The sequence below is a fragment of the Mycobacterium sp. 1245499.0 genome (assembly GCF_001673615.1).
GTDB lineage: Bacteria > Actinomycetota > Actinomycetes > Mycobacteriales > Mycobacteriaceae > Mycobacterium > Mycobacterium europaeum_A.
In genome coordinates this window covers 1-43,913 of the sequence record NZ_LZMG01000337.1, presented here as the reverse complement: position 1 = coordinate 43,913, position 43,913 = coordinate 1, and the positions used below count along the sequence as shown (strand labels likewise).

Here is a 43,913-nt window from a genome sequence, read left to right as displayed (position 1 = left end):
GCCATCGCGAACACCACCAGGTCATAGCTGTCGTCCGCGGCGTCGATCGCCGTCGCGTCGATCAGTTTTGCCTGCGCACGTGGATGAGCGCCGAGCGCACCGGCGCCGATGTTGGCCACCGAGGTCGCGTCCACATCCGAGACGGTGACTGTCGCCGTGGGGTGCAGCTCCAGGATTTTGGCGGACAGTTTGCCGTGACCCGCGCCCAGTTCCAGGACGCGGGGGTTGGGGATGTCGGCCACGACATCCAGGGCCATCCGCGCGAATGTCTCGTGCTGGTTGGTCAGCGTGCCGATGCGATCCAGCATCCCGATGACCTTCTGCTTGACCTCGTCGGCGACGTCTTCGCGATCGAGGTACTCCGGCGTATCGGTCTCGAACCGGCGATCCAGCCACGACGCATCGGGTCCGCCCCGCGGCATCGTCGCGATCGCAGTTTGATCGAGTGTTCTGGCCGTCCCCATCGCCCCGTCTCCTTTGCGCTTTGCGGTGTGCTCCCACCACCGTAACAAACGAACCAGTTCGTCCGCCTATGATGAGTCTGTGAGGACCACCACTGAGCTGCGCGGCGAAATTCTCGCCGCCGCTCGCGCGGAATTCGCGCAATACGGATTGGCGGGCGCCCGGATCGACCGCATCGCGCGGGCCGCCAGTGCCAGCAAGGAACGTTTGTACGCGCATTTCGGCGACAAGGAGACCCTGTTCCGCGATGTGGTCGCCGCTGACGGCGCGGAGTTCTTCCGCGCCGTTCAGGTGCGCCCCGACGCGGTCCCCGAGTTCGTCGGTGACATCTTCGATCTCGCCCAGAACCGGCCGGAACACCTGCGGATGATCACCTGGGCGCGGCTGGAGGGCTTTCCGCTCGACAAGCCTGAGTTCGACGGCGAGTCCCCGCCCGACAGGGCGGTCGCGGCGCTGGAACGCGCCCGCCTAGACGGTCACGTCGATCCGTCGTGGGACCCGAGGCAGCTGCTGGTGCTGCTGTTCGGCATCGGGCTGGCCTGGGCCCACTGGCCCGACCCCGACGCGGCGACCACGGACGCGGACGTCATCGCACGCCGCCGCGCCGCCGCGGTGGAGGCCGCGGCCCGGCTTATCCGGGGCCGAGCCTGATGTGTTCGCCGATAATGTTGTGCCGCAACCGGTTAGACGCCAACGAGCTCCGGGTGGTACTTGGCCGCCATGCGACGGATTCCGTCGCGCCAGTCGACCGAGGTGCCGCCGATGAGCTCGTGCATCCGGTCGATGGTGGTGGGATTGCCGCGTAGCGCTTGCTCGCTCGGCTCGAAGACCGGTTCGGCGCCGATTAGCGACCCGAGGTAGTCGCACCACTCCTGCAAGCTGACGGTCTGGTCTCCGCACCAGTTGACCGTGGTCGCCGGGACCGACGCGGCCTCGAGCAGCTTGGGGATGGTGGCGATGATGTCGTCCTCGTGAATGGGGTTGTAGCGCGCGGGTTCACCGGGCGGGACGGGAATCGGGATGCCGCCCAACATCATCTCCATGTGATAGAACGGCCAACCACCGTTGTTGCCATAGGGAACGTTGAGCCGCGCGATCGTGGTGGGCAGGCCGAGAATGCGAGCCGCCGACCGGGCCACCACTTCCCCGGCGATCTTGGAAATGGAATAGGTGGGAAAGAGTGGCTTGTGGTTGTCGCCCAGGGCGGACCGCTCGCTGCGCGGCTCGTCGTCCGGCGGGTCGTAGACGGCCGCCGACGAGCAATGCAGGAAGGCCTTTGCGGTGCGACAGTGGGCCATCAGCAGGCCGACCGACTCCGCGTTGGCCGCAAGGTCCTTGTCCCAGCTTCCGCTCTTGGCCACCGCCAGGTTGAGGACATAGTCGAAATCGGTTGGCACACCGGTGAAGTCGCCGGCCGCGAGATTCACCTTCTCGCAACGGATTCCGGCCTTCTCGAGGCCTTCACGCGCGGCGGTGTCGGTGAAACGGGCGATCCCCCAGACCTCGTTGTCGCCGGCAAGCGCCCGGGCGATGGGGGTGGCGATTTGACCGGTCGGACCGGTGATCAGGATTTTTGCGCCGCGCATGGGCGCAATGGTATGCGGTGACGAAACTGGATGTTGCATAACCGTCCACCCTTGTTTGGGGTGGTTGCGCCTCCGCGATCGTGAACTTTCGCGCATTTTGCTCACGAGAGCGATAGGGTCTTTGCATGGCCGCCACAGGCCGCATCGACCTGCGACTCGGCACCCAGGTACTGCTGGTGCAGCTCGTTGTGGTGACGCTGACGTTGATCGTCGCGTTTGGTTTGTTCGCCGCATTCAACCGTCACCGTCTAGACGTCGAGTATGGCGTTCACGCCTTGGATATAGCTCGGGTAGTGGCCTCTTCCCCGACGGTCATCAACAACATCTCCCGCTACAACGACACCCCGTTGACCGCAAGCCCTGCACTGGTCGACGAACTTGCGGTCGGTCCAATTCAAAGCGTTGCGTCACACGTCGAACAGCGCACGCACGTGTCGTTTGTGGTGATCGCCAACATGCGTGGCATCAGGCTCGCCTCTCCCGATCGGCACAACTTGGCCCGGATGGTCGGTAGCGATATCACGCAGGCCCTTGCCGGGCGCGAGGAGACATTTCATGAAATTACGGTCTACGGCCGGTCGATAGTTGCCAGGGTTCCGGTGCTGGACGCGGGTTCTGATCGTGTGCTGGGTTTCGTCGGCGTTGGCATCTCCACGAGGGCGTTCGATGAACAGTTTTCTGGCAATCTGCGCGTGCTGGCCGCGATGGGAGGAGTTCTCCTGGTGGTCGGTGTGGTCGGCTCCGTGTTGCTGGCCAGGCGTTGGCGAGGGCTGACGCTGGGTTTGCGGCCGGCCGAGATCGTCGAGCTGGTGCGCAGCCAGGCGGCGGTGCTGCAAGGCATCGGCGAGGGCGTGCTGGCAGCCGACACCTCCTGGAACATCACCTTCGTCAACGATGAGGCGTGCCGGCTTCTCGAGATCGGTGGCGACACAGGCGGCTCCGTCGATGACATCGGGTTGACCCCACGGGTCCGTGACGTTTTCAAAGCGGCCGATTCGGCGCCAACGCTGGCCAATGTCAGTGGTCGCATCGTAGTGGTCTCCGCGCGGCCGGTATTGCGAGAAGGACGCGAACTGGGAACCGTGCTGGTGGTGCGGGACAGAACCGATGTCGAATCACTGACGCGGCAACTCGACGCGGTGCAGGTGATGAGCACCGTGCTGCGCGCACAGCGCCATGAGTTCGCCAACCGTCTGCACCTACTGAACGGGCTGTTGCACGGCGGCCATGTCGACGAGGGGTTGCAATATCTGGAAGAGCTTCTCGGCTCCGGCCCGTTGGGATCCGCGCTACCGGGCATCGACTCGATCCGCGATGCGTACCTGCAGGCCTTTTTGGCGGCCAAGGCTGCGGCCGCGCGCGAAGCCGGCGTGACGCTGAAGATCGGTGAGAACACCTGGGTGTCAGGCCGGCTCGTGCTGCCAGTCGACGTCACCACCGTGGTGGGCAACCTGCTGGACAACGCCATCGATGCCGCTCGGGTGAGCGATACCGAGCCCAGAGAAGTGGAAGTCGAGCTATTGCAGGACGGTTCGACGCTGCATGTCACGGTGGCCGACAGCGGCGACGGCGTCGCGCCCGAGTTCGTTGGCGATCTGTTCACCGAGGGCAGGACGACCAAGCCGGACTCCGGCATCCCGGGCGGCCGGGGTATCGGGCTCGCGCTGTCGCGTCAGATCAGCCGCTCGCTGGGCGGCGATCTATGGCTGGCCAGTCCCGGGAACACCGAGATGCAGCTGCAGGGCGCGGAGTTCATCGCTCGACTGCCAGGCGTGATGGTAGAGGAGGCGCAATGGGCGACGCAGACCTGACGGTGCTGGTCGTCGATGACGACTTCCGCGTCGCCAATATGCACGCGGAGGTCGTCAATACGCTTGGCGGCTTCACGGTGGTCGCCACCGTCAACACGCTCGACGCCGCGCGCAAGGCCGACGCCGTCGATCTTGCGTTGGTGGACGTCTACCTACCCGACGGGTCCGGAATTGATCTTGTCCGTGAATTACGCGGCGACAGCATGGTACTGACGGCGGCAACCGAGGCCGCCACGATCCGAGCAGCCGTGTCGGCCGGGGCTCTGAGCTATCTCGTGAAGCCGTTCGCGACCACAGACCTCGCCGCGCGGCTGGCCGGCTATGCGCGGTACCGCAAAATCCTTTCCAGCCCCAATCTGAGCTCCAGCGACGTGGACGCGGCACTCGACGCGCTGCGCCCGAGGATTGCTCCTTCCCAGCCGGCCACCCTGGCGGCTTCCTCCACCAAACAGCTTGTGCTGCAAGCCTTAGGAACATCGAACAAGCCGATGTCGGCGGCGGAAGTTTCTGCTGCGATCGGGATATCGAGGGCAACCGCCCAACGGTATCTGGCGGCGTTGGCCAGCACCGGTGACCTCACCGTGGGCCTGCGTTACGGAGCCACGGGACGACCCGAGCAGGAATTCGTAGCGATCGACAAGCGACGAAGGCGTCTACCCCGCTGAGTGATCGCCTTGCCGGGCCACCAGTTCGCCCGGCCGAGCATTGCCGCCAGAGCCGGCACCGTAATGGTGCGCACCACAAAGGTGTCGACCAACAGCCCTACACCGATGATCATCCCGGTTTGCACCATGGAAGACAGGCTGCCGAATAGGAGCCCGAACATCGAGGCCGCGAAAATGATGCCGGCCGAGGTGATGACACCACCGGTCGAACGAACGGCACGGATGACTCCGCTTTGGACGCCCGAGGCTGACTCCTCGCGAATTCGTGAGATCAATAGCAGGTTGTAGTCCGCTCCGACGGCGACCAGCACGATGAACGCCATGGCCGGCACGTTCCAATAGATGGCCTGATGGAGCACGAATTGGAAGACGACGACTCCCACGCCCAACGCCGATAGAAACGAGATCACCACGGAGGCAATCAGATACAGCGGAGCCACGATGGAGCGCAGCAGTGCGACGAGGATAAAGAAGACAACCGCGAGCGTCACGATGACGATCAGACGAACGTCGTCGTTGAAGTAGCTCCGCATCGCGCTGTACATCGCGGTGGTGCCGACGACCGATATCGATGCATCCGCGAGTGAGGTATTGGGCTGGGCGCCGCGAGCAGTATTGAGGATCGACGCCACCTGATCCATTGCGGTTGTGCTGAACGGATCGAATTTCGTCTCGACGATGAAGCGCACCGAACGCCCGTCGGCCGAGATGAGCATCTTCGCGGCGTTTTTGAAGTCGTCCGACGTGATCACCTTGGGCGGGATGTACATGCCCGCCATGGCGGTTTGCGACGCGTCACGATTCATCGAGAGCAGCAGCTCGGCCGCCTGGTTCATTCCGACGCCCATCTTCTTGGTCTGTTCGACGAGTGTGCGCACTCCCTGGTCCAGCCGCTGGCTCCCGTCGGCGAGCGCGTCGGCACCTTGTTGCAGCCGAACCAACCGTTGGGGCACGTCGGTATTGCCTGCCGCCGCCAACAGTGCGCTCAGCCGCTGCATCATCGTCGCGAGCCGTTGCACCACAGGGGCGATCTGCGCAATCAACGTACCGCCGTTTCGCGGCGGGGCTAGTTGTCGCAGTTGCGCGCGGCCAGCAGTGCACGCAGGGTCTGCGTTGCATTGCGGACTCACGTTCAAGGCGTCGATCATGGGGCCGACCGCGTCAACGGCACCGTCGACCAGCGGCGCGGCGGACCCGGTGTTCGCCAGCCCACGCAGGGTGTCCAAGAACTGCGACGCGGCGACCAGCTGCTGTCGCACCTGGTTCAAGGTCGTGCCGAGTTCCATTGCTGGCCTGGCAGCAATATGGGTCTGGTCGCGAACCTGGCCGAGACTTGCCGCCAGTTTGTCCGCGCCAGCGGTCAATGCGTCGAGGTCGTCGCTTCTGCCGGAGACTTGGGTTGAGGCATTCTCGAGGTTGGTGCCTACCTGTCCGGCTTGAAAACTCAGTTTTGTCTGATCGAGCGGTTGGCCGTTGGGTCGCGTGACGCCGCGCACCGCGGCGATATCGGGCAGCTGCGAAACGCGTTGGGCCATCTGCTCCAGGTCGGCCAAGGCTTGTGGGGTACGGAGGTCGCGTGGCGAGCGCACGTAGATGTACTGCGGCAGCAGTGCACTGGTCGCGAAATGACGTTCCATCGCCGTGAAGCCGACATTGCTCGGTGCCGACTGCGGCAGCTGCATACGGTCGTTGAAGGTGGGTGATAGGAAGGCGGCGCAGGAGGCCAGCGCGACCAGCAGTGCCAGACTGATCAGGAGATGCATCTTGGGCCGGCGAACGATCAGCACGCCTGACCTCTGCCACAGCCGGCCAGTCAGAGCTTTTCGGGGCGCCACCCAACCGCGCCGGCCTGCAAGGACGAGCGTGGCGGGCAACAACGTGATCGCGGCGAGAAAGGCGATCAGGATCGAGATAGCAAGTGCCGGGCCAACAGTTGTGAACGCGGGTAGGCGGGTGAAGATCATGCCCAAAAAAGTGAGGGCGACCGTGGCCGCCGAGCCGGCAATGACCTTGCCAATGGAGGTCAATGCTTTCTGTACTGCGAGGTCGGAGTCGGCACCCGACCGCAGGTACTCGTGGTAACGGCTGATCAAGAAAACGGCGTAATCGGTGCCGGCGCCGACGATCATCGCGGTCATCAATGCGATCGTCGGTGCGGACACACCTAACCCCAGCTGATTCAGCGCGGACACTATGCCCTGGGCCGAGGCCACCGAAAATCCGATGGTGAGCAAGGGCACCAACACGGTGACCGGGCGCCGATAGATCACCGACAGGATGGTGAGCACCAGTGCGGCGGTGGCGATTTCAATCAAGTGCATGTCGTGGGCCGTCACGATTGACATGTCACCGACGACGGCGGCTTGTCCGGTCACCTGCGCGGTCAGCGCGGAGCCCGTGGCGGAGCGTTCGGTGACTGCTGCGATCCGCTGATAAGCCTGAGAGGACTCCGGGGAGCCCGCGGGCGCTTTGAGGTCCACCGCAAGGTAGAACGCCTTGTTGTCGGCACTGACCATCGAAGGGCGCAGAGCGGGCATGGTGACGAGGTCGTGCACGCCGGCCACATCTCGGGTATCGGCGCGCAACCTGGCGGCCAGCCTGCCATAGACCCCCTCGTCGGCGGGTGTCAGCCCGTTGCCATCGGTGAGCACGACGATCAGGATGTTCTGCGCGGATTCACCGAAATCCTTGGCCATCTGGTCGGCCGCCGCCAGGTCTTTGGCCGGAAGTGCCTGAACGGTTTGTTTTTCCACCACCTTCGTCAGGGAGGGGAAGGCCACCGCCAGAACGCCGACTGCCGCGAGCCAGACGGCGATCACGAGCCAAGGTGCACGGCTGATGAGGCGGCCCAGCACAGCAAACGCGTCGCTGCCTGTCGAGACCTTGGGGGTGATCGATTGCGTGGCCATGGCCAACCTTCATTCGTGTGGGTGCGGTCGAGGGGGCGGCTTCTGATGCCGCTTTCGTGGGTGGCCTTTTACCGGCGTCTATCCGGCGGCCACGACTTCGGGGCTTCGCCAGTTCGTGGTGCAGGTGAGCGAGAAGTCGCTCAGCGTGTCCGAAATCATCTGCTGCAGTTCATCTGTCATGTTTCCAGGTTGGTATGCAACGACGGAGACGAAGACCCGTCCGTGTGTTATGCCGGAGAGCAAGCTGAGCAGCCCGCCGGTATGGTGCATCGTCGCCTTGGTCATGCTGGGGTAACGCATCTTCATGGCGAAGTAGTCGGCGTCGGTGCCGTCTGGCCGGTTGGCGGCCGGGTTGACGACTCCGAGGTTGGACGACGCGGTGGTCGTATTGCCAACGGCCAGGCCGATCATTCGCTTTACCAACCATTTTGGTACCAGGGGAACGATGGGCAGCAGCGCGAACCGTTCGTCGGGCACCTCCTGGCGGTGGGTCAGCGCGTGCTTGGTTGCGGCGCGGATCTCCTGAAGGTCCGTCGCCGCTGACAGCGGGTCGACAGTGATGTCGATACCGGTGATCGCGTTGGCGCGGGTATCACCGGGCACGCGGTCGTTGACGGGTATTGCCACCACCGCCGAACCGTCGGCTGCGACCCGCCCCATTCGGTGGGCCAGGCGTGCCGCCAGTCCCACAAGCAATGCGTTGCCAGTTCCCCTGAGCGTCTGTGCGCGTCCGTACCACTCCTGCGCGTCGACGAATACCGTTGCCGTCGGGACAGTTACGAGTTCGTCAGTCCCGACGAAAGGCAGCTGTGTCCCATCCGGTGCAGGGGTGCCAGACCCGTCACGACTCTGGCTGCGCAGTAGCGTCCGTGTGCCTGCGGTGATGGCGCGACTGATCGCGGGGATGTCGCGCATCGTCTGGCGGCTGTCCTCGCGAAGCGCGCGCCACCGGGAGCGCGATTGCGCGGCGGGCCATGTAATCACGTCGTCCAGACCGTCGGCCGCATCCGCCAATGCCTCGCAAAGCCCGACACCGTCGGTGAGGCAATGTGAGATGACCAGGCTGATTCCCGCGCCGCCCTCAGCGAACGGCAGAACGGCGAGGTGCCATTCGGGTCCGTGCTCGCAATCCAGCGGGGTGCTGGCCTGCTCGTCCAACCAGGCGTCGAACTCGGCGCGGGAGCGGGCGCGGGCGACGATCTCGAGGCCGGATGAGCGGCCGGGCGTTACCCAGCGGTGCCGGCCGCAGGGCACCGGTGACCGTTCGATGCGACGGGCTAACCGTCCTCGCTCAAGATGGTGGTGAAACCGCCGCACACCATCGATGTCGATGGTCCGGTCGTAGACCCAGACGCATTGAAGCACGTTGCTGGTTCCGGTGGCCTGCTCGCCGAGGAAGTGGATCTGGTCCACCAGGTCGATGACATTGGTCATTGTGCTTATCCCTTCGGGTTAGAGGGTGATTGCGGGTACGGCGTGGCTCGAGTTGGCGTGGTCTGCAACCACATCCGCCCACCGCGAAGTGGTCTCGGCGACGGCGGTGAATGCTTGCGTCAATGCCGAGATGTAACGATGTACCGAATCGCGCGCGGTCGGGTTATCCGGAAAGGAGATGGTTACGGTGGTTTTTGTCGCGTGCCGGTTGATCCAGATGTTGATCCCGCCGTGCGACAAGTTGTCGCCGTAGGCGCCGAAGTTCGTTTCTTCCCACAATGCGGCGATCGGTATCTTTCGGAAATCAAGAAACGACACCATCATGGCCGGGCGCGTGGGCAGCTTGATGGCCGGCTGATCTGGGGTCGTCAACTCCAAGACCCGTTCCAACGGCACGCCGGCAAGATGTTTCGCGGAGTCAAACGCCTTCTGGGCTGCCGGCGCCGACTCGAAGAAACAGCCGGCACCCGTCGGCACGGTCACGGGAATGAGACTGGCGAACCACCCGACACTCATCGTGTCGATGCCGGGCGTCCGCGTGTCGTACGGCGTGAATCCGTAATAGGTGTCGGCGCCGGTGAATTCGCGTTCGGCCAGGGCTGCGCAGGCCAGAATTCCACCGCTGAATCGGGCGCCGGCTGCGCGACAGACGGTTTCGAAGGACTCTGTCTGGGCCGCGTCCAGCAAGTCGACAGTCAGAAAGTCGCCTCGGTTGCTGGCCCACGTGTCGCCGAGCGGCAACGGGAAGCTCGGCCAGTCACCGTCGGTGTCGTGCGCGAATTTGAGCCAATCCTTGACCTGCGGGGACGACGAGGTCAGGCCGGCCAGCTGCTCGTGTTGGCGCATGGTGTAGTCGCTGTAGCTCCCGGCTGGCGGAAGCGTGAGCGGTGCGGCAAGCTGCGAGCGCTGGTAGGCGAGGTGAATGTCGAGGAATATCAAGCTGCCGGAGATGCCGTCGATGTGGAGATGGTCGACGCTGGCGTAGAACGTGAAGTATTCGCTGTGCTGGATGGCGCCGAAGGTAAAGCAATCCCATTCGAGGGTTTCCGGCGTTGTCGTCATTGCATGCGCCCTTATCTGCGCCACGTCCATATTCCCGGACTGCACCGGGAGGAATTCGACGGCTTCCACGTCGTCGATGGCATGTCGGACAACGTCGTCATTATCGAATTCGAACCAGTTGTGGTAGGTGTCGTGACGACGAACATGCGCATTGATTGCGGCCGTCATCGCCGCGATGTCACACACACCGGGGATGTCCCACGCCACGACCATCAAACGGGGCAGCTGCCTGCCCATCGCCTTCGCGTAGTGAGCGATTCGCACGTGTTGGAACTGCTGGTAAGTGGCAGGCAGGTCCGATCGCGGTGCCGTACGAGCCGCCTCACGCGCTACTGCTGAGGCAGTCCATGTGACTACCGGCCCATGGGCCGGTTGCCATCCGTTGATGCTGCCCAATGCGACCATTTCCTCGCTCCTTGTCTTTCAACATCGACATTTAGTACGTTGCACATGAATGGCAGAACCGGCCATTTGCGGATAAACTTCGCGCCCGCGTGCATTTCCAGTGGTTCCGTAATCGTGCGCCGTACTCGGATATGTTGTGCAATCCGAACGTACGACGCCGCTTAGAGCTGTGTCGCTGTTGTAGTCAATAGTCACCAAAAGCGACGATTTCCTGGTTTTGCGCATTGTGCTCATCCGTCGCGATGGGCGCCGATCGATGCGCATCAGCTGACCGCCTGCCGTCAGCCGCCTCGAGGAACGCGGTGGGGTTGATCTCGAGGATCGGTTCAGGGGCCAGCCATTACCACCGCCGGTTAGCCGTGTGCGCAACTGGCCGGCGCCCCGGCGCCGGCGGGTTACAACCCGGGCTGGTCGTCGATGATGCCCAGCCAGATCTGGGCGGCGTCGATGGCGACCTTCTCGCTGATGAAGGCGTGCTGCGTTCCGGTGTAGATGTCGCGGAAGGCGCGCTCCAACCGGCTGCCCTCGCGGATCGAGCTGGTCCCGGCGACCAGATGCGCCCATTCGGCGCAGCCGCGGGCGTTGTCGGTGGCGTAGACGGCGGCCACCCGCATGTCGGCGCGAAGCGCCGGGGTGAGGTCCTGTCCCGATGCCACCGCCGCCTCGGCGGCGGTGAACGCGTCGAGCACCAACAGCCGGGCCGCGCGCCAGGCCGCGCGGTGATGCGCCAGGCCCTTCTGGAAGGTGGGGCGGCTGGCCAGCGACGCCATGTCGCTCATCCGGAACTTCGTCGCGGCCAGCTCTTGGACATCGTCGAGCATGCTCTTGGCCACGCCCAGCGCCCACGACGCGTGCCCGGCCGCGGTCACCGGCATCAGTCCCATCCGGGTGGCCGGCGACGTCCCGCGGTGGGGCTGCCGCACAAACAGTTCAAACGTGCGCCTCTCGGGCACGAACACGTCTGCGGCGCTGTAGTCGTAGGAACCGGTTCCCTTCAGTCCCTGCACGAACCAGCCGTCGTTGAAGCTGATCTCGTCGCGCGGAATGACGGCGACCCGCATCTCGGGGAAACCCTCACTGATCCAGCGCATCTCGCCGTTGTCCATCGGCAGGAACCCGGCGGCAACATATTCCGCGTGCCCGATGCCCGAGCCGAAGTTCCACGCGCCGCTCACCCGGTAGCCACCGTCGCCGGCGGCGCCCTGTCCGTTGGGGAAGAACTGGCCGCCCAGGGTGACCCGGTTGTCGTGCGCGGTGAACACCTCGGCGAAGCCGTCGTCGGGCAGGTATGCCGCCGCGGCGAACGACGAGGGCAGATTGGCGATCCCCACCCAACCGAATGACCCATCCTGCCAAGCCATTTCGATCCAGGTCTCGATCATCTCGGTGAACGACGGCTCGACGCCACCGGCCGCCACCGGGTTGAACGCCGACATCAGCCCGCTGGCCCACATCGCATCGACGATCGCCGGGGACAGCGTGCGCAGCCGCTCCGATTCGCCGGCTTCGGACTGCACCAGGTCCCGCATACCGCGGGCCAGCGCCACCACCCGGTCTGTTGTGTCGGCGATCGAGGTCATGGGGGTGACCGTATCAACCACTCCCGGTTTTGCGAACGAAATCACCCGTCGTGACAGGTCGTTTACCGTGTGGGTGGTGCGCTGGATTGTCGACGGCATGAATGTGATCGGAAGCCGTCCCGATGGCTGGTGGAAGGACCGCAACGGTGCGATGGTCACCTTGGTGGAAAGGCTGAATCGATGGGCGTCGCGGCAAGGAGAAACGGTGACGGTGGTTTTTGAGCGACCGCCGTCGAGCGCCATCACGTCATCGGTGATCGAGATAGCGCACGCACCCAGGGCGGCCGCGAATTCGGCCGACGACGAGATCGTCCGGCTGGTCGCGGCCGACGCCGCGCCGCACGACATTCGCGTGGTGACATCCGACCGCGCGCTGACCGACCGGGTGCGAAGCCTGGGCGCATCCGTTCAGCGGTCGGAAAGCTTCCGCGACCTCGTCGATCCGCGGGACCGATGACCACCGCCGAACCCGGTCCACCGGGCAACCGGGTCTGCGCGCTGGCGCACATCGACATCCCGATCATCCAGGCGCCGATGACCTATATCGCCGGCGCCCAACTGGCCGCTGCGGTGTCGAACGCCGGTGCGCTGGGAATCATCGAGACCACCTCGGATCAGGGACGAGCCGACCTGCGGCGGGTGCGCGAACTGACCGCCGGTGCCGTCGGCGCGAACATCGCGTTGCTGTTCAATCGTGATCCGGCAATGCTGGACTTGCTTGTCGCCAACGACATTCGCTTCGTGACCACCTCCGCCGGCAGCCCGTCGATTTTCACCGAACGTCTGCACGATGCGGGCATCACGGTGTTCCACGTGGTAGGCACCCTGGCCGCGGCCAAGAAGGCCGTCGATGCCGGCGTGGACGGGCTGGTGGTCGAAGGCGTCGAAGGAGGCGGATTCAAGAATCGGTTCGGCGCCTCGACCATGGTGCTGCTGCCGTTGGTGGCCGCCCACGTCGACGTCCCGATCGTGGCCGCGGGCGGGATCTGTGACGCGCGGTCCATGGCGGCCGCCTTCGTCCTCGGCGCGGACGCGGTGCAGATGGGCACCCGGCTGCTCGCGTCCGCGGACTCGCCGGTGCACGGCAACCTCAAGCAAGCGGTCGTCGACGCCGACGAGACCGGCACGGTGCTGCTCCCCCTCGACGGCAACCGGATGATGCGCGTCATCCGCACGCCCGCCGCCGAGCGGCTCGACGCCGCGACGTCCGCCGAAGCGGGCGCCGCGGCCCTACAACGCGTGCAGCGGCTCTACTTCGACGGCGACCTCGACGCCAGCGTCGCCAACACCGGCCAGGTGGCCGGGCGCATCGAGGACCTGCCCCCGGCCGCCGACATCATCGAGCAGATGTGGCGAGGCTGCCGCGAGGTGCTGGGGGCCACGTCGCAGCGCGTGGGGCGGGCCGAACTCGAACAGGCCTGACTGGCAGCGGGCGCGGATCAGCCCGCGGCCGCCAGAGCCGCGTCGTAGTTGGGCTCCTGCGCGATCTCGGGCACCAACTCGGTGTAGGCGACGTTGCCGTCGGTCCCGACCACCACGATGGCGCGCGCGAGCAGTCCGGCCATCGGGCCATCGGTGATCGTGACGCCGTAGTCCTCGCCGAAGCTGTCCCGGAACGCCGACGCCGTTCTGACGTTCTCGATGCCCTCGGCGCCACAGAACCGTGCCTGCGCGAACGGCAGGTCCTTCGAGACGTTCACCACGGTCGCCCCGCCGCCGGCGGCCCGCTCGTTGAAGGTCCGCACGCTGGTCGCGCACACCGGCGTGTCGATGGACGGAAAGATGTTGAGCACCAAGGGCTTACCGCCGAATTGCTCGCTGCTGACCGCGGCCAGATCGCCGCCGACCAGGCTGAAGGCCGGGGCTTTGGATCCGACGGCAGGCAGCTCGCCGACAGTGTTGATCGGGTTTCCACGCAACGTTATCTGTGCCATGGGCAACAGTCTGCCAAGGCCGTCGCGGCCGCCACGGGGCAGGTCCCATGTCCTAATTGGTGGGGTGCATGGCGTAGACGACGTGCCCCCGCGTGGCCAACACTGAATCCATGCCTCGCAAGGTGGTGATCGCCGGCTTCCCCGGTGTGCAGGCGCTCGATGTGGTGGGCCCATACGACGTGTTCACCAGCGCATCGATGTTGACCGGCGGCGGGTATGACGTCGCTGTCGCCTCGGTCGGCGGCCAACCGATAGCCACGGCGACCGGGCTGGCCTTCGTGACGACGCCGCTGCCGGACCCGGCCGACCCGATCGACACAGTGGTGCTGCCCGGCGGCGCCGGCGTGGACGAGGCACGCGCCGACGCCGAGCTCGTCGCCTGGATCAAGGCCGTCGCCGGCCAGGCCCGCCGCATGGTGACGGTGTGCACCGGTGCGTTTCTCGCGGCCGAGGCGGGGTTGCTGGACGGGCAGCGGGTGACCACACACTGGGCCTTCGCCGAACGGTTGGCGGCCCAATTCCCCGCGATCGAGGTCAACGCCGACCCGATCTTCGTGCGGAGCTCGCAGACCGTGTGGACCGCCGCGGGCGTCACCGCCGGCATCGACCTGGCGCTGGCGCTGATCGAGGACGACCACGGCACCGAGGTCGCGCAGACGGTCGCCCGCTGGCTGGTGCTGTATCTGCGCCGACCGGGCGGCCAGACGCAGTTCGCGGCGCCGGTGTGGATGCCGAGGGCCAGACGGGATTCCATCCGCGAGGTGCAGGAGGCGATCGAGGTCGACCCGGGCCGTCCGCACAGCATCGGTGATCTGGCCCGCCGGGCCGCGATGAGCCCGCGCCACTTCACCCGCGTGTTCACCGCCGAAATCGGCGAGGCGCCCGGCCAATACGTCGAACGGATCCGCACCGAAGCCGCGCGCCGGCAGTTGGAGGAGACCGACGACACCGTCGTCGCCATCGCCGCCCGGTGCGGCTTCGGCACCGCGGAAACCATGCGGCGCAATTTCCTTCGCCGCGTGGGTATTTCGCCCGATCAATACCGCAAGGCTTTCGCCTGACACCGAAAGGACGACACCGATGACCCAAATCGCCATCGTGGCCTACCCCGGATTCACCGCGCTCGACATGATCGGGCCGTACGAGGTGCTGCGCAACCTGCCCGGCGCCGAGGTTCGCTTCGTGTGGCACGAGGCCGGACCGATCACCGCCGACTCCGGGGTGCTGGTCATCGGCGCCACCCACTCGCTGGCCGAAACACCCTCCCCCGACGTCATTCTCGTGCCCGGCGGGCCGTCGACCCCGGTGCACGCACGCGACGACGCGTTGCTCGACTGGCTGCGCCGGGCCCACCGCAGCGCGAGCTGGACGACGTCGGTGTGCTCCGGGTCGGTGATCTTGGCGGCCGCGGGGCTGCTGGACGGCCGGCGGGCGACGTCGCACTGGCTGACGATCCCCGCGCTCAAGGCATTCGGCGCGGTTCCGGTGGCCGACGAACGGGTCGTGCACTCCGACGACATGGTCACCAGCGCCGGCGTGTCCGCCGGGCTCGACCTCGCGTTGTGGCTGGCCGGACAGATCGCCGGCGAATCCCGCGCGAAGGCAATCCAGCTCGCGCTCGAATACGATCCGCAGCCGCCATTCGATTCGGGCCACATGTCGAAGGCCTCGGCGACGACGAAGGCCGCTGCGACGGCGCTGCTGTCCCGTGACAGCGTGAAGCCCGCCAACGTGAAGGCCACGACCCTGCTCGCCTGGGAGCAGGCGCTGGACAAGGTCCGGTCGCGGCGGCGCAGGCGGCCGCTGGAGAGCATTACGTAACTGGGGAATGCGCTAGCGCCGGTGATAGCGCTTCGCGCACAAGCACTCTCGAGCCAGAGCCTAGCCGCTAGGCGCCGGGCTGCAGGATCTCGGTGGTGGCGAGCTGCCCGCCGGCCTGCAGCCACGCCGCGACGACGCCGGGAGCGTCACGGTCGGGGTTGTAGATGTCCTCCTCGCTGGAGAACAGCCCGTCGCCGGCATAGACCAGGCGGGTCCAGTTGGGGAACCAGAACGGCTCGCCGTTCGGATCGCTCGGGTGGTCGAGCAGGTTCTTGATCATGACGACGACGGCGTCGTTGTCCTCGTCGTGGGCGATCCAGTCACTGGGAAACCGCATGTGCGGGAACGGCGCCATCACCGCGACGATCCAGTCGCGAACCGCCTCGCGTCCGTGGAAGACGCCGTAGTGATGCTCGGTGTAGACGACGTCTTCGGTGAAGAGGTCCGCGAAGGGCCGCCAGTCGCCCGAAGCGCTGCACCCTTCGACGACCTTGGTGTAGTTCTCGACGGCTTCGTCGATTTCTGCCCTGGTGAATTTGCCCATAGCGGACACACTAGAACGTGTTTCGGTTTTGGGTCGCTCGTATGAATGGGGAGATCGGATGAACGTGTTGGACTTGTTCAGCCTGCGCGCCAAGCGGGCGTTGGTGACCGGGGCGTCCAGCGGCATCGGCAGGAAAGTCGCGCAGGCCTACGTGCAAGCCGGCGCCCACGTCGCCATCGCCGCGCGGAATGTCGAGGCGCTGGAACGCATCGCCGGCGAGCTGGCGGCGGACGGCGCCGGCAAGGTCCTGCCGATTCGATGTGACGTGACCCAACCCGACCAGGTGAACAGCATGGTCGACCGGGTGACCGCGGAGCTGGGCGGGATCGACGTCGCGGTCTGCAATGCCGGCATCATCGCGGTCGTCCCGATGCTGGAGATGTCGCCGGAGGAATTCCAGCGGATCCAGGACACCAACGTGACGGGAGTCTTCCTGACCGCGCAGGCGGCGGCCCGGGCGATGGTCGCCCAGGGGCGCGGCGGCGTCATCATCAACACCGCGTCGATGTCGGGCAGCATCATCAACGTTCCGCAGCAGGTCGGTCACTACTGCACCGCCAAGGCGGCCGTCATCCAGTTGACCAAGGCCATGGCGGTCGAATTCGCGGCCCACAACATCCGGGTGAACAGCGTCAGCCCCGGCTATATCCTCACCGAGCTCGTCGAGCCGTTAACCGAGTATCACCGCCAGTGGGAGCCGAAGATTCCGCTCGGCCGCATCGGTCGCCCCGAGGAACTCGTCGGCCTGTACGTCTATCTGGCCAGCGAGGCGTCCAGCTATATGACGGGGTCGGACGTCGTGATCGACGGCGGCTACACCTGTCCCTAGCTCACCGGCCCTATCGCTCGAGCTCGCCGGAGATCCCGCGTTCGAGGTTGGCCTGCGTCGCCGACGGCAACACCAGCAGGCCCTGGAGTTCGTTGCGGGCCACATCGTAGGCGCGTTGACGTTCCTGGGCGGCCGCGGCGGGGTCCGCCGCCACCCGTAACAGGCTCTGCGCCCGTGCAATTCGCTGCTGGTCCGCGCTGGAGAAATCGGTGCGGCGGCGGCGAATCGCCTCGGCCTCGGCGGCGTCGAACGCCGTGACGTAGTCCTCGACCGCGGCCATGTACCGAGCGGCGCCGTCGCGGTCGTCGAGCAGATCCTCGGCCTGCGCCGGCCGCAGAAAGTCGGCCCGCAGCTTGGCCTTGTGGAACGCGATCGTGTTGGCCTCGCGCATGTCGGTCATCAGCGGAAAGTCCAGCAGTTTGGCGACATCGAGCTCGTATTCGAGCCAGCGGGCATCCGTGCGGCCATGCTCATCGAGGACGCGCCGGATCGCGCGCCACTGGGCCGCTTGATTTCCGCCCGCGCCGTCGGCCGCGGGCGCGCCGGGCAACGGTTCCCGGCCGAACTCCCGCGACCGCTCGTCGGCGCGCCGTCGGTAGCTGCCGAACGCGCGCACGGCGGCGACGATCGCGCCCGTCAGCGGCAGGATGACGATCAACAGCTCCGCCAACCGGAATATCAGACCCACATCGCCAGGATGCCAGCAACTCCCCCGGGTTGACCCCGGGTCAGCGGACGCCCAGGGTGCCGGCGAGGTATTCCGTGCGACAGGCCCGGCGGGCCAGCTTGCCGCTGGTCGTGCGCGGGATGGCGCCGGCCGGCAGCAGACGGACGTCCGACACGCTCAGGCCGTGTCGCTGTGCGACCGCCGCCCGGACGGCCTCGATCGCCGGTTGCGGATCCTGACGGCTGGTGCCCGCCGCGCGTTCGGCGACCACCACCAGCCGGGCGGCATCCGGGTCATCGTCGGCCGGCACGGAAAACGCCGTCACGTATCCGCGCCGGACGATCTCGGAGGCTTCGGCGACGGTGGCCTCGATGTCCTGCGGGTAGTGGTTGCGGCCGTCGATCGTCACCAGGTCCGCTATCCGGCCGGTCACGTACAGCTCACCGTCGAGATACACGCCCAGGTCCCCGGTGCGCAGCCAGGAGCCGTCCAGATCGGCGCCGTCGCCGTGGCTGCCGTCGGCGAGCCGCGACTGCAGCTTGGCGCCGAAGGCCCGCCGCGTCTCGTCGGGCCGTCCCCAGTAGCCCCGTCCGACGTTGTTGCCCTGCAACCAGATTTCGCCCACCTGGCCGTCCGGCACCTCCGATCGCCTGGCGGGATCGACGATGACGGCCCATTCGCTGCGTGCGACCTGACCGCACGACACGTGCGCGACGGCCCTGGAATGATCGGCGTCGACGCGCACCGCCGATCCGGCGCCCAGCAGTTCTGAGTCGAAGTACACCGCCGTCGCCTCGGCGGCCGGGGCGATGGTCGCGACGAACAAGGTGCCCTCGGCGATGCCGTAGGAGGGTTTGAACGCGGTGGGCGGCAATCCGTAGGGCGCGAACGCCTTGGTGAAGGTCTTGATGGAGTCGATGCTGACCGGCTCGGAACCGATGATCATCACCACGTTGCGCAGGTCGATGTCCGCCTCGGGGCTGGGCAGTCCGCGCTGCGCGGCCCATTCGTACGCGAAGTTCGGTGCGGCGGTGACGACGTTGCCCTGTCGGGACCCGTCGGACAGCGCCTGAATCCATCGCTGCGGGCGGCGCACGAAGGCGGCGGGAGACATCAGCGTGGAGTGGCCGCCGTAGACCGCCGGGAAGCCGATCATGGACAAACCCATGTCGTGGTAGAGCGGTAACCAACTGACGCCGTGGGTGTTTCGGTCCAGCAGGTCGATCGACAGGATCATCTGGACCAGGTTGGTGCCCACCGCGCGGTGGGTGATTTCGACACCGACCGGCGGGCGGGTGGAGCCCGACGTGTACTGCAGGTGCGAGACGTCGTCCATGCCGAGCTCGGTCGGCGCGAACCACTCCCCCGCCGCGTCGGGTATCTGGTCGATGGCGATCACCTGCGGCCGGCGTAGATGCGGATGGCCGGCCAGGAACGCCTCCACCGCCCCTTGGGCGGCGGTCGTCGTGAGCACGGCGGTGGGCTCCGAATCCCGCAGCGCGGTATCGAGGCGTTCGGCGTGCCCGGGCAGCTCCGGGGCGAACAACGGCACCGCGATGGTTCCGGCCTTGACCGCCGCGTAGAACCCGGCGACGTAGTCGATGCCCTGCGGCGCAAGGACGGCAACGCGCTCACCGCGGCCCGCGGCCTGCTGGATGCGTGCGCCGATGGCCTGCAGCCGCGCACCGAACTGGGTCCATGTCACCTCGTCGGCTTCGCCCCGCGCCGAACGGCTGAAATCGAGGTAGCGGTACGCCACGGTGTCACCGACGTTCGCGATGTTGCGGTCGATGAGCGAGATCAGGTTGACCCCGGGCGGCAGCACCACCCGGCCCGCGGCGTCCAGGCAGTCCTCGATGCGAAGGAGGCCACCGGCAGCCGGGCCGTCCTGCCGGGAGCCGCGATCCATGACTGCAGTCTAGGCAAGCCGAACGGCGGTCTTCGCGCCGGTGAATCGGCAAACAGCAAGAGCGGCGCGGGCATTCGCCGCCTCGGGCGGGCGCTCGATCACCCGGCGCGCGGCGACGGTCAACCCGATCCGGTCATGGGCCGGGGCGGGCGGTAGCCTACCGGCGAGCGGCGTCCAGGGCCGTCCGTTTGCTACCACCAGGAGTCGTCATGCCGGGCCGCAACTATTCCTTCGAAGTCACCCGCACCAGCAGTGCGCCCCCGGCGACGGTGTTCCGGCTGGTGGCCGACGGCGCCAACTGGTCGCAGTGGGCCAAGCCGATCGTCGTGCACTCGAGTTGGGCGCGCCAGGGCGACCCGGCGCCCGGTGGCATCGGGGCCGTCCGCAAGGTGGGCATGTGGCCCGTCTACGTGCAGGAGGAAACCGTCGCCTACGAGCCGGACCGTCGCCACGCCTACAAGCTGGTGGGCCCGCGCACCCCGGCCCAGGATTACGGCGGCGAGGTGGTCCTGACGCCGAACGCGGCGGGCGGGACCGACATCCGCTGGACCGGTTCGTTCACCGAAGGCGTCCGCGGGACGGGTCCGCTGATGCGCGCCGCCATGGGTGGAGCGGTCCGGTTCTTCGCGGGCCGGCTGGTGAAGGCGGCCGAGCGGGAATCCCGCGCCGGGCGCTGACCGTCCCGCACCCGCATGACGGCCGCACGAAGCGGCCGCCACGCTTCGATTCACGAATCACGGGTTGTTGAACTGGTTTTCGTACGTTTGTTGTTGCTGCATGTCCTGATTGAACTGCTGCTGGGCCTGCTCGTTCTGCTGTTCGGCCTCTTGCATGGATTGCTGTAGCTGCTGCTGCAGTTGATCGTCGCCGTCATCGGTCGCGAAACCGCCGGCGAGACCGGGTGAACCGGCGGCGTCCGTCAGGCGCACCGAACCCCAACCCGGCACGATCGCCGGTGTAGCGGCATGCGCCGCGTCGTACAGCGCGAGTACGGCCAGGGTGGCGGCGATTCCGAAGACGCGGGTGATCGCGGGGCCAAGGGTGTCGGTGGTCATCCTCCAGCTATGCGCCGCGTCTTTAGCTGCCCACTGGGAGGCGGCTGTCGTCTCGGTATGAAGCCTCGCAATGAGCCGCTATCTGGACTCGACCTCGTCCTGATACTTCTTGGTCATGTGCGCGACGGCGTCCAGCTGCGACTGCGCCAGGTTCTCCCGCGCCTGGCCGGCGCGCGCGGCGGCGTCCAGCGTCGGCTGCGCCTGGCCCTGGAAGTGCGGCATCACCTCGGCGGCGAACAACTCGGCGGACCGTCGGGTGGCGGCCGGGTTGGCCCACTCGTGACCCATCTGCAGCATGCAGCCGAATCCGCCGGACTGGTCCCAGAGCCGCTGCACCTGTTCGCGCGCCCGCTCGGGCGTGCCGATCACGCCCGCGCCGTTCTCGTTGATGACGTCGATCATTTCGTCGAGCTGCTCTCCCGGCATCGTCATCTGCGGGAACGCGGCCACCTTCTGGAAGTACCGGAACCACGGCTCGATGCCGAACTTGACCTCCTCGCGGGCCTGCTTCTCGGTCTCGGCGAGGTGGAACAAACCGACCAGGCTCCAGTTCTTGCGGTCGACCTGCGTGCCGAAGGCCGCGGCGCGCTCCTCGACAATGCCCCAGTGGTAGGACAGCGCGTTGAATCCCTCGACGGTCAACGTCGCCCCGATGGACAGCAGGCCGATGCCGTGCTTACCCGCCAACCGCGCGCCCGTCGGTGAGGCGACCGCCGCGACCGACAGCGGTATCCCGCCGTCGGTGTACGGGGCGAGCTGCAGCTTGGCATCGTAGAGCTGATGGGTGGCGGTCTTGGCGCTGACCGTCTCGCCCGCCAGCAGCCGCACCACGATGTCGAGATTGGTTTCCAGCAGCTCGCGCGTGTCGGTCGGGGTGAGTCCGATCATGGACGAGTCGCTGGGCAGCGAGCCCGGCCCGACGCCGCCGATGATGCGGCCGTGCGTGAGGTGATCCAGCAGCATCAGCCGGTCGGCGACCCACAGCGGATTGTGATACGACAGCGAGATGACACCCGTGCCGAACCGGATTCGCTTCGCGCGTTCGGCGGCGGCGGCGATGAAAATCTCTGGGGAGCTGATGATTTCGCTACCCGCCGAGTGGTGTTCGCCCAACCAGACTTCGTCGAAGCCCAGCGCGTCGAGATGCTCGACGAAGGCGAGATCGCGTTGCAGGGCCAGCGTCGGATTGGTGCCCGCGCGGTGGAACGGGGCGATGAAGTATCCGAACCGCAGCTTCGACATTGAAGTCCCCTTGCATCCGAGTTGGCAGAACCATAACTCGGAATGCGGCTTGGGCCCTAGGTCCAGACAAGGGTTCAGCCGATGGGGCCAGGTGATCCCGGCCCCACCGGCTAGGGAGCAAGTCTTGGTGTTCGCGCTTTAGCGCCGGCTCATCGGGTGATCAGAAACCGCCGCAGACGTTGCCGACGCAACCGCCGCCACCGCCCGGTCCGCCGCCACCACCGCCCACGCCCGGAATGCTGCCGCCGCCCCCGCCGGGACCGCCGCCACCGGTCGGGCCGCCGGGAACGCCGCCGCCACCGCCACCGGGACCGCCGCCACCGGTCGGGCCGCCGGGCACGCCGCCGCCACCGCCATTAGGGCCACCGCCGCCGGTCGGGCCGCCCGGCTCACCGCCGCCGCCACCGGGTGCGGTGGAGGGCGCCACGCTGGAGGACGGTGTAGTCGTCGGGGTCGTGGTGCTGCTGCTGGGGCCGCCCTTATGTCCGCCACCGCAGGCGACCGATAACACGAGCATCGCCGCACCGCCGAACAGTGCGACCGCCGTCCTCGGTCCAGATCTCATCAGATCCCCCATCTCCACATGCGCCACTTCGCGCCGCCCACTTTTTCTTACCCCGCGGCCTCGCCGCGCAAACAGATTCGGGCGGCGAAATCGTGCCGGACGAAAATGGCCCATCACGCAGGTGTGATGGGCCATCGCGAATAGCGGTCGGCTAGCAGTTCGCTCCTACGATGCAGGCCGCGAGCGTGCCGATATGCACGCCGGGGACGGTCGTGCCGGGCTGCGGCATCGCGACGCTGGCTGGCGGATGCGTCGCCGCCGTCGCTGTGTTGCCGGTTTGGCTAACGCCCACGGCACCGAATCCGACCGCCAGAACAACCGCTGCCGCACCACCGAACACCGCGATCGCCTTATTGATTGGGGTCCCCATCAGGCGCTCCTCTCCGTTCCGGGGCGTTTGTTAAATCTGAGCGCACGTTTGTTACAAGCTAAATCCTACACCTGTGCAACTGTGCGCAGGGTAAATTTTTGGCATCATGTCGCACGGCGAACCGGGGCACGTCGAATGCGCGGGTGGCGGGAGTGGCCCGCGCCGGGCTCGGGCGGCGCGCCGGTGCACGGTCGGCGCTGGATGATGACTCCGTTAGCGGCCGCCGCATCGGTCGATCGGGCGGCCGCCGTCGGGTGGCTGGCTAATCTTCCTTGGTGATCAGCTTGCGCAGCGCGACCCGGTCGGGCTGCAGCAGTTCGGCGATGCGGGGCCGGTTCACCTCGGCGACGATGATCTCGCCGACCTCCTGGTAGACCTCGCTGAAGATGCCGTGCGACTTCATCTTCGACGTCTGATACTGGTTGTCCTCGGTCGGTGTCACATAGATCACCGCGTCGGCCTTGAAGCGGTGCACCAGCCAGAGGTGGATCAACGTCATCAGTCGCTTCTGCCGCAGCTTCTCGGCGAAGGTGTTCTGGTCGCGGACCTGAAGGATGCTGCGGCCGTGCCGGTCCTTGATCGGGTCGACGACGACGTTGGCCAACTGCTCGTCGTCGTTGCCGTAGATCCCGAGTTCCAGCACGTCCGAGCCGGCCCGGCGGGGCCGCAGCTGCACGCGTAGCTTCTCGCCCAGGCTGTAGTTCTCGCTCCACATCGCCAGCCACTCCTCGAGCAGCTTCTTCGGCACCTCGGTCTGTACCAGGTGCTGGTGCTGGGTCGATCCCTCGCCCATCGCCTTGGTGGTCGCGGTGCGACCCGACGACGCGGTCAGCGCCGCGTCGCTGCGCGGCCCGCCGACCAGGGTTTGCGGTGTGCGGTAAGGGGATTCGACCAGACGCATCTTGCGCTGCAGGCGGGCCAGCGCCAGCATGCCGTCCTGTTGCAGCGAGGTGGCGAACTCTTCGGCCGCAACGCCATCGATCTGGTGGCCGCCGTAGGTGATGAAGTTGAAGACGAAGCCCATCTTGCCCAGTTCCTCGGGGAACTGCTTCATCTGCTCGTCGGTCATGCCGGTGGTGTCCCAGTTGAACGACGGCGACAGGTTGTAGGCCAGCATCTGGTCGGGGAACTCGGCGTGGATGGCGTCGGCGAACTGCTTGGCGTCGGCCAGGTCGGCGGTCTTGGTCTCCATCCAAAGGATGTCGGCAAACGGCGCGGCAGCCAGTGACTTCGCGATGGCGTACGGGATGCCGCCGCGGATCTGGTAGTAGCCCTCAGGGGTCTTCGACAGCTCGCAGTCCCAACCCGGGTCGACGCCCAATTCCTTCGCCTTGGTCTTGGCCGAGTACAAGGAAGCGCGCGCCGCGAACGCTCGCCACTCGTCGACGCTCATGTCGGCCGGCTCGCCCTCGCTCGCATCGAATTCGAGCACCTCGGCCACGGCCTCGCCGTAGGTCATCAGCCCGGCATCGTCCTCCCAGGCCGCCACGAACCGCGACTCGACCTGGTCGAACAGGTCGTCGATCGACTTTTGACCGTTCTCGCGCCAGGTGTTGACCGCGTCGGAGATGACGCCCTGGATGCCCTGGCGCTCCAGCCAGGCGCCGGCCTCGGCGTACTCCCCTTCGGGCAGTGCATAGAGAAGGTGACCGTTGAGGTCTTTGACGCCCAGCTCGTAGAAGCGACGCACCATCGCCAGGAAACAGGACTTGTACGACGGGATGTTGAGGTTGGTGGCGCCGAGCAGGAACGGCTGATCGCGCTCGTCGGCCCGGCTGTCTAGCAGGTTGGCCGCCTCGGCATCGGTGCGGGCGACGATGATGCCCGGCACCTTCATGATGTCGAGCTGGAAACGCGCGGCGTTGAGGCGTTTGATCTGCTCGTCCGACGGCACCAGCACCTTGCCGCCCTGGTGGCCGCACTTCTTGGTGCCGGGACGCTGATCCTCGATGTGGTACCCCGGGACCCCGACCTCGACGAACCGGCGGATGAGGTTGCGCACGTGCGGGTCACCACCGTGGCCGGTGTCCGCGTCGGCGATGATGAACGGCCGGTAGTCGTATTCGGTGGCGGTCGCCCGCTGCTGCTCACTCATGTTCAGGCGCAGGTACTGCTGGTTGCGGTCGGCGGTCAGCAGCGCGCGCACCAGCACCGCGGCGTCGTCGGGCACCTGGCTCAGCGGGTAGCTGGCGAGGTCGGGGCCGGGATCCTCGGTGGTGGAACCCTTGGCCGACGTCGCCCAACCACCGAGGTAGATCCCCTCGATGCCCATCCGCTTCATCGCGACGGCCTGGCCGGGCGAGTACGGACCGAACGTGGTGATGCTCTTCTTCTCGGCGAACAGCTCGCGCAGCCGCTCATAGAACGCGGCCGCCGCGTTGCGGGCGACGGTGTAATCGGTGGGGATGGTGCCGCGTTGCTCTGCTACCTGGCGGGCCGTGAAGAGGCGCGTGATGCGAGAGAAGCGCGGGTCGTCGAAGTATTGCTGCGTGGCAGCGACCTCGTCGTCAAACGATGGCCGGACTTGCGTGTCCTTATCAATGATCGCCATGTCTTCGCTCCTTCGCGCGCATGATTCCACTGAACGTGAGTCTATCCCCGGAAACGGCAGTTCAATCAGGGCTCGAACGACTTGAGCCAAAACTGTTGCCCCGCCATGTACTTGCGAGAGCTTTTCGGTGGCGGACCGGTGACCGGCGTGAACCACCGGATGGCTGAGGACGTTGGGACAGCGAGGCACCGCGGCGCGGTGCGGTTTCAACGCCTTGGGAGACAATACCTTTCGATACGGTATCGATCACGGGGCCGCCGCACGACGGGCCAGCCAGTCTCGCTGGCGCCGGACGAATCTTGCGTCGACGACGCTGCCATGGCCGGGGACGTAGATCGCCGTGGGCCCACCGACCGCCAGTAGCCGATCCAGGGTCGTGGGCCAGGCCGCGATATCGGAGTCGGCGTCGATCGCGGGGTCGCCGGACTGCTCCACCAAGTCACCGGTGAACACCACGGTCGGATCGCCGCCTTCCGTTGCGGGCACGACCACCACCAAGTCCGACGCGGTGTGGCCCCGGCCGAGGTGGGCGATCGTCACCGCCCGGTCCCCCAAGTCGATGACGGCGTCGTGACCTCCACCGCGCGGGGGCCGCAGAGCCGCGATCGCCGCGTCCACTTCCGCGGGGTCGCCGCCATGACGCAGCGCGTCCTGGCGCAGGTCGCCGGTTGACGAGGAAAGGTATTCGACCACCTCGGGGGCGCAGAAAACCTTCGCCCCGGCGAACAGCGACGCACCGAGTACGTGGTCAAAGTGCTTGTGCGTCAACACGATATGGGTCACCGGGCGCCCGGCAAGCAGCCGGACGTCGGCGTCGATCGCGGCGGCCTCGGTGAGCGTGGTCCCGGTGTCGACGAGCAATGCGCCGGTGCGGCCCCACACCAGCCCGACGGTCACGTCGCAGAACGGAAGCCGGCAGCGACGCGCGGTGGCGGTCAACCGTTCCCAGGCGAGTTGCACAGCCTCCGAAGGTAGCCGCCCCGGCAAGCGGTCGCCGCCCGCTTCTTATGTCGGACATGGTTGACATGTCGGAAATTCCCGACGTATGTTGGCGGACGTGCACAGCGTCGATCGCGTCTTCCTCGCCCTGGCCAATCCGGTGCGGCGCGAACTGCTGGAGATCCTCGCCGCCCAACCGCTATCGGCGGGAGAACTCAGCGATCGCTTCGAGCTCAGCCGCCCCGCCGTCGCCGAGCACCTCAAGGTGCTGCGTGACGCGGGACTGGTCGCCGACCGGCCGCAGGGGCGTCATCGCATTTACCGCCTGACCGCCGAGCCGTTGGCAGACCTCGGCGACTGGCTGCATCCCTTCGAGAAGTTCTGGCGCGGCCGACTGGCCAAGCTCGCCGAGGTAGCACAGGAGCTGGAATGACCGAAACGTCACGGTCCGCGACGGTCCGGGTCGATCAATTCGTCGCGGCGCCACCGGCCACCGTGTGGCGATTGCTCACCGAACCCGCGCTGATAAAGCTCTGGTGGGCCGAGGGGCAGGTGGCCGCGGTGGTGGGAAACCAGTTCACGCTCGACATGCCGGGTTATGGCAAGCAGCCCTGCACGGTGCTCGAGGTCGACGCACCGCACCGGTTCGTCTACACGTTCACCGCGGCCTGGACGCTGACTTGGCGGTTGGAAGCCGAAGGCGACGGCACCCGAGTCTTCTTGGAACACAGCGGCTTTGACCTCGGCGACGGCCGCATGGCCCGGGCGTTCGAGCGCATGGGGCCGGGATGGCGCGACGTCGTCCTGCCCCGACTCGCCCAGCTCGGCGCCCAGACGACTCGCTAGACCCCACCGTGGGACTGGTTTCGGGGCAGACCGCTCGGGCTATCACCCCGGAATGGCTATCACCGATTCCCGCGAAGTCGTCATCGAGGCGACGCCCGACGAAATCATGGAGGTGCTGTTCGACCTCGAGTCGTTGACCGAGTGGTCGTCGGCGCACAAGAAGGTCGAGGTGCTCGAACGTGACGACCAGAACCATCCGAGGCGATCCAGACAGGTCGTCAAGCTCGTCGGCGTCAGCGACGAACAGGAGCTCGCCTACACCGTTCACGACGACGGCGTCGGCTGGACGTTAGTCAGCTCCAAACAGCAACGCGCCCAAGAGGGTCGGTACACGCTGACCCCCGAGGGGGACGGCACCCGGGTCCGTTTCGAGCTCACCGTCGACCTGGTGGCGCCCGTCCCCGGATTTCTGGTCAAGAAGGGGGCCAAGAGCCTGATGGACACCGCCACCGAGGGACTGCGCAAGCGGGTCCTCGAAGTCGAGCAGCGCGGACAGTAGCTTGGCCTCGCGCGGGTGAAATCGGGCCCTTCCCGAGTGTGAGCGCGCGAGTCAGACTGGTAGTCATGGAACCTACGCCGGCGGGCAGGCCGCACCGAATCGCAGCGATCATCGGTGTGCTGGCGATGGTGCCGGCGCTGGCCGGCTGCGGCGGCCACGGTGATGGCCACATGACGACGTCGTCGGCGCCGAAGATCACCACCCTCGGTCGCACGGCGCCGCGCGCGCCCGCCGACGGACCGCTGACCATCAGCAGTCCCGCTTTCGCCGACGGGGCCCCGATCCCGGTGCAGTACACCTGCAAGGGCGCCGACATCGCGCCGCCGTTGGCGTGGTCGGCGCCGCTGGGTGCGGCCTTGGTGGTCGACGACCCCGACGCCGTCAACGGGCTGTACGTCCACTGGGTCGTCGTCGGAATCCCGCCTGGTTCCGGAAGCACCGCCGATGGTCAGACCCCGGCCGGGGCGACCGCGCTGCCCAACACGGCCGGCCAGCCGGCGTACAAGGGGCCCTGTCCCCCGGCGGGAACCGGTACGCATCACTACCGGTTCACCCTCTATCAGCTGCCCAACGACTATCAGCTGCCCGCCGGCCTGGCCGGGGTGCAGGCCGCGCAGACGATCGGCGGCGCCGCGACCGCGCAGGCTCAGCTCACCGCGGTCTTCGGCGGCTGATCGGGCCCGTCACGACGCATCGTCGAGAACCTGATAGGCGGCGTTGTAACCGGGAGTGAACGTGATGCCGGGCCCGCCGTGGCATCCGGCGCCGGCGAGATAGAGACCGTCGATTTCGATGGGCATGTCGACAAAGCCCTTCGGGCCGGGCCGGTTCGGGCCCATCAGGTCGGGGTGGAGCAGTCCGTGGCAGAAGTCGCCCGAGGGCGCGCCGAACATGGTGTTCATGTGGTAGGGCGCGAAGGTGATGTGGCGGATCACGATGTCCTTGAAGTTCGGCGCCAATCGGGTGATCTTGTCGATAACCCGTTGCGCCATCGCGTTTTTGAGATGGCCATGCTGGTCGCGGGCGACTTCGACCGGAAACGCGTAAGCGAATGCGCTGGCCGCGTGCTTGCCGGGCGGCGCCATGCTGGGATCGTGCACCGACGGGATCTGCATGCCCATCGACGGGTTGTCCGGAATGACGCCCCGGCGGCAGTTTTCCCAGTGCAGCTGTTGCTCCTCGGGTGACCCGAAGATTCCGACCGACTGTTGCATGCCTTCCTCATTGAGGCATAGGGCGGGGCGAATTCGGGCAGCCCGTCCAGCGCGAAGTGGATCTGCACGAACGAGGCGCGGTGATCGCGGCCGGAGACACGCGAGACCAGTTGTGCGGGAACGTGTTCGGGTGCGATCAGCTTGGTTGTTCCGGCGATCTCGCCGACGCCGTCACCGCGAGTCTTGATCTGGTGCGCTCCGGCCTGGCGCCGCTGGCCTGACGGCACCCCCGACCGAAGCCGTCACTGGTTTGCCGCGGCGTCCACGGCCGCCTCGATGAAGCGCCGCAGCACGGGGCCGTTGGCCCGCTTCACAAACGCCAACGCGACGGGAATGTCGGGCGCGCCTCGCAGCGCGACGAACCGCACGCCGGGGTGGATGTTGCGCCTGATCGCAACGTCGGGAATGACCCCGATGCCGCGGTCGGCCGCGACGGATTCGATCCACTCGTCGAAATTCGTTGTCTCGACAATGGTTTCCGGCCCATCCCCCGCCGGCCACGACCAGGGCCCGGTGGTACCACTGGCCGTGTTGACCACCAGCGGCCAGCGTGGCACCTCGGCCCAGTCCAGCTTCGCCCGCTTGGCCAGGGGCGAATGCACCGAACACACCGCCACCCGGGGCTCATCGAAAAGGTGCACGATTCGAACGGCGGTCGAGGTCACGTGGCCGCGCACCAGGGCGATGTCCACCCGGCCCTGCTGGACCGCCCCGAGCGCGTCGTCGGTGCGGATCAGGCTGACGGTGGTCCGGGTGGTCCGCTCGAACCGCGCGACGGTGTCCTGCGCCCACGGGTCGGGCAGCAGCCAGCTGAATCCGAGGCGGATGCTCGCTTGTTGCCGGACGGCGTCGACCCCACGCCCCAGCTCGGCCAGGACCCGCTCGACGTGACCGAGGAAGACCCGCCCGGCCGGGGTGGTCGCCACGTGGCGCGAACTGCGGTCTAGCAGCGACGCTTCGAGCGCGTCTTCGAGCTGTTTGATGGTTCGGCTCAGCGCGGGCTGGGTGATGCTGAGCTCCTGCGCGGCCAGCGTGAACGATTCGAGGCGGGCCACCGCTTCGAACGCCCGGAGGTGACGCAACTCGACTCGCCCGGACTGCACCGCGTCCATGCTCGATGAGCATAGATCCTTCACACAAGGCATTTCACGCGGGATTCCCGAAGACCTAACGTCGGTTGCACTGGGAGCGCAATCCGCGCTGTTGTTCGCAGGAGGAAAAATGCCGCTGTTGTACATCGACCTCATCGAGGGTCGTACGCCCTCGGAGGTTCGCGCCCTGCTGGACGCGATCCACGACACGGTCGTCGAGGCGTTCGGCGTTCCGCCGCGGGATCGTTACCAGGTGGTGCATACCCACCCGGTACATGAAATCGTCACGCTGGACACCGGTCTGGGCATCGATCGGTCGTCTCGCCAGGTGATCTTGCACGTGGTAAGCCGACGGCGGCCGCGCGAGCTCAAGCAGAAGTTCTATGAACTGCTGGCGTCGCGCCTCGTCGACCGGTGCGGGCTCGACCCCGCCGACCTGATCGTCTCGGTCACCGAAAACGACGACGAGGACTGGTCTTTCGGCCACGGGAGGGCCCAGTTCCTCACCGGTGAACTCAAGTGAGCGCCGCCACGGGTTTGCCGACACGCCTGACCGACCTGTTCGGGATCGAGCACCCGATCCTGCTCGCGCCGATGGCCCTGGTCTCCGGGGGCCGGCTGGCGGCGGCGGTGACACGGGCGGGCGGACTGGGGCTCATCGGTGGGGGCTATCCCGACGCCGAATGGCTGCAGACGCAGATCGACGCGACCGCCGGCGCCCGGGTCGGATACGGGTTCATCACCTGGAGCCTGGCCCGCAATCCGGGGGTGCTCGACGTCGCGCTGGAAAGGGATCCGGCGGCCGTGATGCTGTCGTTCGGCGAGTTGGCGCCCTTCGCCGATCGCATCCACGCGGCCGGCGTTCCGCTGATCGCGCAGGTGCAGAACCTAGATCAGGCCCGTCGCGCGCTCGATGCCGGTGCGGAAGTCATCGTGGCGCAGGGCGGCGAGGCCGGCGGGCACGGCATGAGCGTGCGGTCGACCTTCACCCTGGTGCCCGAGGTCGTCGACTTCGTGGCGGACCGCTCTCCGGCCACGTTGGTGGCGGCCGCGGGTGGCGTCGGCGATGGCCGCGGATTGGCCGCCGCGCTCGCGTTGGGCGCCGACGGCGCCGTAGTCGGTACCCGGTTCTGGGCGACGCCGGAAGCGCTCGTCTCACCCCAAGCGCAGCGGCGCGCAGTGGCGGCCGGCGGTGACGACACCGTGCGCACCCGGGTCTACGACGTCGTGCGCCGCCTCGATTGGCCCACCGGATACACCGTGCGGGCCCTGAACAACGCCTTCCTGGACACCTGGCACGGCAACGAGGCCGAGCTGTCGGCGCGGCTGCCCGAAGCGATCGACGCCTACGAAAAAGCGTTAGCCGCAGAGGATTTCGATACCGCCGCCATCCTCACCGGCGAAGGGGTGGGGCGCGTCCGCGAGGTTCGGCCCGCCGCGGAGATCGTCACCGAGATGGTCGGTGACGCCAACCGCATCCTCAACCGCGACCCCGCGCCCTAGACAGCCGAGCGACGAGTCTGGTTTGCTCAGCTGGCTAGCTTGTTTCCGCCTTGTCTGCGCGGGCAGGAGTGCGCGATGGCCCGTATAACGTCCCGGATGGCCCCGGCGGTGAAGCCGCCATGATTGACGACTGTGTCGCCGCATCCGCCAGTTGTCCGGGATACCCTGCGCGCCAACACCTTTGCATCGACAAGTCCTGCGCCATCGACCTCTGATCACCCATCGGAAAGGAACCCATGGACATCGCCACCGTCGACGAGCTGCTGAGCACCACACGGTCGGTCCGCAAACGCCTCGACCTGACCCGCCCGGTCGGTCGAGACGTGATCCTGGAGTGCATCCAGCTGGCGATGCAGGCGCCCACGGCGAGCAACACGCAAAACTGGCGCTGGCTGGTCATCACCGACGCGGACAAGCGCGCCGCGATCGCCGAGATCTACCGCAGCATCGGCGCCCAGTACCTGGCCTACGCGGCCGACAACGCGACCGACGCCCAAACGCAGCGGGTGTACCAGAGCGCGATGAGCCTGACCGAGACGCTGGCGGAGGTGCCCGTGCACGTCATCCCCTGCCTCACCGAGCGCATCGACACCGCGGAACCGGGCATCGCCGCGGCGGCCTGGGCATCCATCATCCCCGCGGGGTGGAGTTTTCTGCTGGCGCTGCGCTCGCGCGGGCTGGGATCGGTGTGGACGACGATGCATCTGTTCAAAGAGAAGGAGGTCGCCGAACTGCTCGGCATCCCGCCGACCGTCACGCAGGCGGCGCTGTTCCCCGTCGCCTACACGATCGGCACCGACTTCCGGCCGGCCAAGCGGCCGCCCGCGGAGACCATCACGTACTGGGACACCTGGGAACGGCCCGTCGGAGCCAGCTGATGCAGTCCTACACCGTGCGATTCCACGTCGATGCGCCGCCGCGCACAGTGTGGCGGGTGCTGCATCCGCCGGCCCCACCGAACGCCCCGCGGCCGCGGGTGCTCGAGTGGCCCAACGGCAGCATGGAAATCCTCAACGAGGGCAACGAAGCCGGCGAGGGCCTGGTCCGGACCTGCATCTTCGAAGTGCCTAAATACCTGCTGTCCGGCGGTAGGGCGCGATCCTGGGAAACCGTGACCGAGGCCGAGCTCAACAAGCTGTCGCGCTACGTCGCCGTTGGCGCCCCGCTGTGGTCGCGGGCCGAGGGATATCACCGGCTCGAAGAGCAGCCGGACGGCACCACCGTGCTGACCTTCCACGAGACGTACCACGCCTACAACCCGGTGCTGCGCTTCTTTCTCGAACGCCCGGTGCACGCGAAGATCTCCCGCGACAACCTCGCGACCTACGAGCACGCGCTCGGCTACGCGGGCCGGGTCCGGCGGCTGGATTAGCCGTTCTTTGCCACTCCGCAGATTTCACAACGATATGAATTAGGTTGTCCGCCCCGGTACCCTCGATCTCTATGGGTGGAGTACCTGCTGCGGCGAGGGTGGTCGCTGCGAGTCTGATGGTCGCGGGCTGGGCCGCGTCCACGGTCGTCGCCAGCGCCGATCCGGACGAGACGCGGGGGCCGGCGCCCGGGCCGGCACCTTCGGCGTCGCCGTCGCCGGCCGCGTCCCCGGGCGCCTCGCCCGCGCCGGCGGAACCGAAGACGTCCATCGACAAGGACGGCATCTACGCGGTGGGTAGCGACATCGTGCCGGGCATATACAGCTCCGGGGGTCCCGTCGGCGACGGCACCTGCTACTGGAAGCGGACCGGCAACCCCGACGGCAACATCATCGACAACGCCATGTCCAAGAAGCCCCAGGTCGTGCAGATCGATCCGGGCGACAAAGCGTTCAAGACCTCGGGCTGCCAGCCCTGGCAGCTGACGCCGGACGCCGCGGTGCCGTCGAGCGCGCCGCCCGCGGGTGTGCAGGGCACGCTCGGCATCCTCAACAGCCTGCTGGGCGGGGGTGCCCAGCGGGCGCCGTCGGCCTCGCCGGCCCCCCAGGCCCCGGCGGCTTCACCCGCCTCGCCGGCCCCGCAAGCGCCGGCGGCTTCCCCCGCTTCGCCGGCCCCGCAGGGCGCGCATTCCTGATCGACCCTGATCGACCCTCGGCCCGTTCCGCGGCCGGGCCGTTTTCGTTACCGTGGCGCCGTGGCATCTAAGCAGCAGATCGTCGTCGTCGGCGCCGGCGTCAGCGGGTTGACGTCGGCCATCTGTTTGGCCGAGGCCGGCTGGCCGGTACGGGTATGGGCGGCCGCCACGCGCAAGCAGACGACCTCGGCGGTGGCCGGCGCCGTCTGGCTTCCCCCACGACCCGCCGAGCGCGCAGCCGAGACGCTGGAGTGGACCGAGCGCTCGCTGCGGGTGTTCACCGATCTTGCCGACGATCCCGACTCCGGGGTCCAGCTGGCGCCGGCGCTGGCCGCCGGTGAACTGACCGCGACCGAGGCGATGTCATCGGCGGCGGCGGCGTTGATTCCCGACCTGCGGGCGGCCGACCCGGCCGATCTCCCCGAGGGCTCCCGCACCGGGTTTCGCGCGACCCTGCCCATGATCGACATGCCGCACTATCTCGACTACCTGACCCGACGGCTGGCGTCGGCCGGCGGCGAAATCGAGGATCATCCCGTGCGGACGCTCGACGAGGCCGCCGACGCCGCCGAAATCGTCGTCAACTGCGCCGGGCTGGCCGCCGGCGCGCTGACCGGTGACGACACCGTGCAGCCATTGTTCGGCCAGCACGTGGTGCTCACCAATCCCGGTCTGCGGCAATTGTTTGTGGAAACCGACGGCGGCCCGGACTGGACCTGCTACTTCCCCCATCCGCAACGGGTGGTCTGCGGCGGCGTCAGCATCCCCGGGCGCTGGGACACCGCGGCCGACCCCGACGTGACGCAACGCATCCTGCGGCGCTGTCGCCGCGTCGAGCCGCGCCTGAACGACGCCGAGGTGATCGAGGTGATCACCGGCCTGCGTCCCGACCGTCCTTCGGTGCGGGTGGAAGCCGAGCCGCTGGGGCGGGCGCGGTGCATCCACAATTACGGGCACGGCGGCAACGGCGTCACCTTGTCCTGGGGTTGCGCGGGCGATGTGGTGAACCTGGCCAATGACGGCTAGCGCCGGGCGCCAGTACGCCGAATCACCAAGGACAGCAACCAACTAACGATCGACAGCACGATCGCGGCCCAGATCGCGGTCCACCAGAAGTGATCGATCTGCAATCCCCAGTGCGTGGTGTGCTCGGTGATCCGCGCGGTGATCCACAGCATCAGCGCATTGACGACGACATGGAACAGGCCGAGCGTCAGGATGTACAGCGGGATCGACAGGATCTGGACGATCGGCTTGATGAACGCGTTGACCAACCCGAAGATCACGGCGACGACGAAGATGATGCCGACGCGTTCCAGCTTCGTGTCCCCGCCCACGAAGCTAAGGCCGTGCACGAAAAGGGTGACGATCCACAGCGCCAGGCCGGTCAACGCGGCGCGCAACAGAAATGGGCCCATGGTCGCAAATCCTGCCACCCGTCGGGGCCGGGAGTAAGCGGCGCAGCTCAGTTCAGATTGTAGAAGCGCTGCGCGTTCAAGCCGCCGATCTTTTCCCGCGAGTCCTCACTGAGGTCGGTTCGCGTGCGCAGGTGTTTGGTGCTCTCCGGCCACTCACCGTCCCAGTGCGGGTAGTCGCTGGCGAACATGATGAAATCGTCGCCCAACACGTCGATCACGCCGGGCAGGATCGGTTCCTCCGGCTCGCACGTCACCCAGATGTTGCCCGCGGCCAGATAGTCGTGCGGATCGCGGCGCCAGCCGCCCTTGACCCAGTCGCCGCGCTTTTCGTAATGCTCGTGCAGTCGGTCGATGAAGAACGGGACCCAGCCCGCGCCGGCCTCGAGGAAGGCGACCCGCAACTCGGGGTGGCGCTCGAAGACGCCGCCGGAGACCATCGCGGTCATCGCCGTCATCTGATCGAAGGGGAAGCTGATGCAGTGCACCTGAATGTAATTCGTGAAACGGTCCACACCGATCTTGGGCAGGTGAATGCCCGGGGCGCCGTGCACCCCCAACGGCATGCCGAGCTCGACGGCGGCGGCATAGAACGGATCGAGGTCGGGGTGGTCGAGGTTGCGGCTCTTGAGCGCCGGCGGCACCAAGGTGGCAACCAGCCCAAGCTCTTTGGCCTCCGTCATGACGTCGACGGCGACGCGGCCGTGCTCGATCGGTGTGACGGCGACGCCGCGCAACCGGCCACCCGATGAGGCGCAGTAGTCCGCGATCCACTGGTTGTACAGCCTCGAGAATCCCGCGGCGAACTCCGGGTCCTCGAGGCTGGGCGCGCACAACCCCATGCTGGGATACAGCACCATCGTGTCGATGTGGTCGCGATCGGCGTCCCCCAGCACGCCCTCGGGTGAGCGGCAGTTGATGTCGGGCGCCCTACTGATCCCGTGTTCGGGCGGGCAACCCGCGCCCGGACCCGTGTCCTCGGGGTAGCTGCGGCCCTCGAGCGTCAATCCCGGCCGGCCGTCGGTGCTGGGCCTGACGTGCTGCGGCCATCGTTTGATCGCTTCGATTGCCAGCGAGGAATTCTCGGCCACGTGTCCGTCGGCGTCGATGATCCGCATGTATCCGGAACTTACTCTCGCGGTCCACATGGTGAAACAACTCGCGCCGGCGCGCTGGGTAAGCCACGATGCTGACGTGACCACACCACGCCCTCGTCAGAAGTTGACCGCCGATCAGCGAAACTCCTTCATCGCGGCGCTACTGGGCTGGACGATGGACGCCTTCGATTACTTCATCGTGGTGCTCGTCTACGCCGACATCGCCAAGACGTTCCATCACAGCAAGGCCGAGGTCGCGTTCGTCACCACGGCCACCCTCATCATGCGGCCCGTCGGCGCGCTGCTGTTCGGCCTCTGGGCCGACCGCGTCGGCAGGAGGCTGCCGCTGATGGTCGACGTGATGTTCTATTCCGTGGTCGGCTTCCTGTGCGCATTCGCCCCCAATTTCACCGTGCTGGTCATCCTGCGATTGCTGTACGGCATCGGCATGGGCGGCGAATGGGGGCTGGGCGCCGCGCTCGCCATGGAGAAGGTTCCCGTCGAGCGGCGCGGGTTCTTTTCCGGGCTGCTGCAGGAGGGGTACGCGTTCGGCTACCTGCTGGCCAGCGTCGCCTCGCTGGTGGTGATCGACTGGATCGGGCTGTCGTGGCGGTGGCTGTTCGGTCTGAGCATCGTCCCCGCGTTGATCAGCCTGGTCATCCGCTACCGCGTGGAGGAGTCCGAGGTGTGGGAAGCCGCCCAGGATCAGATGAAGCTCACCAGCACCCGGATCCGCGACGTGCTGCGCAGCGGCGCCATCATCCGTCGGTTCATCTACCTGGTGCTGCTGATGACGGCCTTCAACTGGATGAGCCACGGCACGCAGGACGTCTATCCCACCTTCCTGGGGGCGCACGCCAATCAGGGCGCCGGTCTGTCCAGCACGACGGTCAAGTGGATCGTGGTGGTCTACAACGTCGGCGCCATCATCGGGGGCCTGGTCTTCGGCACGCTGTCGCAGCGCTTCAGCCGCCGCTACACCGTCGTCTTCTGTGCGATCCTGGCGCTGCCCATCGTCCCGTTGTTCGCGTACTCGCGCAGCGCCGCGATGCTGTGCCTGGGTTCGTTTTTGATGCAGCTCTTCGTGCAGGGCGCGTGGGGCGTGATTCCCGCGCACCTCACCGAGATGTCGCCGGACGCCATCCGCGGCCTCTATCCCGGGGTGACCTATCAGCTGGGCAACCTGCTGGCGGCGTTCAACCTACCGATCCAGGAACGCCTCGCCGAATCGCACGGCTATCCGTTCGCGTTGGCGGCCACGATCGTGCCGGTGCTGATCGCGGTGGCGGGGCTGACGCTGATCGGAAAGGACGCCACCGGAATCCGGTTCGGCACCACCGAAAGCGCTTTCCTGGCAAGCGAAGTGACGTGAAGCTAGTCGCTGTTGTCCAGTAGGCGTCGCAGCAAGTGCATGGCCACCGTCGTCGAGCGCTCCCGGATATCCGAGCGGTTGCCGGGTAGCCGCAGTGTGCGGGTATCGGTCCGGCCGGCGGCCGTCACGCTGAAGCAGACTGTGCCCACCGGCTTTTCCTCGGTCCCCCCGCCCGGGCCCGCGATTCCGGTGATCGCGATCGCGGTGTCGGCGCCGAAGCGTTGCAACGCACCCGCGGCCATCGCCTCGGCGACCGGCTCGGACACCGCGCCGTGCGCGTCGATCAGCGCGGGGTCGACGCCGAGCAGCTCCACCTTCGCCTCGTTCGAGTAGGACACGACGCCGCCGGCCACGTAATCCGACGACCCGGGCCGGTCGGTCAGCCGCGCGGCCAGCAGGCCCGCGGTGCAGGACTCCGCCGTCGCGATCCGATGGCCGGCCAGCAGCTGGGCCACCAGATCGTCGACGCGCGAACCGTCCTCGGAGTACAGCTGATGCCCGTGCCGCTCGCGCAGCAGCTTGGTCAATTGCGCGTACGCGTCCGCGGCGTCCGGCTCGTAGCGGGTGACCATCTCGATCTCGCCGCGCCGCAGGCAGGTGGTGATCTCCAGTTGTTCGAAGCCGGGCACGGCCGTTTCGGCGTCGCGCAGCGTTTCGGCCAGTCCCGACTCCGGCAGCCCGAACATGCGCAGCATCTCCTGCCGATAGACGGTCCGGCCGGCGATCGCCTCCTGCGCGGCCGGCGTCTCGATGGCCGTGTGCCACATCGGCTGCAGCTCGCGCGGCGGACCCGGCAGCACGATCACCGTCGGCTTGCCGGGCACCACGACGCCGGGAGCGGTCCCCACCGGGTCGAGCACCTGCGCCCCGGCCGGCACCATGGCTTGCTTGCGATTGGCTGCCCGCAGCGACTCGAAAGTGCCGGGATCCAAGGCGGATTGGAACGCGGGATTGCGGCCCATCAGCTTCTTGAGGATGTTGGCGATCTTCTCCTCGACCTCGGCGTCCAACACCAACTCGCGCTCGCAGAAGCGCGCGACCACCTCGACGGTCATGTCGTCGGCCGTCGGCCCCAGGCCCCCGCTGGTGACGATCAGGTCCACGCCCTGGTCGGCCAGGAACCTCAGCTGCGCTTCGATGTCGGCCGGCCGGTCACCGCAGATGGTGATGTGGCCCAGCTCGACGCCCAGCTCCAAGAGGCGATCGGCGATCCAGGGGCCGTTCGCATCTTGAACCCGACCGGTCAGGACCTCGGTTCCGGTGACAACGATTCCTGCGCGTGTGCTCACCGCCCCGAGCCTACGCATCGGCTCCGAGGACGTTCGTCCGGAAGCCTAACGGCTCAGGTCGGTACAGCTAGCCCTCGGAAAGGTAACGCTCGACGGTGGCGACCTTCTGCGTCATCGCGTCGGTCGTCCCGGCGCGCCAGTCCGCCTTGATCACCGTGCTGACCCTGGGCGCCCGGGCGGCCACCGCCTCGACCGCACGCTGCACCACGGCCATGACCTCCGCCCAGGTTTCGCCTTCGATGACGGTGAACATCGCATCCGTCTTGTTGGGCAGCCCGGAATCGCGCACCACCCGAACCGCTTCGGCGACGATCTCACCGACCCCCTCGCCCACCCCCATCGGGGTGACGGAAAACGCGACGAGCACAGACATTCATCGAGCGTACCCAAGATCCGCGGGGCCGGTCTGGCACCATCGAGGCCCATGCGGGTGTTGGTGCAACGGGTTTCGTCGGCAACGGTCTCGGTGGACGGCGCGGTGGTGGGCGCGATCCGGCCGGCTGGTCAGGGCCTGTTGGCATTCGTCGGTGTCACCCACGGCGACGACGGCGACAAGGCGCGACGGCTCGCTGAGAAGCTCTGGCAGCTAAGGATTCTCACCGACGAACGCTCCGCGGCCGATGTCAACGCGCCCATCCTGGTCGTGAGTCAGTTCACGCTGTACGCCGACACCGCCAAGGGTCGCCGCCCGTCGTGGAACGCGGCCGCTCCAGGAGCGGTCGCCGAGCCGCTGGTGACGGAGTTCGCCGAGGCGTTACGGCGGTCGGGCGCCGAGGTGCAGACCGGGGTCTTCGGGGCGAACATGCAGGTCGAGTTGGTGAACGACGGTCCGGTGACGGTGCTCTTGGAGCTGTGAGCCCGCCCCCACGGGTACCGTGGACCCGGCGGCTTGTCGTCGCCGGCGCCGACGGGAGGGCAACCATGAGCACGACACCCGAATTCGGGTCACTCCGTTCCGACGACGACAACTGGGACATCGTCAGCAGCGTGGGGTACACGGCGCTGCTCGTCGCGGGATGGCGAGCGCTGCACGCCGTGAGCCCGCGGCCGCTGGTGCGCGACGAATACGCGAAAGTCTTCATTGCCGCCTCGCATGACCCGTATCTGGCGAGTGTGCTTGCCAACCCCGGTACCTCCGACGACGAGACGGCCTTCCCGCGCCTCTACGGAGTCCAGACCCGCTTCTTCGACGACTTCTTCGAGGCCGCGGCAGCCGCGGGCATCCGGCAGGCGGTGATCGTAGCCGCCGGCCTGGATTCTCGGGCGTATCGGCTCCAATGGCCGCAGGACACAAGGGTTTTCGAGGTCGATCTCCCGAAAGTCCTCGAATTCAAGGCCCGCGTCCTCGGCGAACAGGGCGCGACCCCGAAAGCCCGTCGCGTCGAGGTCGCCGCCGATCTGCGCACCGACTGGTCACGGCCGTTGGAAGCGGCCGGGTTCGACGTGGAGACCCCGAGCGCCTGGTCGGTGGAGGGGCTGCTCCCCTACCTCACCGACGAGGCGCAACACGCGCTTTTCACCCGGATCAGCGGGCTCAGCGCGCCGGGCAGCCGGATCGCCATCGGCGCGCTGGGATCGCGACTGGACCACGACCAGCTCCACGCCCTGGAGGCGAGCCACCCCGGGGTGAATGTGTCCGGCAATGTGGACTTTTCGGCCCTGACCTATGAACCCCAGTCTGACCCCGCGGAGTGGCTCGCGGCCCACGATTGGGCCGTCGAACCCGTCCGCAACACGCTCGACCTACAGGCCGGCTACGGCATGACCCCGCCTGACGTCGACGTCAAGATCGACAGCTTCATGCGGTCCCAATACATCACGGCGACCCGCTGACCACCTAGGGTTTCAGCAGGATCTTCACGTCGTCGCCCGAACGCGACTCCGCCGTCGCGTAGCCCTTGGCCGCCTCGTCCAACGGCATTGTGGTGGTGAAGATCCCGTCGACGTCGAGCCGGCCGGACTGCAGCAACGGAATCAGTTCCGGCCAGGTGCGCTGCACCGGTGCGGTGGTGAACCGCACCGTCGTGCTGCGGATCAGGCAGCCCAGCGCGTTGAGGGGAAACGGATTCATGTCGTGCACGCCGACCACCGAGACTGTGCCGCCGGGCCGGACGGCGTTGATCGCCTCGGTCAGGGAGGCGTCCGTCGCGACGGCGTCGATCACCGCGTCGGCGCCACGGCCGCCGGTGGCGGCCAGGATCGCCTCGAGCGCGGGCGCCTGCACCGGCGTCGCGCCCCACTGGGCGGCCCGCTGTAGCCGGCCTTCGACCTGATCGACCGCGTAAACCGTTGCGGCACCTTGAAACAGCGCGCTGCGCAGCGAGCACAGGCCGACCGCGCCCAGGCCGATCACTGCCACCGTGCCGCCGAAGGGAATGTCGGCCCGCTGCGCCGCGGCCCAGCCGGTGGCCAGGTTGTCGGTGAGCAGCAGTGCCTGTTCGGTGCTGATGCCCTCGGGCATCTTCAGCAGCTGGAAATCCGCGGCGGGCACGGCGAGCAGGTCGGCCTGCGCGCCGCCGAGCACGCCGCCGCCGAAGATCTGAAATCCGGAGTGACACATCACCGGATCGCGGGTGGCGCAGCCCGCGCACGCGCCGCAACCGGTGACCGACGAGACCATCACCTGATCGCCGACCTTGACGTCGCGCACCTGCGGCCCGGCTTCCACGACGGTGCCGACCGCTTCGTGGCCGAGCGCGATCGGGGCGGGCATCGGAAAGTCGGCCTCGTAGAAGTGCAGGTCGGATCCGCAGATGCCCGCGGCGCTCACCTCGACGATCGCTCCGTCGGGCCCCGGAAGCGCCGGATCGGGGCGGGTGTCCACCCGAATGCTGCGGGGCCCGTCGACGACTACGGTGCGCATATTGACATGCTCACTTTCCCTGTCGCGCCGAATCTTTCGTTCGGACTACAAACTGTGACCAATCGGGCTCGCGCACCGCCGACCAGTATTCGTTGAGACGCCATGGGCTCACCGTGTGGATCTCCCCGTCGGCGTTCTTGAAATACGAATGCTTGACCGCCGGATGCGACCACACCATCTTCTTGATCTGGGTCTGCGTCCGCCGGTGCCAATCGGTGGCGGCCTCGGGTTTCGGTTCGAGCGAATGCACGCCGGTTTCGGCCAGTCGGGCCAGGCACTGGTCGATGTAACGCATTTGCAACTCCGACTGAAATATGAGGCTGCCGCCATGGGCCAGATGAGTTCCCGGGCCGTAGACGATGAAGAAGTTCGGGAACTCCGGCACCGTGATGCCGAGGTAGGCGTATGGCCGGCTCCCCCACATCTCATGCAGATCGGTGCCGTTTCGGCCGGTGACCTTCAGCGGCCAGAGCACGTCGGTGTGCCGAAACCCGGTGGCGTACACGATGACGTCGACGTCATGAGCCACACCGTCACCTGTGACGATGCCGTTTGGCGTAATCTTGTCGATGGGTGTGCGGACCAATTCGACGTTGTCGCGCTGCAGCGTTCGCAGCCAACTGCCGTTGTCCTGCAAGGTGCGTTTGCCGCAGGCGGGATAGTCCGGCATCACCTTGGCCAGCAACTCGGAATCCTCGCTCACCTGACTGGTGATCCACTGCGAGAACATCATCTGGGCGGCGGCGTTGATGTCGCTGACGGCGTGCTCCTGGTCGGCGTAACCCGGGTCACCCTCGGCCGCGTCGAGACCCTTGTCGGAGCCGGGCCAGAGCACCAGGAAGCGATACCACCTGCCGTAGAACGGAAGATGGCGCATCGCCCAGCGCACCCCGTCGCCGACCTCGTCGTGATACATCGGGTTCGGGAACATCCACTGCGCGGTCCGCTGAAACACGGTGAGGTGCTCCACGTCCTCGGCGATCGCGGGGGCGATCTGGAATCCGCTGGCGCCGGCGCCGACGAGCGCGACCCGCTTGCCTTTGAGATCTACCGAATGATCCCAGGCCGCCGAGTGAAATGACGGCCCCGCGAAGGTGTCCGCGCCGGCGAACTTGGGGATGTTCGGACGGTTCAGCTGCCCGACCGCGGTGATGAGCGCGCGGGCGCGCACGGTGGTCGCCCGACCGTCGGACGAGCGCAGCGAAACGCTCCACGCGCCGTCGTCGTCATTCCATTCGGCCGCGAGAACCTCGGTCCGCCAACGCACATGGTCTGCCAGGCCGTGTTTGTCGATGACCTTGGTGAAATAGTCTTGCAGCTCGTATTGCTCGGCGAAGAAATGCGTCCAGTCGTTGTTGGGCTCGAAGCTGTAGCAATAGAAATGGTTCGCCACATCCACCCGGGCGCCGGGATAGCTGTTCTCCCACCAGGTTCCGCCGGGGCCCGCGTTCTTCTCGATGATGGTGAACGGGATGTTGGCCTGCTTGAGGCGCACGCCGGCCAGGATGCCCGATTCGCCGCATCCCACGACCAGGACCGGAAGTTCGGCGGTGCGCTCGGCGGGCAATGTGGTGGGCCGGCGAGGGTCGACGCCGTCGAGGTCGAGCTCTTCGGAGATCAGCGACAAGTAGTCGTCGGGCACGTGTTCGCAAGCCGCCCAGTCCATCATCTCCCTGATGAGTTCGGGGCTCAGCGGCTGCGGTTCGGGGCAACCGCGGTCGCGATACTCGGTGATGACCGACAGGGCCTCGGCGCGCGCCCGCGCCTTGTCGTCCTCTGACATGAACCCCTGGACCTCGTTGAGAAAGATGCCCATCTGCTTGAAGTCGCGGATGAACCGTGGGTCGCCGGTGATGTGGACGAGCGAGAGCAACAGCGTGGGAATGCTGACATCCTCTAGCGCGGCGGCGATCTCGGGTGTGGATGTGGTGAAGGGATCGCCGGCGTAGCGGCTGCGCATCACGGGAAATCCTCTCGGTGGCTTGGAGCCAATTACGCTACCCATAGTTTCGTAATTGGCAGCACTACGCTACCCGGTCGCTCGGCGCGGGATCAAGACGTTCGCAGCTCCGGATCGTCGCCGCTAGGGATCGTCGTCGTCCTCGTCCGCGAGGATTTCTTCGGGGTGATGGAAGGTGTTGGTCCGCGGTTGGCCGCGGTCGAGGTGTGGTGGTGGGATCCATTCGGTGTCGCCGTTGGCGCGTTTTTGGGTGGTCCAGCCCTTCTCGAGGAGGCGGTGGTGGGGTCCGCAGGCCAGGGTGAGTTGGTCGATGTCGGTGCGCTCAGTCTTGACCCAGTCTTGGACGTGGTGGACTTCGCA

Annotated in this window: 45 protein-coding genes and 3 pseudogenes; 23 read left to right on the top strand and 25 right to left on the bottom strand. The window is 67.0% G+C overall.

Annotation, left to right across the window (positions count from 1 at the left end):
* Positions 1–464, bottom strand: a 464-nt coding sequence (locus A5646_RS20985) for a class I SAM-dependent methyltransferase (protein WP_156765669.1), incomplete at its 3' end; no start/stop codon positions are given.
* A gap of 79 nt (positions 465–543) precedes the next feature.
* Between A5646_RS20985 and A5646_RS20980 the strand changes: the two genes are divergently transcribed.
* The gene (locus A5646_RS20980; protein ID WP_066863227.1) at positions 544–1,113 is read left to right on the top strand and encodes a TetR family transcriptional regulator; all 570 of its coding nucleotides are present in this window, start codon (positions 544–546) and stop codon (positions 1,111–1,113) included.
* Positions 1,114–1,145: 32 nt separating this feature from the next.
* Here A5646_RS20980 and A5646_RS20975 read toward each other — a convergent pair whose 3' ends face one another.
* Positions 1,146–2,048, bottom strand: a complete 903-nt coding sequence (locus tag A5646_RS20975; protein ID WP_066876711.1) for an NAD(P)-dependent oxidoreductase — start codon at positions 2,046–2,048, stop codon at positions 1,146–1,148.
* A gap of 125 nt (positions 2,049–2,173) precedes the next feature.
* Here A5646_RS20975 and A5646_RS20970 point away from each other — a divergent pair, with 125 nt between their 5' ends.
* Together A5646_RS20970 and A5646_RS28410 are read left to right on the top strand one after the other, a co-directional pair.
* Entirely contained in the window at positions 2,174–3,859 is a 1,686-nt protein-coding gene (locus A5646_RS20970) for an ATP-binding protein (protein WP_197505250.1), read from the top strand.
* Entirely contained in the window at positions 3,841–4,524 is a 684-nt protein-coding gene (locus A5646_RS28410) for a response regulator (protein WP_082984807.1), read from the top strand. The genes A5646_RS20970 and A5646_RS28410 overlap by 19 nt, the downstream gene beginning before the upstream one ends.
* On the opposite strand, the gene A5646_RS20965 is transcribed toward A5646_RS28410, so the two are convergent.
* The 4 genes from A5646_RS20965 to A5646_RS20950 all read right to left on the bottom strand — a co-directional run bounded on the left by A5646_RS20965 (position 4,452) and on the right by A5646_RS20950 (position 11,914).
* Entirely contained in the window at positions 4,452–7,343 is a 2,892-nt protein-coding gene (locus A5646_RS20965; RefSeq protein WP_369806977.1) for an RND family transporter, read from the bottom strand. The two genes, A5646_RS28410 and A5646_RS20965, sit on opposite strands and share 73 nt — an antisense overlap.
* A 168-nt stretch (positions 7,344–7,511) precedes the next feature.
* Positions 7,512–8,867, bottom strand: a complete 1,356-nt coding sequence (locus tag A5646_RS20960) for a hypothetical protein (RefSeq protein ID WP_067023946.1) — start codon at positions 8,865–8,867, stop codon at positions 7,512–7,514.
* Positions 8,868–8,885: 18 nt separating this feature from the next.
* Positions 8,886–10,334, bottom strand: a complete 1,449-nt coding sequence (locus tag A5646_RS20955) for a condensation domain-containing protein (RefSeq protein ID WP_067023944.1) — start codon at positions 10,332–10,334, stop codon at positions 8,886–8,888.
* Between the two features lie 395 nt (positions 10,335–10,729).
* Positions 10,730–11,914 carry an acyl-CoA dehydrogenase family protein gene (locus A5646_RS20950; RefSeq protein ID WP_067023942.1) on the bottom strand — a complete coding sequence of 395 codons (1,185 nt, stop codon included), beginning with the start codon at positions 11,912–11,914 and terminating at the stop codon, positions 10,730–10,732.
* Between the two features lie 76 nt (positions 11,915–11,990).
* Here A5646_RS20950 and A5646_RS20945 point away from each other — a divergent pair, with 76 nt between their 5' ends.
* Entirely contained in the window at positions 11,991–12,371 is a 381-nt protein-coding gene (locus tag A5646_RS20945; protein ID WP_067023956.1) for an NYN domain-containing protein, read from the top strand.
* On the top strand, positions 12,368–13,336 hold the full coding sequence (locus A5646_RS20940; RefSeq protein ID WP_066863251.1) for a nitronate monooxygenase family protein: 969 nt from the start codon (positions 12,368–12,370) through the stop codon (positions 13,334–13,336). The genes A5646_RS20945 and A5646_RS20940 overlap by 4 nt, the downstream gene beginning before the upstream one ends.
* A gap of 17 nt (positions 13,337–13,353) precedes the next feature.
* On the opposite strand, the gene tpx is transcribed toward A5646_RS20940, so the two are convergent.
* The gene (gene tpx / locus A5646_RS20935; RefSeq protein WP_067023940.1) at positions 13,354–13,848 is read right to left on the bottom strand and encodes a thiol peroxidase; all 495 of its coding nucleotides are present in this window, start codon (positions 13,846–13,848) and stop codon (positions 13,354–13,356) included.
* Positions 13,849–13,958: 110 nt separating this feature from the next.
* Here tpx and A5646_RS20930 point away from each other — a divergent pair, with 110 nt between their 5' ends.
* Positions 13,959–14,909, top strand: coding sequence for a GlxA family transcriptional regulator (locus tag A5646_RS20930; RefSeq protein WP_066876858.1), 951 nt, complete (start codon positions 13,959–13,961; stop codon positions 14,907–14,909).
* Between the two features lie 19 nt (positions 14,910–14,928).
* On the top strand, positions 14,929–15,669 hold the full coding sequence (locus A5646_RS20925) for a DJ-1/PfpI family protein (protein WP_067023937.1): 741 nt from the start codon (positions 14,929–14,931) through the stop codon (positions 15,667–15,669).
* A 67-nt stretch (positions 15,670–15,736) separates the two neighbouring features.
* Here the strand turns inward: A5646_RS20925 and A5646_RS20920 are convergent, their stop codons facing one another.
* Positions 15,737–16,213, bottom strand: a complete 477-nt coding sequence (locus A5646_RS20920; RefSeq protein ID WP_067023935.1) for a nuclear transport factor 2 family protein — start codon at positions 16,211–16,213, stop codon at positions 15,737–15,739.
* Positions 16,214–16,271: 58 nt separating this feature from the next.
* Between A5646_RS20920 and A5646_RS20915 the strand changes: the two genes are divergently transcribed.
* A complete protein-coding gene (locus A5646_RS20915) occupies positions 16,272–17,042 on the top strand; it encodes an SDR family oxidoreductase (RefSeq protein ID WP_067023931.1) in 771 nt (256 codons plus the stop codon).
* Positions 17,043–17,052: 10 nt separating this feature from the next.
* Here A5646_RS20915 and A5646_RS20910 read toward each other — a convergent pair whose 3' ends face one another.
* Together A5646_RS20910 and A5646_RS20905 are read right to left on the bottom strand one after the other, a co-directional pair.
* Positions 17,053–17,730: a hypothetical protein gene (locus A5646_RS20910; protein ID WP_066876699.1), complete on the bottom strand. Its 678-nt coding sequence runs from the start codon at positions 17,728–17,730 to the stop codon at positions 17,053–17,055.
* 40 nt (positions 17,731–17,770) lie between these two features.
* On the bottom strand, positions 17,771–19,618 hold the full coding sequence (locus A5646_RS20905; protein ID WP_067023929.1) for a fatty acyl-AMP ligase: 1,848 nt from the start codon (positions 19,616–19,618) through the stop codon (positions 17,771–17,773).
* A 209-nt stretch (positions 19,619–19,827) separates the two neighbouring features.
* On the opposite strand from A5646_RS20905, the gene A5646_RS20900 reads away from it, so the two are divergent.
* Positions 19,828–20,295, top strand: a complete 468-nt coding sequence (locus A5646_RS20900; protein WP_066863270.1) for an SRPBCC family protein — start codon at positions 19,828–19,830, stop codon at positions 20,293–20,295.
* A 57-nt stretch (positions 20,296–20,352) separates the two neighbouring features.
* On the opposite strand, the gene A5646_RS20895 is transcribed toward A5646_RS20900, so the two are convergent.
* From A5646_RS20895 to A5646_RS20870, 6 genes are all read right to left on the bottom strand, one after another.
* Complete coding sequence (locus tag A5646_RS20895; protein WP_067023927.1) at positions 20,353–20,673, bottom strand: hypothetical protein; 321 nt, start codon at positions 20,671–20,673, stop codon at positions 20,353–20,355.
* 78 nt (positions 20,674–20,751) lie between these two features.
* Complete coding sequence (locus tag A5646_RS20890) at positions 20,752–21,915, bottom strand: LLM class flavin-dependent oxidoreductase (protein WP_066876696.1); 1,164 nt, start codon at positions 21,913–21,915, stop codon at positions 20,752–20,754.
* A 160-nt stretch (positions 21,916–22,075) separates the two neighbouring features.
* Positions 22,076–22,480, bottom strand: coding sequence for a hypothetical protein (locus tag A5646_RS29555; RefSeq protein ID WP_066876856.1), 405 nt, complete (start codon positions 22,478–22,480; stop codon positions 22,076–22,078).
* A gap of 151 nt (positions 22,481–22,631) precedes the next feature.
* Positions 22,632–22,850, bottom strand: a complete 219-nt coding sequence (locus A5646_RS20880) for a hypothetical protein (RefSeq protein WP_067023925.1) — start codon at positions 22,848–22,850, stop codon at positions 22,632–22,634.
* 262 nt (positions 22,851–23,112) lie between these two features.
* On the bottom strand, positions 23,113–25,401 hold the full coding sequence (aceA, locus tag A5646_RS20875; protein ID WP_066863286.1) for an isocitrate lyase ICL2: 2,289 nt from the start codon (positions 25,399–25,401) through the stop codon (positions 23,113–23,115).
* Between the two features lie 246 nt (positions 25,402–25,647).
* Positions 25,648–26,361: an MBL fold metallo-hydrolase gene (locus A5646_RS20870; protein ID WP_066876684.1), complete on the bottom strand. Its 714-nt coding sequence runs from the start codon at positions 26,359–26,361 to the stop codon at positions 25,648–25,650.
* A gap of 85 nt (positions 26,362–26,446) precedes the next feature.
* Here A5646_RS20870 and A5646_RS20865 point away from each other — a divergent pair, with 85 nt between their 5' ends.
* The 4 genes from A5646_RS20865 (at position 26,447) to A5646_RS20850 (ending at position 28,359) form a co-directional block, all read left to right on the top strand.
* The gene (locus tag A5646_RS20865; RefSeq protein WP_066863289.1) at positions 26,447–26,773 is read left to right on the top strand and encodes a helix-turn-helix transcriptional regulator; all 327 of its coding nucleotides are present in this window, start codon (positions 26,447–26,449) and stop codon (positions 26,771–26,773) included.
* Complete coding sequence (locus tag A5646_RS20860) at positions 26,770–27,186, top strand: SRPBCC domain-containing protein (protein WP_067023924.1); 417 nt, start codon at positions 26,770–26,772, stop codon at positions 27,184–27,186. Before A5646_RS20865 ends, A5646_RS20860 begins: the two co-directional genes overlap by 4 nt.
* A 52-nt stretch (positions 27,187–27,238) precedes the next feature.
* Complete coding sequence (locus A5646_RS20855; protein WP_067023921.1) at positions 27,239–27,685, top strand: SRPBCC family protein; 447 nt, start codon at positions 27,239–27,241, stop codon at positions 27,683–27,685.
* Between the two features lie 65 nt (positions 27,686–27,750).
* Positions 27,751–28,359: a YbhB/YbcL family Raf kinase inhibitor-like protein gene (locus A5646_RS20850; RefSeq protein ID WP_067023919.1), complete on the top strand. Its 609-nt coding sequence runs from the start codon at positions 27,751–27,753 to the stop codon at positions 28,357–28,359.
* A 9-nt stretch (positions 28,360–28,368) separates the two neighbouring features.
* Here A5646_RS20850 and A5646_RS20845 read toward each other — a convergent pair.
* Positions 28,369–29,045, bottom strand: a pseudogene (locus tag A5646_RS20845) (phytoene desaturase family protein); the annotation flags it as partial.
* Here A5646_RS20845 and A5646_RS30090 point away from each other — a divergent pair.
* Positions 28,980–29,120, top strand: a complete 141-nt coding sequence (locus A5646_RS30090; RefSeq protein ID WP_231998440.1) for a hypothetical protein — start codon at positions 28,980–28,982, stop codon at positions 29,118–29,120. The pseudogene A5646_RS20845 and the gene A5646_RS30090 sit on opposite strands and share 66 nt — an antisense overlap.
* A 21-nt stretch (positions 29,121–29,141) precedes the next feature.
* On the opposite strand, the gene A5646_RS20840 is transcribed toward A5646_RS30090, so the two are convergent.
* Positions 29,142–30,011, bottom strand: a complete 870-nt coding sequence (locus tag A5646_RS20840; RefSeq protein WP_067023917.1) for a LysR family transcriptional regulator — start codon at positions 30,009–30,011, stop codon at positions 29,142–29,144.
* A 109-nt stretch (positions 30,012–30,120) separates the two neighbouring features.
* On the opposite strand from A5646_RS20840, the gene A5646_RS20835 reads away from it, so the two are divergent.
* From A5646_RS20835 to A5646_RS20810, 6 genes and pseudogenes are all read left to right on the top strand, one after another.
* The gene (locus tag A5646_RS20835) at positions 30,121–30,513 is read left to right on the top strand and encodes a tautomerase family protein (RefSeq protein WP_067023915.1); all 393 of its coding nucleotides are present in this window, start codon (positions 30,121–30,123) and stop codon (positions 30,511–30,513) included.
* A complete protein-coding gene (locus tag A5646_RS20830) occupies positions 30,510–31,493 on the top strand; it encodes a nitronate monooxygenase family protein (RefSeq protein WP_082984806.1) in 984 nt (327 codons plus the stop codon). The genes A5646_RS20835 and A5646_RS20830 overlap by 4 nt, the downstream gene beginning before the upstream one ends.
* A gap of 236 nt (positions 31,494–31,729) precedes the next feature.
* Entirely contained in the window at positions 31,730–32,371 is a 642-nt protein-coding gene (locus tag A5646_RS20825) for a nitroreductase family protein (protein WP_066863306.1), read from the top strand.
* On the top strand, positions 32,371–32,865 hold the full coding sequence (locus A5646_RS20820) for an SRPBCC family protein (protein ID WP_067023913.1): 495 nt from the start codon (positions 32,371–32,373) through the stop codon (positions 32,863–32,865). The genes A5646_RS20825 and A5646_RS20820 overlap by 1 nt, the downstream gene beginning before the upstream one ends.
* A 38-nt stretch (positions 32,866–32,903) precedes the next feature.
* Positions 32,904–33,455: pseudogene (locus A5646_RS29550) on the top strand (hypothetical protein); the annotation flags it as partial.
* A 162-nt stretch (positions 33,456–33,617) separates the two neighbouring features.
* Positions 33,618–34,583, top strand: coding sequence for an FAD-dependent oxidoreductase (locus A5646_RS20810; RefSeq protein WP_067023910.1), 966 nt, complete (start codon positions 33,618–33,620; stop codon positions 34,581–34,583).
* Here A5646_RS20810 and A5646_RS20805 read toward each other — a convergent pair.
* Together A5646_RS20805 and A5646_RS20800 are read right to left on the bottom strand one after the other, a co-directional pair.
* Positions 34,580–34,975 (bottom strand): phage holin family protein, encoded by a 396-nt coding sequence (locus tag A5646_RS20805; RefSeq protein ID WP_066876664.1) that lies wholly within the window; start codon positions 34,973–34,975, stop codon positions 34,580–34,582. The genes A5646_RS20810 and A5646_RS20805 overlap by 4 nt on opposite strands.
* 47 nt (positions 34,976–35,022) lie before the next feature.
* Positions 35,023–36,090 (bottom strand): amidohydrolase family protein, encoded by a 1,068-nt coding sequence (locus A5646_RS20800; RefSeq protein ID WP_067023907.1) that lies wholly within the window; start codon positions 36,088–36,090, stop codon positions 35,023–35,025.
* Here A5646_RS20800 and A5646_RS20795 point away from each other — a divergent pair.
* Positions 36,089–37,441, top strand: coding sequence for a sialate:H+ symport family MFS transporter (locus tag A5646_RS20795; protein WP_369806976.1), 1,353 nt, complete (start codon positions 36,089–36,091; stop codon positions 37,439–37,441). The genes A5646_RS20800 and A5646_RS20795 overlap by 2 nt on opposite strands.
* Before the next feature lie 2 nt (positions 37,442–37,443).
* Here the strand turns inward: A5646_RS20795 and A5646_RS20790 are convergent, their stop codons facing one another.
* Entirely contained in the window at positions 37,444–38,748 is a 1,305-nt protein-coding gene (locus A5646_RS20790; RefSeq protein ID WP_066863324.1) for a competence/damage-inducible protein A, read from the bottom strand.
* Positions 38,749–38,797: 49 nt separating this feature from the next.
* The gene (locus A5646_RS20785) at positions 38,798–39,103 is read right to left on the bottom strand and encodes an MTH1187 family thiamine-binding protein (RefSeq protein WP_066863327.1); all 306 of its coding nucleotides are present in this window, start codon (positions 39,101–39,103) and stop codon (positions 38,798–38,800) included.
* Positions 39,104–39,154: 51 nt separating this feature from the next.
* Here A5646_RS20785 and dtd point away from each other — a divergent pair, with 51 nt between their 5' ends.
* Positions 39,155–39,586, top strand: a complete 432-nt coding sequence (gene dtd / locus A5646_RS20780) for a D-aminoacyl-tRNA deacylase (protein ID WP_066876658.1) — start codon at positions 39,155–39,157, stop codon at positions 39,584–39,586.
* Between the two features lie 65 nt (positions 39,587–39,651).
* A complete protein-coding gene (locus A5646_RS20775; RefSeq protein ID WP_067023902.1) occupies positions 39,652–40,563 on the top strand; it encodes an SAM-dependent methyltransferase in 912 nt (303 codons plus the stop codon).
* On the opposite strand, the pseudogene A5646_RS20770 reads toward A5646_RS20775, so the two are convergent.
* The 3 genes and pseudogenes from A5646_RS20770 to A5646_RS29545 all read right to left on the bottom strand — a co-directional run.
* Positions 40,474–41,593, bottom strand: a pseudogene (locus A5646_RS20770) (alcohol dehydrogenase catalytic domain-containing protein). The gene A5646_RS20775 and the pseudogene A5646_RS20770 overlap by 90 nt on opposite strands.
* A gap of 10 nt (positions 41,594–41,603) precedes the next feature.
* Positions 41,604–43,553: an NAD(P)/FAD-dependent oxidoreductase gene (locus A5646_RS20765; RefSeq protein WP_067023897.1), complete on the bottom strand. Its 1,950-nt coding sequence runs from the start codon at positions 43,551–43,553 to the stop codon at positions 41,604–41,606.
* A 123-nt stretch (positions 43,554–43,676) separates the two neighbouring features.
* On the bottom strand, positions 43,677–43,913 hold a 237-nt coding region (locus A5646_RS29545; RefSeq protein ID WP_197505249.1), incomplete at its 5' end, for an HNH endonuclease signature motif containing protein.

What these genes read in the sequence shown, in the direction of transcription:
- A5646_RS20900 (WP_066863270.1), top strand. Translation starts at nt 19,828, where the DNA reads ATGCCGGGCCGCAACTATTCCTTCGAAGTCACCCGCACCAGCAGTGCG.
- A5646_RS28410 (WP_082984807.1), top strand. Translation starts at nt 3,841, where the DNA reads ATGGGCGACGCAGACCTGACGGTGCTGGTCGTCGATGACGACTTCCGC.
- A5646_RS20795 (WP_369806976.1), top strand. Translation starts at nt 36,089, where the DNA reads ATGTATCCGGAACTTACTCTCGCGGTCCACATGGTGAAACAACTCGCG.
- A5646_RS20775 (WP_067023902.1), top strand. Translation starts at nt 39,652, where the DNA reads ATGAGCACGACACCCGAATTCGGGTCACTCCGTTCCGACGACGACAAC.
- A5646_RS20925 (WP_067023937.1), top strand. Translation starts at nt 14,929, where the DNA reads ATGACCCAAATCGCCATCGTGGCCTACCCCGGATTCACCGCGCTCGAC.
- A5646_RS20970 (WP_197505250.1), top strand. Translation starts at nt 2,174, where the DNA reads ATGGCCGCCACAGGCCGCATCGACCTGCGACTCGGCACCCAGGTACTG.
- A5646_RS20930 (WP_066876858.1), top strand. Translation starts at nt 13,959, where the DNA reads ATGCCTCGCAAGGTGGTGATCGCCGGCTTCCCCGGTGTGCAGGCGCTC.
- A5646_RS20915 (WP_067023931.1), top strand. Translation starts at nt 16,272, where the DNA reads ATGAACGTGTTGGACTTGTTCAGCCTGCGCGCCAAGCGGGCGTTGGTG.
- A5646_RS20865 (WP_066863289.1), top strand. Translation starts at nt 26,447, where the DNA reads ATGTTGGCGGACGTGCACAGCGTCGATCGCGTCTTCCTCGCCCTGGCC.
- A5646_RS20905 (WP_067023929.1), bottom strand. Translation starts at nt 19,618, where the DNA reads ATGGATCGCGGCTCCCGGCAGGACGGCCCGGCTGCCGGTGGCCTCCTT.
- A5646_RS20895 (WP_067023927.1), bottom strand. Translation starts at nt 20,673, where the DNA reads ATGACCACCGACACCCTTGGCCCCGCGATCACCCGCGTCTTCGGAATC.
- dtd (WP_066876658.1), top strand. Translation starts at nt 39,155, where the DNA reads ATGCGGGTGTTGGTGCAACGGGTTTCGTCGGCAACGGTCTCGGTGGAC.
- A5646_RS20785 (WP_066863327.1), bottom strand. Translation starts at nt 39,103, where the DNA reads ATGTCTGTGCTCGTCGCGTTTTCCGTCACCCCGATGGGGGTGGGCGAG.
- tpx (WP_067023940.1), bottom strand. Translation starts at nt 13,848, where the DNA reads ATGGCACAGATAACGTTGCGTGGAAACCCGATCAACACTGTCGGCGAG.
- A5646_RS20800 (WP_067023907.1), bottom strand. Translation starts at nt 36,090, where the DNA reads ATGCGGATCATCGACGCCGACGGACACGTGGCCGAGAATTCCTCGCTG.
- A5646_RS20765 (WP_067023897.1), bottom strand. Translation starts at nt 43,553, where the DNA reads ATGCGCAGCCGCTACGCCGGCGATCCCTTCACCACATCCACACCCGAG.
- A5646_RS20860 (WP_067023924.1), top strand. Translation starts at nt 26,770, where the DNA reads ATGACCGAAACGTCACGGTCCGCGACGGTCCGGGTCGATCAATTCGTC.
- A5646_RS20855 (WP_067023921.1), top strand. Translation starts at nt 27,239, where the DNA reads ATGGCTATCACCGATTCCCGCGAAGTCGTCATCGAGGCGACGCCCGAC.
- A5646_RS20820 (WP_067023913.1), top strand. Translation starts at nt 32,371, where the DNA reads ATGCAGTCCTACACCGTGCGATTCCACGTCGATGCGCCGCCGCGCACA.
- A5646_RS29555 (WP_066876856.1), bottom strand. Translation starts at nt 22,480, where the DNA reads ATGAGATCTGGACCGAGGACGGCGGTCGCACTGTTCGGCGGTGCGGCG.
- A5646_RS20920 (WP_067023935.1), bottom strand. Translation starts at nt 16,213, where the DNA reads ATGGGCAAATTCACCAGGGCAGAAATCGACGAAGCCGTCGAGAACTAC.
- A5646_RS20880 (WP_067023925.1), bottom strand. Translation starts at nt 22,850, where the DNA reads ATGGGGACCCCAATCAATAAGGCGATCGCGGTGTTCGGTGGTGCGGCA.
- A5646_RS20975 (WP_066876711.1), bottom strand. Translation starts at nt 2,048, where the DNA reads ATGCGCGGCGCAAAAATCCTGATCACCGGTCCGACCGGTCAAATCGCC.
- A5646_RS20960 (WP_067023946.1), bottom strand. Translation starts at nt 8,867, where the DNA reads ATGACCAATGTCATCGACCTGGTGGACCAGATCCACTTCCTCGGCGAG.
- aceA (WP_066863286.1), bottom strand. Translation starts at nt 25,401, where the DNA reads ATGGCGATCATTGATAAGGACACGCAAGTCCGGCCATCGTTTGACGAC.
- A5646_RS20805 (WP_066876664.1), bottom strand. Translation starts at nt 34,975, where the DNA reads ATGGGCCCATTTCTGTTGCGCGCCGCGTTGACCGGCCTGGCGCTGTGG.
- A5646_RS20950 (WP_067023942.1), bottom strand. Translation starts at nt 11,914, where the DNA reads ATGACCTCGATCGCCGACACAACAGACCGGGTGGTGGCGCTGGCCCGC.
- A5646_RS20955 (WP_067023944.1), bottom strand. Translation starts at nt 10,334, where the DNA reads ATGGTCGCATTGGGCAGCATCAACGGATGGCAACCGGCCCATGGGCCG.
- A5646_RS20835 (WP_067023915.1), top strand. Translation starts at nt 30,121, where the DNA reads ATGCCGCTGTTGTACATCGACCTCATCGAGGGTCGTACGCCCTCGGAG.
- A5646_RS20790 (WP_066863324.1), bottom strand. Translation starts at nt 38,748, where the DNA reads ATGCGTAGGCTCGGGGCGGTGAGCACACGCGCAGGAATCGTTGTCACC.
- A5646_RS20940 (WP_066863251.1), top strand. Translation starts at nt 12,368, where the DNA reads ATGACCACCGCCGAACCCGGTCCACCGGGCAACCGGGTCTGCGCGCTG.
- A5646_RS20890 (WP_066876696.1), bottom strand. Translation starts at nt 21,915, where the DNA reads ATGTCGAAGCTGCGGTTCGGATACTTCATCGCCCCGTTCCACCGCGCG.
- A5646_RS20850 (WP_067023919.1), top strand. Translation starts at nt 27,751, where the DNA reads ATGGAACCTACGCCGGCGGGCAGGCCGCACCGAATCGCAGCGATCATC.
- A5646_RS20825 (WP_066863306.1), top strand. Translation starts at nt 31,730, where the DNA reads ATGGACATCGCCACCGTCGACGAGCTGCTGAGCACCACACGGTCGGTC.
- A5646_RS20840 (WP_067023917.1), bottom strand. Translation starts at nt 30,011, where the DNA reads ATGGACGCGGTGCAGTCCGGGCGAGTCGAGTTGCGTCACCTCCGGGCG.